Here is a 57671-nt window from a genome sequence, read left to right as displayed (position 1 = left end):
CCGTCTTTGAAAATCAGCATCAGAGCGAGATTAAGGCGGTCTATGAACTGCTGGAACATTTGCAGTTATCTGGGGTAACGGTGAGTTTGGACGCATTGCACACTCAAAAAAACCCGTGGAATTAATTCACAGCCAAGGAAATGATTACGTGATTAGTGTGAAAGCGAATCAGAAAACGCTTTATCAGCAATTACAAGACCTGGCTCAGAGGGATACGGTGTTCAGTATTCATCTTGATGCCGAACAGACGCGGGACCGTCAAACGACCCGAATTGCTGCGGTTTTTCCCTTGCCAGATAGTCTGAAGCACCTTTGGAGCGGTGCTCAACAAGGAGTGGAGGTGATCCGCCTGGGCAAGCGCCAGGGAGAACCGTACTATGAGCGTCGATACTACATCACCAGTTGGTCGCAGCAGGCAGATGCCTTGCAAGCCCGCATTCGGTCGCATTGGGGGATTGAGAATCCGCTGCATTGGGTCAAAGATGTCGTGCTCGGCGAAGACCAAAGCTCGATTGCAGCGAAACCTGCTGCTACCTTGATGGCGTTCATTCGCAATCTAGTAATTACCTTATTTCGTCGAGCAGGGCATCACTCGATTACGGCTGCCATCGACCGCTTCAGCAATGACTTGAATCAGTTATTGCCCATGCTGGACTTTCCCTCTGGCTAGAATGAATCAACCCTACATGATGAAAGGGGGCATTATCCTATGACTCTTGATGGGAGAGCAAGGGAATCGGCTGCGTCAGATTGCCATTCTCGGGGGTTACACCCACCACATTGCCAGAGCAGTTGATCGACTGCGGAAAGACTTTAACCAGCCGCTTCGCATTGAAAATATTGCACGAGAGCTTGGCATGAGTGTTTCAGGCTTCCACCATCACTTCAAGTCGGTCACTGCCATGAGTCCGTTGCAGTTTCAGAAGCAACTGCGACTCCAGGAGGCTCGCCGTCTGATGCTGGGGCGAAACCTGGATGCGACCAGTGCGGCTTACCAAGTGGGCTATGACGATGCCTCGCACTTCAATCGGGAGTGTACAAGCGGCTCTTTGGCGCTCCGCCAGTGCGTGATGTGGAGCAGCTGCGCTCAGCTGCGAGGGAGACTGCTAGTTCAATATGACTTTTAGTTCAATATGACTTTACTGCGGGATGGCAAAATCACTCAAGCTTCAGCAGTTGTCGGGCGACAGGATACATGCAAAATTCTGCAATATAAGCTTGAAAGCTCTGCCTTGAAGTAATTTCAGCATTTCTAAATTTTCGTGATTTTAGCACTAAAAGCTAGCGAAGAAATGGGCATTTGAGGACAATCTTGCAGGTTTTTACACGTATCCTGTCGCAATCCCTAATACAGTTGTTTTTTAACAAGTGCTTAGATTTTCACGCTTAGATCTCGACCACAAAACAAGTACGGTTAGAGTGACTTTCTACTTGAATATTTGCACCGATATAGCGCTACGCATGAATGTTGGAACACTGATTGAACGCAGCATCGACACACTCACGAAAGCTATCAAACTCATCCCACCGTTGCCTCATCCAATTCTTAAGCACAAACCACCAATGCTCAATCTGATTGAAGTCAGGAGAGTAGGCAGGCAGATACCAAAGCTCACAGTCAGCCGCTGCTACCCTGTCCTCAATGCTTTGAGAATGGTGAAAACTAGCATTATCGATGACGATGACATCTCCTGGCTGCAGTTGCGGTAATAGACACTCCTCTAACCACACCTCAAACAAATCCCGGTTACACGAGCCGATAAACGTCAGCGGTGCAAAAAGCTTCCCCTGTTTAAGTGCCGCAATCCAACTGACTCTCTCGGTGCGTTTGCCCGACTTGAGGGCATGAAAGCGGTGTCCAATCTCGCAGTAGCCATAGGGATACTCGTCTCGATTATCAACGCCTGCTTCGTCGACATAAACCATCTGAGCCGCTGTCTTGGTCTTCAATCGCGCTTGAAACTCTTGGCGCTTAAGCTCATCTCGCTCTTGATACCCGTACGTCTTTTTTTTCGACTGATTCCCAGCTTTTGCAACGCATCACTGATGTTTTGTTGCGTCACACCCTCTCCCCATAAAGTTGCCATTTGCCCTTGGGTCTTGCCGCCATGCTCTTGCACAAACTCCCTAAACCGTTGCCAATCGGTGATTTTATGTCTACACCCCTGCTGATAGTTGCGTATGGCTCCACACTTCCCGGTTTGGGCTTCTCGTTTGAGCCACTGGTCTAAGGTATTGCGGCTGATATTTAACATCCGGCTGACTTCGGTTTTACGGTCTCCTCGTTTGACTGCTGCAATTGCTTTCTGACGAAGGTCGTCACTGTAGGGGGCTGGCATAAAAGGTCATTGATATTCTTTGCAATCTTAACTATACGTCCTCATAAGATTTCGTAGTGCTATACGACATGGGAGCGGCGGCTCGCAACGGGCTTAGGAAGTCGGTGACTGCCGAGCAAAGGCAGCAGATGATCGCGGCAGCGGCGGCGCAGCGTTACGTGGAGTTCACGGGCGGCGAGACCACCTACGCGGGTGGCACGACAAATGAACTGACGGCGAGCACCGACCCGGTGCAGCGCGAGTTCTTCGACTTCTACCGAACTCCCCGGGGTGAATTTACCCCGCCAGGCTCGTCTCCGGAGCGGACAACAAAGCCGACGCTGACCAGCGTCGTGCGGTTTATGAACTATTACCCGCTGGAAAGGATCGAGGAGATCTCGGCCGCTGCTTTTTGTCACCGGCACCGACGCCCACTCCCGGGAGTTCAGCGAGGACGCCTACAACCGCGCGGTCGAGCCGAAGGCGATCGTCCGGATTCCAAATGCAGGACACGTTGATTTGTACGATCGGGTGAACCTGATCCCCTTTGACAAGCTCACATCCTTTTTCACCCAACATCTGCAATAGAGCAAAGCAAAAAACAAGGTAAAAAATCCGGTAGTCCTAAAGATGTGATGATAGCTGAAAGCCCCTGCCAGTCTTGAATCTATGGATCATCACTTGCCGCAAGGGGTCGAAGTTCCCGCGCAATATGGAAGCGAGAACACTGACTATGGCTCAGGCTGGCGCACTTTCGACTCAAAATCAGCCTATAGACTTAAGGCGTAAAACTGCTAGCTGTATGCCTGCAACGTCTGTTCAGTCTTCATTGCAGGCATCATTACCTTTAGGGCACTACCCCATTCAATTGGTTTCCCTAGGAGTAGGGAGTTCATTCCATACCATAGACCTGCTTTGAAAATAGAGGACTAGCTCGGTGGTTGAGGGGCGGTAAGGGGCGTTAATTGAACCTGATATCCCAACCGCTCTATCCGGTGCTGCAAGGTTTGGAGCAGTTGGTGTTGGGTGCGTTGCCCCGAATCGGTAGTGCGGTAGTCGCGGTAGGGTTGGTGTTGTTTGAGGATGTGATAGACCGCAATCAACAGGCGGTGGGCGACGGCAACAATGGCGCGTTTGTGTCCCCGACGGGACGCAAGTCGGCGATAGACCGTAGCAAAATGGGAGGCTTTGCAGCGCACAGCAGCATTTGCCATTTGTACCAAGATGCTTCGCAACCAGCGATTTGCGGGTGGAGTTTTGCCAGAGTATTGTTTGCCCGCACTCTCATGATTGCCCGGACAAACCCCAGCCCACTTACACAGATGCGCGGCGCTGGGAAAGCGTCGCATATCACTCCCGATTTCTGCCAGCAGCAGTTGAGCACTGTGACGGGCGATTCCCGGAATGCTGTCGAGCAACGGCATCGCTTGCTGCCACGCCAACGGCAGGTCAGAGGAAGAATCTGTCTGAGGCTTGGATTCAGCCGCCGGAACGAGGACTTCGACCGGAGGCATGTGCTGCTCAATCAACTGCTCGATTCGCGCGTCAAACGGTTTGAGCTGGCGGTCGAGAAACTCTAGATGGTCGAGATGCATTTGGATCAAGAACCGATGATGGTCCCGCACTCGACCCGAGAGCGCTGCAATCAGTTCGGCTTGCTTGGATCGCATGCGTCCTCTGGCAAGTTCAGCGAGGGCTTCTGGGTCTTCAACTCCTGCCACCAGTGCTTTGAGTATGGCGCGCGACGAGACTCCCCCGATGTCACTGACCACCGATGCCAGCTTCAGATTTGCCCATTCCAACACTTTTTGCAGGCGATTGATGACACTCGCGCGTTCGCGAATCAGCGTCGTGCGCTGGCGGGTCAAGTCGCGCAAATCACGTTGGGGCAGGGGTGGAATAAAACTGCCACGGACGAGTCCATAGCTCAGTAGCTCGGCTAACCACTCGGCATCTTTGACATCGGTTTTGCGTCCAGGTACTTGCTTGAAGTGATGCGAGTTCACGACTATCACCTCAAAGCTGCTCTCCAATACGTTGTACACGGGTTTCCAATATTCCCCTGTACTTTCCATGGCAATGTGCGTGATCTCGCTACTCGATAGCCAGTCGCACAGATTTAACAACTCGCGGATGGTCGTACCGTAGGTGCGGGTTTCGCGCTGCGGTTTCCCATTCATATCCAAACTTAAGCAACAGACCACGACCGTCTTTTTGTGAACATCAATTCCAGCGCAGCGCTCATGGGTGACTTGCATCAGGCTTCTCCTTGATTAGGGTTAAGCTGGTTCACCCGCCATGTCGTTAATTGATCCTGCTTTGCGTGCTGTCTCGCAGTCGGCGAAATGCACAAATGGGTGTCCCAAGGGCGGGTACGGTCAGTCTCCTGCTCAGGCTGATTGGCACTAGTTCCAATTCGACCTCTAAACCAGTTCATCTGACGTTACCACTTTCATCCCAGGGTGTGAGCAATCGCTCATGATGTCTCCTGCACGAATAGCAAAACAGTGTGACAGTTAGTGATCGAGGGTTACTTAATGGGGTAGAACCAAGCAAGGATCAAGTCAGGAGAAGTAGCGATGCCGTACCGAGAGTTAGAGTCTCTTTCAGGTGTTAAGTTCAAACGCTTATGTGGCGTGAGTCGTGAAACATTCAGTGCGATGGTCGAGGTGGTGCGCCCTGCTCTAGACCGACGAGGACGCAAGGGTGGACAAGCCAAACTGAGTGTGGAAGACCAAATGCTGGTGGCATTGGAATATTGGCGAGAGTATCGCAGCCAGTTTCACATCGGGGTGAGTTGGGGATTGCACGAGACCACAGTGGGGCGAATTGTGCGAAAAGTGGAAGACCTTTTGGTCAAGTGTGGCAAGTTCCGGCTACCGAGTCAGCGGCAGTTGTACCAAGCCGGTTGGGAGTGGAAGGTGATGATGGTCGATGTGGGAGAGATAGAAATCGAGCGCCCTAGAAAAAACAGAAACGCTACTACAGGGGTAAACAAAAATGCCACACCCTGAAAGCACAGGTGGTGGCGGAGTTTGACACCGGGCAAATCATTTGTACCGCAGTTGCTACTGGCAGAACGCACGACTTTAAGCTGCTCAAGCGCAGTCGTTTACCGTTTGTCTGCTCGCAATTGTGTTTAGCTGACCGAGGCTACCAAGGCTTTGCTAAACTTCACGCTGGCGCTTGTACTCCGACCAAAAAACCTCGCAAACAACCGCTGTCACAAGACGAAAAGCAGCATAACCGAGCTTTAGCACGATTGCGGGTGCGAGTTGAACATGTGATTCGCCGCTTCAAGATCTTCCGCATTTTTTCAGGACGTTATCGTAATCGTAGAAAGCGGTTTGGCTTACGCTTAAATCTGATCGCTGGCTTGTTGAACTGCGAATTGGCACATGCCTCATGATTTATGCAGGAGACATCATGAGCGATTGCTCACACCCTGGGATGAAAGTGGTAACGTCAGATGAACTGGTTTAGAGGTCGAATTGGAACTAGTGCCAATCAGCCTGAGCAGGAGACTGACCGTACCCGCCCTTGGGACACCCATTTGTGCATTTCGCCGACTGCGAGACAGCACGCAAAGCAGGATCAATTAACGACATGGCGGGTGAACCAGCTTAACCCTAATCAAGGAGAAGCCTGATGCAAGTCACCCATGAGCGCTGCGCTGGAATTGATGTTCACAAAAAGACGGTCGTGGTCTGTTGCTTAAGTTTGGATATGAATGGGAAACCGCAGCGCGAAACCCGCACCTACGGTACGACCATCCGCGAGTTGTTAAATCTGTGCGACTGGCTATCGAGTAGCGAGATCACGCACATTGCCATGGAAAGTACAGGGGAATATTGGAAACCCGTGTACAACGTATTGGAGAGCAGCTTTGAGGTGATAGTCGTGAACTCGCATCACTTCAAGCAAGTACCTGGACGCAAAACCGATGTCAAAGATGCCGAGTGGTTAGCCGAGCTACTGAGCTATGGACTCGTCCGTGGCAGTTTTATTCCACCCCTGCCCCAACGTGATTTGCGCGACTTGACCCGCCAGCGCACGACGCTGATTCGCGAACGCGCGAGTGTCATCAATCGCCTGCAAAAAGTGTTGGAATGGGCAAATCTGAAGCTGGCATCGGTGGTCAGTGACATCGGGGGAGTCTCGTCGCGCGCCATACTCAAAGCACTGGTGGCAGGAGTTGAAGACCCAGAAGCCCTCGCTGAACTTGCCAGAGGACGCATGCGATCCAAGCAAGCCGAACTGATTGCAGCGCTCTCGGGTCGAGTGCGGGACCATCATCGGTTCTTGATCCAAATGCATCTCGACCATCTAGAGTTTCTCGACCGCCAGCTCAAACCGTTTGACGCGCGAATCGAGCAGTTGATTGAGCAGCACATGCCTCCGGTCGAAGTCCTCGTTCCGGCGGCTGAATCCAAGCCTCAGACAGATTCTTCCTCTGACCTGCCGTTGGCGTGGCAGCAAGCGATGCCGTTGCTCGACAGCATTCCGGGAATCGCCCGTCACAGTGCTCAACTGCTGCTGGCAGAAATCGGGAGTGATATGCGACGCTTTCCCAGCGCCGCGCATCTGTGTAAGTGGGCTGGGGTTTGTCCGGGCAATCATGAGAGTGCGGGCAAACAATACTCTGGCAAAACTCCACCCGCAAATCGCTGGTTGCGAAGCATCTTGGTACAAATGGCAAATGCTGCTGTGCGCTGCAAAGCCTCCCATTTTGCTACGGTCTATCGCCGACTTGCGTCCCGTCGGGGACACAAACGCGCCATTGTTGCCGTCGCCCACCGCCTGTTGATTGCGGTCTATCACATCCTCAAACAACACCAACCCTACCGCGACTACCGCACTACCGATTCGGGGCAACGCACCCAACACCAACTGCTCCAAACCTTGCAGCACCGGATAGAGCGGTTGGGATATCAGGTTCAATTAACGCCCCTTACCGCCCCTCAACCACCGAGCTAGTCCTCTATTTTCAAAGCAGGTCTATTGATTCCCGAGATCGCCGTCTGTGTTCGTTTCCATTCAATTGGTTTCCCTAGCGAGTAGGGAGATGTTTGTGGCAAGCTGTCCGAACGGACGCTTTTGGGAATTGGCGGAGCGCTATTTATTCTGTTTGCAGGTGTTGGCTTAGTGGAGCTGTTGCATTAGTTGTTGAATCTCATTTTATTGGCTCTTTTTTGGACATTTTTTGGACATTCAGTAGATCGCAAACGGGGTTTTGGGTTGCGCTCTACTGACATTGCTTAATCTGGGTATGAATCGTTAAAGATGCATACCTGAAATCGGCAACGCCATTTTTTGAAAAGTAAGCTTGGAGTGTATCAGGGGAATACTGGCTTAACGGCTAGAAGGTTTCATGATTCCCCCATCCCTTATGCAAAAACTAATTAACGGTAAAAGATTTCGTGGCAAGGTAAACAGCGGTAGAGTCAACAGCTTTGCCGATCAGTTGCGTTACAAGTTTGACAACTTCATGTCCAAAGGCACGATCGCCCTTATCGGTGGACTTGCCTTGGTGTGTTTGGCATTTATTCTTGTGACGGCATTTCTGGTCAACCTGGTGGGAATTGCGCCTGAAGGCAGCGATCGCCTCAGTGTTCCAGAAGCCATCTGGGGTGTGCTGATGCGCACCCTCGACTCTGGCACAGTCGGGGGCGATACGGGCTGGTTTTTCCGCCTGACGATGCTGTTCGTCACGTTTGGCGGCATCTTCGTCGTCAGTACCTTAATTGGTCTCCTCAGCAGCGGCATTGATGCCAAGCTAGAAGACTTGCGTAAGGGACGATCGCGGGTAATTGAAACCGATCACATTGTCATTCTGGGCTGGTCACTTCAGATTTTCACACTCATTTCTGAGCTGGCGCTGGCGAATTCTAATAGATCGGATACCTGCATTGTTATCCTCAGTGAAGGAGATAAAGTGCAGGCAGAGACTGCCCTTCAAGATACGCTGGGTAAGCTGCCTCGCATTCGGTTGGTGTACCGGACGGGTAGCCCTAGCAATATAGCTGATTTAGGCATCGTCAGTATTCAGACGGCTCGCTCCATCATTGTCTTGAATCCTGCCAACGAACATTCTGATGCTCAAGTGGTGAAAACGCTGCTGGCCATTACCAACATTCCGCGATCGCTGCCTTATCACATCGTGGCTCAAGTCCAAACCTCCAAAACCCTAGATGTGATCAAACTCATTGGGCATCACGAAGTAGAGCCGCTGATGACGAACGATTTGATTTCGCGCATTGTGGTGCAAACCTGTCGGCAGTCAGGTTTATCGATCGTCTATATGGATCTGCTCAATTTCAGTGGGGATGAAATTTACTTCAAAGCAGAGCCGATGCTTCAGGGCAAGACTTACGGCGATGCACTCCTGTCCTACAACAACTCCACAGTCATTGGGATTAGACGCTCGGACAGTGCAATTCAGCTCAACCCACCTAGCAGCACAAGGCTACAGGTCGATGAACAGCTCATCTTTATCAGTGAGGACGACGATACCATCCATCTCTCCAGCTACTCTGAGTCTTGGATTGATCATCAGATCATTCAGCAAGCAGAGCGAAAACCTGCCGAGGCAGAGCATACGTTAATTCTGGGTTGGAACGATCGCGTCTATCACATTATTCAGCAGCTTGATCAGTACGTTGCCCATGGCTCTACGGTGACTGTTGTTGCCGGGTTCCCAGCCGCAGAGGTGGATTTATCGGCTGAAGCGTTACAGCGACAAATGGCGCAATATCAGCAGGGTGAACCTACTGATCGCCAGGTCTTAGAAAATCTGCATCTGAGCAAATACGACCACATTATTGTTTTGTGTAATCCTGACTTAGAACCGGAGCAATCAGATGCCCAAACCCTGATGACCTTGCTGCATCTCCGAGACATTGCCAATCGGGATGATCACAACTATCAGATCGTTACTGAAATGTTGGATGTGCGGAATCAAACGCTGGCTCAGGTGGCTCGTCCTGATGATTTTGTAATCAGTGAGCAAATCATTAGTTTGATGATGGCTCAAGTGTCAGAACAGAAAAGCATCAATGCGCTGTTGATGGACTTGTTCAACCCAGAAGGCTCAGAAATCTATCTCAAGCCCGTTCAGGATTATGTGAAGAGCGATCGCCCTATCAACTTTTACACGGTTGTGGAGGCGGCTAGACAGCGGGGAGAATCCGCGATCGGCTATCGTCGCAAAGCAGATGCCAATAACATGGCAAGATCCTATGGGGTTGTGCTTAATCCCCCAAAAGATCAGCTCGTCGAGTTTAAGCCTCAAGATGTCATCATTCTCTTAGCTGACTCTTAGCTGGCTTCTGGCTAAAAAGCTAAGCTCCATCAATTAATTGCGCTTTGACTGTAACTACTCAGGCTATAAACAGCCCTCATCCCCCAGCCCCTTCTCCCAAAAAGGGAGAAGGGGAGCCGAACCAGTTCAAAGTCCCTCGCCCGCTCTGGGAGAGGGATTTAGGGTGAGGGCAGACTGAGTAGTTACCTTTGATTAATAATCAGCAGACCGTCAGCTCCTTGTTTTTAGTTAGAAAATACGGCGGATTGCAGTGTTAAGAGGGACAGTAACAGCAGTGTGCAAACCAGTTGTGCAAATGTTGAGGATCTATCAAATCCATCGCTGTGGCAATGAGGGTATCTACCCTTTTCGAGGTTGTCGGCGAGAACTGTCTTAGGAAAGCCTTTAACTGTGACCACCAATGCTCAATCGGATTAAATTCGGGAGAGTAAGGAGACAGATACAGAACCTTCGCTCCAACCGCCTCAATTAAAGGTGCAATGGCTTTTACCTTGTGAGCAGGCAGGTTATCCATGACCACGACAGCCCCTTTCCACAGTTGAGGCACAAGACACTTTGAGACGTACACCTCAAAGACAACCGCGTCCATCGACTGATCTATCGTCATCACAGCCAGCACCTTTGAGACGGTAATCGCGCCCATGACACTCACCTTCTTGCCCCGATAAAAAGGTTTGAAGTCATACGCTCGTTCCCCAGGTGCAGCACGGGCATGGGTTCGCATGAGTCCCAGTAGAACACCCATCTCATCGAGAAACACTAAATCTTTGAGTTCTATACTCGTCACCTGTGCCCAGTACTCCTGTCTCAGGAGTTGGACTCGTTCGCTGGTGGCTTGGCTGGAGCGGAGCGTTTTTTTTTGCGCGGTAAATTGAGTCTCTGAAAGGTTCGGCACATAGTACTTTGGCTAACCCATAGCCCAGTCTCATCAAAGAGTAGCTCACAATATTCCGCTAAGGTCGCATCGCGCTGGTTCTCGAAGATCGCCACTAACTGGTCTTTGTGCTCCATCACAGGACTCACCGAACCACCCTGCTTATGGGGAACGACGTGACCTTCTGTGCGCTTCTGAATCATCCATCTCTCGACGCAACTCTTGCTGACAGCAAAGCGGGCAGCAACTTTTCGGATCGAGCTATCACCCTTCTCCATAGCACTTACAATCTTCTCTCGAAAGTCTATGGAATACGGCTTCATTTTTGACCCAACGTTGTAATCCTTCATTGTCCTCTATCTGACTGCAATCCGCTGTATCCCTCTTGAATCACTTTCGGAAAAGCAAATTTAATCAAAAATGCTGAAGCTTCTATACGGCTTGAGTCTTAGCATACGCAGCTTATTTCCGATATTTCAAAACATTTGACAATGAAGCGTATATACCAGACAGCAGTCGGTGAAAGACTTTCAGCGTTTTGCCTGGATTTTACTTTAACTAGAGTGACATATGAGGGGTATGATGTACATTGACTTTTTATTTGTCGTAGTGCCAAGTCAAGGTCGTTGAGGCTGTGGTGTCTGTGTTTTAAATTGCATCAACTTCAATCGCTGGAAGCATTCAGCAATTAGATTTGCTCGATGACACAAGTTTGTCTTGATGTCATTTAATTTAGCTCTGTACAACAGGTTAATAAGTGCGTTTACGATGAGGTGGTTATTAATTTGGGTCGGCATCTTGATCGAACTCCTCGACCACAGCCTCAATCTCATGTTGTAGGTCTTCAATAGAGGGTAGTTTAGTCTTAAATTCTTCGGGAAGTGCAGCCGTGGTGCGGTAAGTAGAGACGCTGATCGGTTGGCTCATACCCTGTAGTGCATATTCGACAACAGCCTTCTTTTCAGAGCGACAAAGGATGATTCCGATCGTCGGATTATCAGTCGGGCGACGTAACTTATCGTCGATGACATTGACATAGAAATTGATCTGCCCTGAATACTCAGGTTTAAAGTCAGTTGTTTTTAACTCGATCACCACAAAGCAACTCAGGGCAAGGTGGTAAAAGAGTAAATCGACGAAAAACTCATCCCCCTCAACATCCAGCCGATATTGACTGCCCACAAAAGCAAAGCCGACACCTAGTTCCAGCAGGAACTTCTGCATGTGTTCGAGCAAGGCACGTTCTAAATCCCGTTCGAGGGCTTTCTCACGTAAATCCAGAAACTCCAGGTTATATTCTGACTTAAGAAGACTCTGGGCAAGATCAGACTGAGGAGCCGGAAGTACTGCCTGAAAATTCGTTAGTGCGCCACCCTGACGGCTATACAGATCGGTATCAATTTGGTGGACTAAGACATTACGGCTCCAACCATTCTCGATCGTCTTTTGGATGTACCAAAGGCGCTGTTCTGGGACTTTCACCTTATCTATAAGTACGCAGTTATGCTTCCAGGGAATTTGTCCACCAGCTTGGTGGACAAATTGCTCGTCTGGATATGCTTCAGCAAACGCTCTCATATAAAGGAGGTTGGTGCGAGAGAATCCGCTCATGTTAGGGAACTCCAGACGCAGATCCCTGGCAAGACGCTCAATGACTTTTGCGCCCCAACCTGCCTCCTGCTGTCGTTGCAGAATCTCCCGTCCAATTTGCCAATAGAGCAGCACCAACTCTTTGTTAACTGCTAGAGCCGCTTTTACTTGAGTCGAACGAATACGCTCTTTCAGACTGCGAAAAAAGTCATCGTAGTTGTCAGGAAAAAGAGAAGGTTGTTTCGGCATAATAAAATACTAAGTACAGGACAAAAGTTGTAGGGATTGCACAAAGTCGGACTCATTGGACAAGGATGGATTGAGTACCAAATGGCGCAAATAATCGAACCCTAAGCGAAACAGACTTTTGGCGCGACGACCGTGTTTTTTAATCTTAATGGGCTGCCATTGATGCAACCATAACCCGGTTCGCATCGCCCAACATAAAGCTAAAGTCAACAAGGCAAACAATTTACTCAACCGTTTATCATCGGTAAAGTGCGTCGATTCCAGACAGAACCCGCGAGTTTTGAAAATACCAAACAGCGTTTCAATTCCCCAGCGCAAGGCATAGTCTTTGACCAAATCTTGCGCCTTGAGGGGAGCAATCACCACGAGTAACTCCCCATCATCAAGTCGTAGCGCTTCAACGGCAACTGGGTAGCCCCAGACTCGGCAGGTGCCTGTGAGTTGTTGGGATTGACCGGGTTGCAGATGGGCAAAGACGACTCGCGCCGCCAGCACCCTGCCATCATGCTCAATCTGGTCACTGCTGCGAATCCGTAAGCGAAAGGCGAGGGTAGGTTCGAGTAGAAGATAGCGCACCCAGGCTTGCCCAATGAACTCGCGGTCGGCACACAAGTAGTTCACTCTAGCGGTGGGGAACCGTTTGGCAAAGGTCTCCATTAACCGCATCCGCTCGTCACTGTTGGAATTCCCCCGCTTGTCCAACAGCCACCACAGTACCGGGAAGGCAACTCCTTCATGAACTATGCCCAAAGTCAAAATGTTGTACCACTGAGTGCCAAATTTCCAGGTGGTGCGATCCAGGCTCAACACCCAGTCCTCCGGAATCTGCATCCAACTCACCACGACGCTAGCCAGTTGAGCTTCGTCGAGCGCAAACCCTCGGAAAAATCGCTGCAATCGCTTGTAGCTCGATTCGGGCAATGCCCTACCACCAAAGCCTACACACAGTTCGCTCAAGTTCACTGTCTTGACTTTCAGCAAGGCTAACAAGAACAATGCCAGAAATGAAATCCTCGCTCCGTGCCAGTTCAATTGTTCTTGGAGGACTCGCTTTAATTCGCTATATTGGCTCATAGGGTTTCTCCAGAGTGTGGTAATTCTGATGAAACCCTACCCTGCTCATCCTTTCAAGCTTTTTGTCCCGTACTGAGAATAAAATATTGTTAATAGCGGTCGAAATTCCCTACTAAGCATCTCCAGTCAGACGCTCTAGCTCATCAAGTAACTTGGTAATCCGATCGTGCTTCTTCCGTTCTGCCCAGGCTTTGCTTTTCTTCAACTGCTCAGTAATTTCTGTCATCCGACCGACTAACACTTGCTCCGATGTTGCTTCTGGATTGGCATCTGGCTTTGCTGCTTTGACCCGTGCCTTGATCTCGTTCAGAGAAAGATTCTGGGCAATCGTTTGCTTGAGTAAAGCATCCCGCTGCTGCTCATCTTTCATACGAGAGATCGTACGTGCTTTGGTGTACTCTAGTTGCCCTTCCCGCAGAGCCTCCAGGATATGAGCGGGGAGGTTGAGCAGGGGCAAACGGCTACTACGCAAAGATTCCAGATTAAAGCGCCCCAATTCTGCTAGACAGGATTCAACCTTTTCTAATTGAAGGGAAACGTTCTCCTTCAACGTTTGCCCTCGGTTTTTCGCGTTCGCTGCTTGATAGATCACTGACTTCACCTCCTCAGTACTGGTGTTTAGGGCAATCGCCAGTAGGTCTAAAACTGCCTCAGTTTCCTCGATTGGGTTAAGGTCATCGCGCTGAAGGTTCTCCATCAACGCCACTTGAAAGGCTTCCTGGTCAGAAAACTCTCGTGAAACGACTGGGATTTGAGTCAGCCCAACTGCTCGGGCTGCTCGTAACCGACGTTCTCCCGCAATAAGTTCATAATGACCATCTCCTAGAGGACGAACCAAAACTGGTTCTAGAACGCCATGTTCTTTAACAGATGCCACAAGCTGTGCCATTTTCTCAGGATCAAAATAACGGCGGGGTTGCCGTTTTGTTGGTAGTTTAATCGCACTAAGAGGAATAGTCGTAAATGGGTGATTGGTTTGAATTTGAATGCTATTGGGATCAGCGACGAAACGCTTCATCACGGCATCGCTGAGACTTTTGTGCTCTCTAGCCATTTAAGACCTCCATTGCCTGTTTGAAGAGGCTATCTAACTCACGTCGTGCTGTTCCTGCTGGCGTTCCAGTTAAATCAAACACTGTAGCCCCTTGACCAAAAGAGTCCGTAATAATCTGACGTTGGTGGATGATTGCCTTCAACAGTTCAACATCCTGAACCTGCTGCAAAACCGCAAAGGCTTCATCCTTCAATTTGGTTCCCTTGATCGCTTTGTTGAGGAACAAAACCGCTTTAGGCAAGCCACCCCGAATTGCCTGTGCCTGCCGTACCAGTCGCACGGTATCGGAAGCACTCGCTAAATCAACACCTGCCGGCTGACAAGGAATCAAGGCTAAGTCAGCCCAAAGCAGAAGTGCTCTGGTTGTTTCACTGAGCGTTGCTGGTCCATCCACTAGTACCCATTCATATTCCGGTAGTGCCCTAAAGGTAATGATGCCTGCAATGAAGACTGAACAGACGTTGCAGGCATACAGCTAGCAGTTTTACGCCTTAAGTCTATAGGCTGATTTTGAGTCGAAAGTGCGCCAGCCTGAGCCATAGTCAGTGTTCTCGCTTCCATATTGCGCGGGAACTTCAACCCCTTGCGGCAAGTGATGATCCATAGATTCAAGACTGGCAGGGGCTTTCAGCTATCATCACATCTTTAGGATCACCAAAAATCCCATGAACAATCAGAACTTTACAGGCAAGGTGGCCTTTGTCACCGGAGCAGCAAACGGCATTGGTCGAGCGACAGCGCTAGCGTTTGCCCGTGAGGGCGCTAACGTGGTGGTCGCTGACATCTCAGAACAGGGCAATCAGGAAACGGCCCACATGATCGAAGACCTTGGCAGACGAGCGATCGCGGTCAAATGCGACGTGACGCGAACCGAGGACGTAAAAGCAGCGCTGGATAAGACCATCGAGACCTTTGGGCGGTTGGACTTTGCTTTTAACAACGCTGGTGTGGAACAGAAGATAGCGGCAACTGCGGAACTGGACGAAGCGGAGTGGGATCGCATCGTCAACATCAATCTGCGCGGTGTGTTTCTGTGCCTGAAGCACGAAATCCCACTGATGCAAAAGCTTGGGGGCGGCGCGATCGTGAATACTTCTTCAGGTGCTGGAGTCAAAGGCTTCAAAGGTCAAGCGGCTTATGTGGCTGCAAAGCACGGCGTGGTCGGACTGACCAAGGCAGCGGCGCTTGACTACGCTGCGCAGAACATCCGCAATGCTGTGTGTCCCGGCATCATTGATACCCCGATGATGGATCGCTTCAGCGGTGGCACCTCCGAAGGGCGAGAACGAGTGATCTCGCAGGAACCAATTGGCAGGATGGGTCAGCCCGAAGAGATCGCCAATGCTGTCGTCTGGCTGTGTTCAGATGCGTCCTCCTTTGCTGTTGGGCACGCCCTGGTCATTGATGGTGGTCAAACTGTGTAGGACCAGCGGACGCATTGGAACAAAACGTTACGGTTTCGGCTGCAAGGCTTTCTCCATATAGTTTTCAGTTATAGGTCGTCAATAAAGGATGTCTCATTGGGCAGTATATGCCTGAATGGAAGCAGAGAGATGTGAGAGAGGGCTTTGTTCGTCATTTACTCCCCTTGTGCCCTAAGGCTTTCGACAATGTCATTGATCTGGATAGTGTTCCAGCAAACGATCTCATTGGAGACTCAGCTCAGACAACTAGCCTTGTTCATCATCTCCTCGTAATCCCCCGTTGTGAACTCCGCTTGATCTGCAAAGAATACCTGTCGTGGCAACTTGTTCCGATATTCGCCCTTATTCAGCTGTACTGCACCGTCTGCTGCAAACTGGGATCGGTGAGATGGCGCAAGATGTAGAGGGTCTTGAGGATATGATCGAGATTGGTAAACGTCTTGCAGAAAAAGCCTTTCAAGCGAAACCGTAACTTGCTGTTCAAATGCACCCGCTGGTTCGAGATGATTGGATCAGTGGCGGAGGTTCTAGGTTGAAGGTCTTTGTGGATTGCACAAACAATGCGGACGGAGTTGGCTTCAATTTTGCGGATTTTAGAAAAGGAGATGCTGCCTACGGGATCACTTTGTTGCCTACGGATGTCGTGGAGATGGCTGCCTTGAGTGTGAAAAGTTCGCTTTTGGGGTGGAATGGCTTCCAGCAGTTTGCCCCAAGTGACGGGTACTTCCCAGACATCCTCTGAAATGAAATGTGATTGAGTGATCGATCTAGTAGTCTGTGGCGTAAACCTGATGCCCGTTTTGTAGTGCAGGCAAGATGTCTGCACTACAGCTATCAAAGTTCTGCCCTATCGACCCAGCCTTTTGTATAAATTGACTCGCCTATTTCTGAAGAATATATAGAGACGTTTTTCCATAGATTTATGACTAAAGTGGAGATTTCTGATTTTGATAGCAAAGATGAGTAGATAAAGAATGTCAACTCAAAGCTGCCGCCATGAAGAATGAACTTGCTACGTCCTTGGAACAGCTTGCTTTAGAAGCCCAACGATATTCCCCCCAAACAAAGCAACGACAAATTGCCTTAGGTCGATTAATTTGTCTGATTCAGCGATCGCAAAAACTGTATTGTCCGCGAGGTGATTTATCTCAGGAGGTGTACACCTATCTCTATCAGGAAGCGTTACAGGATCTTTGGCTAGAAGTTTCCTGCAATATTAACAAATACGATCCCAGTAAAAGCAGAGTGATGACATGGGTAAACTTTTTGCTAAACAAGCGATTCATTGATGCCAGAGACCGATATTACCAGAGTGCAAAATCTCGTTTGACTTATGTTTCAAATATTTCTGATTTAGACAAAGCCATTCCATCTGAAGTATCTCTTTCTGAAGAAGTTAAGCAGTGTATTGAAGAAGACCCAGAAAATCTATTCAAAAGCAAACAGCTTAAGAGTTGCCCCCAGATTAATTTTCAAAATTTGGTGCTGCACCGATTAAGGGGAGACTCTTGGGAAACGTTATCCAAGGAGTATGGAGTGAAAGGGTCGAGTAGAGAGGGTTCCTCCAATGTTTAGGCTTGCTTTGTATTCCCCGTTGCTCTCCCCTTTCGGAATACGAGAGTGTCACACGATTTAGCCTTGCATCGTTGGAAACCTCCCCCTCACAGAAGCCTGCCTGCGGTTTTCCCGCACAAGCCTCTTCATTGAGCCATTCACCTGCTCTAATAAAGCGACACTAAGCGACCAGGTCTGGGGAGAGGATGCCACGCCAGATAGCGTAGAAAGCTCTCCCAGCGAAAGCTACGTCGTTGACTCCGTCGATTCAGCCATTTGAAGACCAGCTTGTGAGCTGCGTCTTCAAAGTGGTAGAGCGCATGACCGTTGTCGGTGACCCCAAAGTAGTTGAAGTGTCCGCGCAGCTTTTGCCCGATTGCTTGCCATAGCTGAGGCAGCTTATGAGCATTGCGTTTTTGCTGCAACCATTGATTGAGGGTGACTAACGCACGGCGAAATCGTTTCTTTGAAGTCTTGCGCTTTAATCGGGCTTTTCCGTTGCGACTCTTGCCCCAGTAATGGGTGAACCCCAGAAAATCAAAGCTGGGGAATTTTCTCCCGTACTTGAGGGCTAGACCCGCTTGCCGCTTGCCGCAGGGAAGAAGTTGGGTTTTCTCCTCATTGAGGCGCAAGCCGAACTTCTCCAATCGCTTGGGCAGAACCCGCATGAATCGTCGAGCATCGTCCTCGAACTCAAACAAGGCAATGCTATCGTCCGCATACCGGATCAGAGCGCAGTAGCCTCGGCAGTGCTGGCGCACAATGGTGGTAAACCACTGATCTAGCACAAAATCCAAGAACACATTTGCAATGACGGGGGAGACTATCGAGCCTTGCGGGCTACCCAATTCATCCTGTACTACGCCGCCTAGGGTTTGGACTCCGGCTTTGAGCATTCGCGCAATCACCTGTAGGAATCTTCTATCCCGAATCCGCAGGGCTAATACCTTGAGGATTTCCTGGTGCGGCATGGTGTCGAAGAATTGAGCCAGGTCTAGGTCTGCAATCCACCCAACGGGTTGCCCCATGACCTCCTGATGCAGTTGCCGCAGGGCATCATGACATCCTTTATGGGGTCGAAACCCATAGGAGTTACTGAGGAATACCGGTTCGTAAATTGATTCTAAGACCCGACGAGTCATCTCCTGAACGATTTTGTCTTCAACGCAACTAATTCCCAGAGGGCGCAAGCTGCCATCTTCTTTGGGAATCTCGACTCGTCGTACCGCTTGGGGTCGATACGACATCTGGTTCAGTTTCCGGTGCAACCCCTGTAGATTTTCCTCCAGGTTCTGTCCGTACTCCGTTTTCGTCACTCCATCGATTCCAGGCGCTTTGTTGTCTAGCGACTGAAAGCAGGCTCGCAGATTCTCCACACTATAGTGGTGCATCAGGGCACTGAAGACAGTCCCTGGTTCTCTGTGAGCCCGTTCGGCTATCCGCTCGATTCCTGTTGTCACCATACTTCCACCTCTGAGTGTGGTTGATGTTGCCTTCGAGTGTTCGACCCAATGTGTCCCCCTTCGCTCCGTGGGCGTTACCCCACTTCTTCACTACTATGGGGACATCCGACTTCCCATGAATCGTTGAGCGTTCTTCCGGTTTGCCGGTTGTGCGGCTCTACCCCCCGATGGAGGAGTTCATGGGACCTCCCGAGTTCCCGACTCTACCTTGATGACGTGCTACGGTCTCCGACCCCGGTGGACCCTCCAGAACCCTGGCAGTTGGCTCTGTTGGTTTTGCCTTCCACAACACGAACTGTGTCGGCATCCACGTGTATGTCTAATTTCGGGGCTCAATCCCTTCACGCTTTCGCATTGCAGCCCATCATCTCCCTGTGTACGCTTCACTGTCCTCGTTGCCGATGACAGCGCAACACTCGGTACTTGGTGCCTTGCCAAGGCTTCCCTGACCAGGTTCTTCCCCTGGTTGGCAGAGCCGAGCTTCGCTCGGCGCACTAATGTTCTAGACCTGTGGATAGCTCTAAACCAGCAAGCCAAATTCATAGCGATTGATGAACAGTCCAATGACTACATCGTGCAACCAGATGGACTTAGAAAAGCAAATAGTTTTGCGAGCTAATCGCTTGATCCGAGTCCGTAAAGTCAAATGCTTACGCTCAATCGTCTGAGTATTGTGTTTACCAACGGTATGAAACGCTGGCTCCAGATGTCGCTCATAAGCACCCCAGCCGTCCGTATAGAACTGCATAATCCCAAATGGCTCCAACAATGACTTGAGTTCGAGAAAAGCCGTGTCTTGATGGTTCGACAAGACATATGCCAATACTTCGCCTGTTGCATGATCAATGGCGTGCCACAACCAACGTTGCTGTTGCTTGGAGTGGACAAAACGACCCATCTCATCCACTTCTGCCTCTACATCCTCCCATTGGCACAGCTTGACGATGGTTTGAGTCGGTTCAAGCTGGGCTAGACGAGCTTCATTGACTGCTTTGAGATGTCGATCTTTTTTTTAACTCTTCAATCACCGTAGTCGGACTAATCTTCAACACTCGTGCAGTATCTCGGATGCCACTCCCGTTGACTGCCATATCAACAATCTGCTGTTTGACTTCGGGCAAGTAGCCTCGGTAAGCATAGTCTCGAATGAAGGTGCTGCGAGCGCATTCCGAATTACGACATTTATAACGTTGCTTGCTCTCCTCAGAGCGACCGTGCTTGACCACGTTATTGCTTCCACAATCAGGACAAAGAACAGGTTCTAAAACCATGCTGTAAGTTCACGGGTAAACGCCTGTCTGTATTCTCGCATTTCCACAGGTCTAGAAGACGAGTGCGCCGAGCGAAGCTCGGCTCTGCCAACCAGGGGAAGAACCTGGTCAGGGAAGCCTTGGCAAGGCACCAAGTACCGAGTGTTGCGCTGTCATCGGCAACGAGGACAGTGAAGCGTACACAGGGAGATGATGGGCTGCAATGCGAAAGCGTGAAGGGATTGAGCCCCGAAATTAGACATACACGTGGATGCCGACACAGTTCGTGTTGTGGAAGGCAAAACCAACAGAGCCAACTGCCAGGGTTCTGGAGGGTCCACCGGGGTCGGAGACCGTAGCACGTCATCAAGGTAGAGTCGGGAACTTGGGAGGTCCCATGAACTCCTCCATCGGGGGGTAGAGCCGCACAACCGGCAAACCGGAAGAACGCTCAACGATTCATGGGAAGTCGGATGTCCCCATAGTAGTGAAGAAGTGGGGTAACGCCCACGGAGCGAAGGGGGACACATTGGGTCGAACACTCGAAGGCAACATCAACCACACTCAGAGGTGGAAGTATGGTGACAACAGGAATCGAGCGGATAGCCGAACGGGCTCACAGAGAACCAGAGACTGTCTTCAGTGCCCTGATGCACCACTATAGTGTGGAGAATCTGCGAGCCTGCTTTCAGTCGCTAGACAACAAAGCGCCTGGAATCGATGGAGTGACGAAAACGGAGTACGGACAGAACCTGGAGGAAAATCTACAGGGGTTGCACCGGAAACTGAACCAGATGTCGTATCGACCCCAAGCGGTACGACGAGTCGAGATTCCCAAAGAAGATGGCAGCTTGCGCCCTCTGGGAATTAGTTGCGTTGAAGACAAAATCGTTCAGGAGATGACTCGTCGGGTCTTAGAATCAATTTACGAACCGGTATTCCTCAGTAACTCCTATGGGTTTCGACCCCATAAAGGATGTCATGATGCCCTGCGGCAACTGCATCAGGAGGTCATGGGGCAACCCGTTGGGTGGATTGCAGACCTAGACCTGGCTCAATTCTTCGACACCATGCCGCACCAGGAAATCCTCAAGGTATTAGCCCTGCGGATTCGGGATAGAAGATTCCTACAGGTGATTGCGCGAATGCTCAAAGCCGGAGTCCAAACCCTAGGCGGCGTAGTACAGGATGAATTGGGTAGCCCGCAAGGCTCGATAGTCTCCCCCGTCATTGCAAATGTGTTCTTGGATTTTGTGCTAGATCAGTGGTTTACCACCATTGTGCGCCAGCACTGCCGAGGCTACTGCGCTCTGATCCGGTATGCGGACGATAGCATTGCCTTGTTTGAGTTCGAGGACGATGCTCGACGATTCATGCGGGTTCTGCCCAAGCGATTGGAGAAGTTCGGCTTGCGCCTCAATGAGGAGAAAACCCAACTTCTTCCCTGCGGCAAGCGGCAAGCGGGTCTAGCCCTCAAGTACGGGAGAAAATTCCCCAGCTTTGATTTTCTGGGGTTCACCCATTACTGGGGCAAGAGTCGCAACGGAAAAGCCCGATTAAAGCGCAAGACTTCAAAGAAACGATTTCGCCGTGCGTTAGTCACCCTCAATCAATGGTTGCAGCAAAAACGCAATGCTCATAAGCTGCCTCAGCTATGGCAAGCAATCGGGCAAAAGCTGCGCGGACACTTCAACTACTTTGGGGTCACCGACAACGGTCATGCGCTCTACCACTTTGAAGACGCAGTTCACAAGCTGGTCTTCAAATGGCTGAATCGACGGAGTCAACGACGTAGCTTTCGCTGGGAGAGCTTTCTACGCTATCTAGCGTGGCATCCTCTCCCCAGACCTGGTCGCTTAGTGTCGCTTTATTAGAGCAGGTGAATGGCTCAATGAAGAGGCTTGTGCGGGAAAACCGCAGGCAGGCTTCTGTGAGGGGGAGGTTTCCAACGATGCAAGGCTAAATCGTGTGACACTCTCGTATTCCGAAAGGGGAGAGCAACGGGGAATACAAAGCAAGCCTAAACATTGGAGGAACCCTCTCTACTCGACCCAACCCCTCAAGGGTTTCTAATTGTGGCTCAAGATGACTCGCTTCAGCTTGGTTACATTCAATTGTCTTCAAATGCGGGTGTGGATGTTTGATAATACGGGAGAGTTAGATGAGCACAGCTAGCTGGCTATTAGCAATCTGGGCAGTTTTTGCATGCCTGGTGTGGAGCTTGACTTATCTCAGAGCGAGCCAAAATCTACTCTCATTGCAATTGCTCAAGCAATTACAACCGCAACTGCCGCCAAACTGGCCCAAGCTTAGTGTTGTCATTCCAGCCTGTAACGAGGGGGATACTCTTAAGCAAGCCTTGACTACGCTTCTACAACAGGACTATCCAGACTTAGAGATCGTCCTTGTCAATGATCGTTCTACCGATGATACTAGCAGCGTAGTTGACCAGATGGCTGCCAAAGACCCTCGCATCAATCCCGTACATATATCTCATCTACCCGACGGTTGGCTGGGTAAGGTTCACGCTCTCCACGTTGCTACCCAGAAAATTAGCGGGGACTGGATTTTATTTACGGATGCAGATGTTCATTTTCAGCCCGACGTTTTACGCAAGACGATCGCCTTATGCTTGGAACAGCAGCTTGACCATCTCATACCAAATTAAATTGGAGCCATTACAGATCAGATAAACTGAGCGATGTAGAGGTGAGAGTCTAACAATGGCTGGAGTAAGCGCAATCGCAATTAAAGAAAGTCTCGAGGAGCTAGGCACCCGTTTGCGAGCGGTTGAACAGCCGATACTCAAAGAGCGATTGCAAGTGTTGTACTGGCTCAAACAAGCGCACGCACCGAGTGTCAGTCAGATTGCGATTGCAATTGGCAGGCATCGGGGCACGGTGCAAAAATGGTTAGCCCTGTACCGAGCGCAAGGATTAGAAGCATTGCTGGTGGTTAAACCCACTCCAGGAGGAGGCAACCGGGTGATTCCAATGTGGGCGGAGGTTGCCTTAGCCAAGCGATTGCAGGAACCGAGCAATGGGTTTAGCAGCTATGGGAAGGTGCAGCAGTGGCTGTTAGAGAGTTTAGGGGTAGAAGCCGAGTATCATGCGGTCTACCAGATGACGCGCTATCGACTCAAAGCGAAACTCAAGGTCGCCCGTCCTCAAAACATCAAGCAGAACCGAGTCCAGCGAGAGGCATTTAAGCAAACCTCGCAGACGACCTCGACTTATTGAGTCAGTACTATCGGCAGGTGCGCCAGGATGAGCGACCGATTCGTTACTTCGCACAAGATGAGAGTCGCTTTGGACTTCACACGCTCATCGGACGATTAATTACGGCAGTTGGGGTTAAACCCATCGGGGCGTGGCAATGGATATTCAAAGCATTCTGGCTATACGGTGCTGTGGAACCTACCACAGGAGAGTCCTTTTTCTTGCAATTCTCCCATGTCGATACCGCATGCTACCAATGGTTCTTAGATGAGTTCTCCAAGGCTTACCCCGATAGTCTCAACATCCTGCAAGTGGATAACGGACGGTTCCACAAAGGCAAAGACCTTATTGTGCCAGAGAACATTATCTTGGTGTTTCAACCGCCTTACTGCCCAGAGTTAAATCCTATCGAGCGTTTATGGGAACATCTCAAGGCGGATCTCAAGTGGGCTGCGTTCAAAACGCTTGACCAACTGCAATCCAGGGTTGATCAACTCTTAGCCCAGCTAACCCCTCAAGTGATTGCTTCCCTTACAGGCTACCCCTTTATCCTCAATGCACTATCTGTCATTGACACCATTTAAATTGGTATCACCGTAGCTCCCGAAGTCTACAGCCAGTCTTTTTGGCTAGATGTGACTCTGGCTGCATTTACTCTAACGTTCTTCAATAGTCTGAAAGTAGCGGAGATTGGTAAACCCGGCTCGGATAGGTTTGCGGGGATTGGAGCTTTCAACTTAGTACGCAAATCGATGTTTGACCAGACCGAAGGCTTTTCTTGGCTCCGCATGGAGGTAGTTGACGACTTAGGACTTGGCTTGATGCTGCATCGCGTTGGTGCTAAAAGTTGCTTGCTTGTAGGCACCGATGAGATTGGATTGACTTGGTACTCCTCCCTAGCGGATATGGTGCGCGGTTTGGAAAAGAATTTCTTCGGTGTGGCTGCTCACTACCGCTATTCCAAGTTATTCACCAGCGTTGTGCTGCTCTGGCTGCTGAGTTTAGGGTGGGGAATTGCGTTTCTACCTCAGCAAGTTCCATTGGTATGGGGGCTGGGAATTGCTACTTATCCCTCATATGTCACTCTAGTTAAAGTAAAATCCAGGCAAAACGCTGAAAGTCTTTCACCGACTGCTGTCTGGTATATACGCTTCATTGTCAAATGTTTTGAAATATCGGAAATAAGCTGCGTATGCTAAGACTCAAGCCGTATAGAAGCTTCAGCATTTTTGATTAAATTTGCTTTTCCGAAAGTGATTCAAGAGGGTTATAGCTGTCGCCGGGTGTGTTAGGACAGATTGGTGATGAACATCAACACCCGTGAGCTTTGTGAATTGACCCTTGTCCTAAGTCTTCCGTCCGTTGCTATATTTATGCTTGTTGCTTTACATAGTTGTCTCTTAGTGCGATCGCATTCCAACTACGCTGATATCTAGCCCTCATCGCCCCCTCTTAGATCACGCCTAGATCACGCATCATCGTACCCGCTAAGGACTAGGCTGACTACGCTTTTGGAGATAGAAGATACGGATGATAGTAAAAATAACGGCCTGAAGCTTAAGATCGACACAGACCCCTAAGCCCCTTGAATTCAATCATGGATAGCGAAAATAACCCCTTAAACCAAAAAAGCCAAGCTCTAGATAAAGCGGAGACACAGCTTAAACAGGAAATTGATAGAAGACACGACTTAGAGCGTCAGGTGAAGGAACTGCTTGACGCTAAAAAAGAGACTTTAAGCATTGTTGAAGAACTCAAGAAACAGCTAACTGTCCAGAAAACAAAAGTATCTAGTCTAGAGAAGGAAAATAAGGTTTTACGTAAAAAGCTCCAAAAAGCCCATGAAGGCCTGCCTGAAAAAATAGAGCCCGCTGGGAAGAAAACACCCGAAGACAATAAATTCGCAACTCAATTGAAGTCTTTGAAATCAGTTTTGCCGGAGGAAACGTCAGAGCGTAACCAGCGTAAATCTGACAAAAATGAAGGGGTTCAACCGTCTGCTCCGCAATCACCGTCGGATGGGAGTAGCGAGATGGACCTGGAGAGATTGATGACGGCTCGTTTTGGTCCCCGAAAATCAGGAAAAAGAAAATAGGCTGCGAAGAATTGCTGCGATCGGAGAAGGGAATCTGGGATGACCTCATACCAATTTAAACAGTATTCAAGGCAGATAGGGCATCCAGGATAAAGGAATAACCTGTGAGAGAAGCAATTATACGGAATTGCGGAAGGCAGTACTTTTTGACCAGATTAAATTGCTTGAATCCAATCAAAGCCCACTTTGCCTTGAACTATCACAGGATGCTGCATCAACCATTGGCACCGCTTGACTAAGACATCCTCTAAAGCATCAAGATTGTCAAACACTTGATTAGCGATTGCTTCGCGCAGCAAAGACCAGACACATTCAGTGGGTTGCAGTTGGAGGGTATAGGGCAATAGCGGGTAGAAGAAAATGCCGGGGGGCACCTGAAGTTTTTGGCTCATATGCCACGCGGCCTGATCAACCAATAGAATGATCAACTGCTGACGATGGGGATTGACCTGAGCCGCAAATAGCTCTAACGCCATCTGCATCATGGAGACATTGGCACGGGGCAATAAAAGGAAGTAGCTCGCTCCAGTGGCAGGATGGACAAAACCATAGGTGTAGACCCATTGATAGCGGCGAGAATGATGCGCTGATGGGCGTTCTCCTATGGGTGCCCAAACCCGCCTGACAATGGGTTGCAAGCCTAATCGAGCTTCGTCTTCCGCCCAAATTACAATCTCCCGATTGGGAAACAACGAGCGCAACCACGCCACATGACCTGCTAATCCTGCTTTGAACTCTGCTTGCTGCTCAAGGGTTGCGCTTTGATGATGCACCGGACGCGGCACCTGCAAGCTCAACCCCAAACGTCGTAGATACTTCCAGGCTGTTGAGGGGTGTAAGCAAATGCCAAAGTAGGTTTCGATATACTCCCCAACTTTCGGTCCACTCCAGAGTCCGCCATCATCCGGGGCACTCTGTAAGCGTTGCCGCAATAGCCGTTGCTGTTCATCACTTAAAGCCAACCGATTGCCCCCAGGGTTCAAGCGTTGCCGATTGACTAGTCCGACCGCACCCTCGGCGTTGTAGCGACGGGCAATTTTCCGCACTCCACTACAACTGAGTCCACAAATCTCAGCGGTTTGTTCGATGCTCATCGGAGTCTTTGGATGACTGAGCAATCGAATCACCAACCAACGGTTTTTCTCGCCAGCATCTTGGCACTGAACATACCGCTGAGTTAGATCTGCGTAGTCTAGATGAGGGCTAATTTGAGTGCGGGGTCGAGGCATGGACAGAGTACCTTTTTCATCTTGCTAAATGATACTCCCCTACTCAATTCCGTATGAGCATTAGTTTGTGCTGTGACACAAAAAAGCCTGTTGGCACCTTTGCTTGCTCCTGTGGCTTTATCTACTGCCGCACTGGACCTGATCAGACTGAAGCAGATACCCGCCGCATTGGTAAAATCAAAGCCGTGGGTGACTTGTGGCAGCAGAAATTAAGGCATCTGGTCGAGGTTGAGCAACTGGGATTGCGGGAAACTGCCAGACGGCTTCAGGTTGACTCCAGAACCATCAATCGCTACGTCCAACTCCTCAGACTGACAGCGAAGTGGCGATCGCACAACGAACCCCAGGACGCAGAGACAACAGAGTTTACCTGCACCCAAGCAAGCGATTCCGACGACATCAAAACCCAACACCGGAATACCTGGAGTGCCCTTCAGCGCCAACACCCTCTGGCTTCAAAAACGGCGCTCCGGCGGTTAGCGCCTGCCCCCTATATCTGGCTCTATCGGCATGACCGAGAGTGGCTCAATCAGAACTCACCCCTTACTCAAAGACCTGTTTATGAGAACAATCGGGTGAACTGGCAGGAACGAGATGAGCAGATCCTGACTCAACTCAGGGAAGCAGTGCAAAGACTACTGTCAATCGAGAAGCCAATCAGAATTACGGTAAGCAAAGTTGCCAAGGCGATCGGGCAAGTGGCGCTGATCGAACAGCATCTCGACCAGATGCCACAGACAAAGACATACCTGGATTCCGTGGTGGAAAGCATTGAGGACTACCAGATTCGGCGGGTGCGGTGGGCGGCTACGCTGCTCGATCAGCGGGGTGAAGAAGTTTTGAGCTGGAAGGTGGTCAGAATGGCAGGACTGAGACCAGACTATTCAGAGAAGGTGAAAAGGGCGATCTCGCAATTGGATCAACAGATTGATGTCAAATGCATGAAGCTAGATGAGGTCGAGTTATCGATAACGTTCTAGACCTGTGAACGAAGTATCATACAGCTCGACCCAGTTCGTAGCAGCTGATGAACAAACCAATGACAACATCATGCATCCATATCAACTTAGTAAAGCAAATGGTTCTACGAGCTAACCGTTGAACCGTTGTTTATTGTTATGGATATGACCATTCTTGACCGTTTGAGATGACGCACAAAAGGGACGGCATGGAAGTGGAAAAGCAAAAAACTCTACTTCTGTATCATTACATCTTTAGGACTACCAGCAAACCTTGCAGAATGACCTCAAATTATTTAGTTTCTAACAATTTGCACAATTTTGGCTTGCTTGAACTGAGGTAATCCAGCATCTTCCATCAAAGCTGACCAATTTTCTTCAGCAGCACGATCGCCGGGTTGTTGAAACCGCCGCAGGGCAAGCAGAGATAGTGCATCTTGCCAAACTCCCTGTTCAGCTAAAGCCATCAGTTGATCTCCCGTTGCGGTGGTCGGGTGCACCCGCTCCACCCAACTGCTAACCACAACCGTGTTAGCGGCATTCTCTGAATCACAGGCGACCGACACCTGCCAAACATACTTTTGTCCCACCTGTAACGCTGGCGCAGATTTCGGCAGCGTAATTCCCACGATCCCGGCTTTGTCAGTCAGATTAAATTTGACGCTGTGTAGTTGCTCTGTGCCTGCTTCGTTTTGCAAGGTGAACTGAGCCGTTTTTGCAGGAAGCGCCGCTAGATGAATAAAAAAGGTGGGGCGATCAACGGTCGTTTTGTCTACGGGATCTTGCACCTCCTTCTGACCAGCAGCGAGACCTTGGGTTTGGGGCGGCACTAGGGCAGTCAACGGTTGATTGCCACAACTTGCCGCCCGACTGAAGCCGCCCACCCGAAAGCGAGAAGGACGCACTCCTACGCGAAAATTCAATCGCCGCCGAGCCAGTTGTGTTTTAGCTGAGTTTGAACTTTGGACAGGACGAGCTAATGCGGGTTCAACTAAGTCGATCGCGGCGATCGTGCCGAGCAGCAGCGCGAGGAATACAGCTTTAATGTTTCTAGAGAACCTCATGGGACACCTCAATTAGGAGAAATGGACTAGTGAATTCGGACGGTCAATTTGGAGCCGCAACACTATCTTTGTACGATTAGAGTTTGAGACTTATGCAGAAAGCTGGAGACAGGAAATCGAGCAGATCAAGTCAATCACAAATCTTCTAACTACTTCACTTCTAAAATCGGTACGTTAATGAACTCAGTCATTTGCGCCCCAGTTAGCAAGTTGCGCCAATCCTGCTTCAATTCCTGATTATTCGGTTGTTTCTGTTGCAAGTCGATGAGCGCCGTCACAGCATCCTGCCAAACTCCTAAATCGGCGTAGATCGAGGGTTTATTCAGGTTAGAAGCACGGGCCAACTCGCGTACTAAGGATTTAGGATCAAAGGCTGGAGTAGTCTGCATTTGATTGGGGTCAACTCGCTGAACCCAACTGCTAGTTGAGATTAAATTAGTCGAAGCCCCCTCCGGATCGCACCGCATCGCAATCTCCCAGAAGTAATTTTCGCCTATTACCAATTCGGGCGCGGTGTCCGGTAAACGCACTCCCAGCAGTCCCGTTTGCCCATTCGCCATGAATCGCGTGTTGTAAAGTTCTCGGTTGCCTGCTGCATCTTGCAGCGAAAATTCCAGTTCTGCGTTTTTTGGGATCGCCGAGGCATAGATCCAGAGGGTGGGGCGACTCGACAAGGTGATCTCGACGGTGGTTCTGAAGATATTGACTTTCTCCTCCGATCTCGCTGGTGGCACAAATGCCATCAACTTTGTCGGACTGGCACAACTGCTGCTGCGGCTAAGTCCACCAATCCGATAGCGGGAGGGACGGACTCCCACGCGCCAATTCAATCGGCGACTGCGCTGGGCTGTTTGAATACGAGTAGATTGAGTATTGTTTACAGAAGTAAAATCGCGCGTCTGGACTTTATCACTGGCAGTGCCGTTGCTAGCTACCAGCAGGGATACAGCAGACAAAATTAGGATGAACTGAAAAGATTTCATAGGTTTAGTAGGAGGGTGTAGAGGATGAAAATATGATTTAGAGGAGAGATCGCTGTTGTCCTTTCCATCCATTAACACAGATTGCTTGAAGGTGGTAGATCTGTCCCTGTTGGAGCGTCTCGGTCGTACCGTCTGGTAGAGTTATGCCAACGGAAACTTGCGGGCTAAGTTCTAGAGACACCCAATCACTGGTTGTATCTTTCGCTGAGAGGGAAACTGTGGGACTGATAGGCACACCGCCACGCCCACTAATCTTGAGTTCGGTGTTGGTTTCTGTATTTGCTCCCGCCGCCTCACAGGCACTGCGAACAATCTGAGAGACATCGTTGAACACAATTAGCGCGGTGGAGAGTCCCCGTGCCCCCACATCGGCATCGGTGGAGAAGTTTGCTAACTGCCCGTTGGTATCGATGTCATTAGTGCGGTTGCCCGGTTCGGCTCGCCGGAAAGAGAAGCCCTGCACCAGGGTTTTGCGCTCTAGAAAGACACGCCCCCCCCGTCCGCCACCATCGGCCCGGCCCACAATGTCGCTGCCATTGGAACCAGTGGGTGGTTTGCCAAACAAGAACCGCACATTGAGGATGGTGATATCGCCACCGTCTGCCCCATTCAGTCCCAGAGTGGAGATTTCACTCTCATCTTCGAGTGTAAGCCTGAAACTCAAGTCCAGATCGATGCTGCCGGAGCGCGCCCCTGTGCTTTGCCCAGTTTCGGCTTTAATCGTGCCATTTTGCAAATCCAGCCGACGGCCCGTAATTCTAATATTACCTGATCTTCCTTGGCGGCTACTGGCCAGCACTTCAGAGTTCTGGAGCGTGATGTTTCGCCCGTTAATGGTGATGTCACCGGCAACGCCGTTGGCCCCTGTGGCCTCAACTGCCAGCCGACTGTTATTGGTTAGGTTAATGTCTCCACTCACATTGACGTTTAAATCGCCTGCCTGTCCCGTTTCAGTAGAAGCGCTGACCTGGCCATTATTCATCTGCAATGAATTCAATCCCTGCAGGGTGACGTTACCGCCAACTCCCCCAACCGTAGAAGCCGAAATTTTAGAGTTATTCACGCTGAGCTGCGGGGTAGTTAGGGTCACATTGCCCGAATTACCAGTCTGCCCCGTTGCTTCAACAGATAATGAACTGTTGTTGAGGGCGATCGCGTTACTGGCATCCACTGATAAGTTGCCGGCCCGTCCGGTTTCGGTGGACGCCCTCACCTGCCCATTGTCCAGTTGCAGTGTACTCAGCCCTTGCAGACTGACATTTCCGCCAATCCCGCCGCCGGTGGAAGCCGAGATTTGAGAGTTACTGATCGTGAGCTGCGGGGTGGTCAAGGTGATATTTCCAGAGTCTCCGCTCGTCGCACCGTTTCCAGCCACCGACAATAAACTATTGTTGTTGAGGGCGATCGCGTTACTGGCATCCACTGACAAGTTACCTGCCCGTCCCGTTTCCGTCGAAGCTGCAATCCGGCCATTGTCCATCTGGAGCGTATTTAATCCTTGCAGCGTCACATCGCCGCCAACACCAGAAGTGGTTGTGGCTGAAATTTGCGAGTTGTTGACGGTCAACTGTTGGGTCGTTAGCGAAACTGCACCGGCGTTACCGCTACCCGTTGCTGCCACGGATAAAGCGCTACTGTTGTTGAGGGTGACAGAGTTGGCTGCATTGACGTTTAAGCTCCCGGCTTGCCCAGTTTGAGTGGATGCTGAAATCTGACCATTATCTAGCCGGAAGTCTAACCCTTGCAGTGTCACATCGCCGCCAACACCAGAAGTGGTTGTGGCTGAAATTTGCGAGTTGTTGACAGTCAACTGTTGGGTCGTTAGCGAGACTGCACCTGAATTACCGCTACCCGTTGCCGCTACAGATAAAGCGCTACCGTTGTTGAGGGTGACGGAGTTCGCCGCATTCACACTTAAGCTCCCTGCTTGTCCGGTCTGAGTAGATGCTGAAATCTGACCATTATCTAACTGGAGGTCATTTAACCCATTCAGAATGATACTGCCGCCGACCCCAGCATCGGTTGAGGCGGAGATAGAACCATTAACCACCTGCAAATTCGTTGATCCTCCGCTCACTCCTTGCACCAAGATGTCGCCGCTTATGCCCGATCGGGTTGAGGTAGAAACTTCAGCACCGTTAGCAACCGTCAATTGACTACTGTTTACTGTCACTTGTCCTGCATTCCCCGTTCCTAACGCTTGGGCAAATAGCCCACTGTTGGGGTTTTGACTTGGATTTGCGGTATCGGGTGTGCCAAAGGCTTGCAGTGAAATGTTTAGAGTGTAAACATCATTTGCGTCCGGTGCATCGCCGCTGACCAAACTACCTGTGGAGGCAAACGAGTTATACTCGCCCACTCCAACAATGTAGTTTCCGGGTGACTGAAACGCATGGCGAATATAGGAGTCAAGACCGCTGGTACTGCCTCCAGCACCTGGTAAGGGCGTAGCAAAGTTATCATCATTGGTTGCCAACAGTTGTCCGGTATCTCTGTTAAACAGAAACAACTCAGTATCAATACTGCCAAGTGCGCCAAATGTTTCATATCCCGCGTCAATATCAAAGATGCCAATGCTGCCAGCGGCCCTCACCGTAAAGCCGAAGTAGGGGAAGTCTATACCGTTACCAATTGGAGTCAGTGTGACGTGGGGAATTGTGGTGGCTGATTCAATATTAGGGTCGGAATTTAGATTATTGAAGTTAGCGCCTGTCAGTTCTGTGATTGAAGTAACTCCAGCAAACGGACTGACTGCGATGCTGGGAGGTGGGGCACTGCCAGAAAAGTTGACTCCGCTTGGAGCCGTCACTGTAATGTCTCCGGCTGCGCCAGTGCTAAACGCGGTTGTCGTTAGTTGTCCGCCATTTAGAGCACCCAGGCGATCTACTGTCACTTCAATGTCTCCACCATCAGAGGCACTTTGAGTACTGGCATTCAGCACTGCCCGGTCTGTAACTTGCAGGTTGCTGTTGGAAGAGTTAATGGTGATGTTGCCGCCTCTGCCGCTTTCCTGTCGTTCTGTGGATGTGAACAAACCGCTGACCAATCCAGTTGAATTACTGCCAGAAATCTCGATCGCTCCAGCAATGTTACTGATCGAAACGTTGCCAGCACGGGCGTTGTCCTGCCCAGGCTCTAGCACGCCGGCAGTTTGGGCACTGAGACGGCTCCCCCCGGTGAGGGATAAGAAAGAAGCTCCGGTGATCGTAATGTTTCCCCCATTTCCCCTGGCATTTGAATCCACTGCGGTGCGAATAGTGCTGTTATTCTCTAATAAAACAGACCCCGAGGCGGTGATAGTAACATCGCCACCCGTTGTAATGACCGGGTTCGCACAGGTTGCCGCCGATCCGCAGCCTGTACTATCATTCCCCGTATCTAAGCTTCCACCGTTTGTCATCCTGAACTGTCTAGTTGTCACCTCAATATTGCCACCGCTTCCAGTTGCTCCGGCCCCAACAGTCGTCTGAATACTGCTACTGTCGATATTCGTCAGTGTACTAGTGTTTATAACTACATTGCCACCGTCTCCTTTCTCGCCCACTGTACTTGCATCAATCTGGGAACCACTCAGCATTTGAAACTGGGCGGCGACAACGCTGATATCAGCTGTGTTGGCAGTCGGTCCACTTACCCGATTAGAAAGGCTGCTGCCTGTCATGGTGATTAATCCACCCGGCGCATTCAGGCTAATATTGCCCGCTTGCCCTCCCCCACTCGTATCGATATCGAAAATCCCAATCGTACCAGCCGCAGCATTAAAGGCAAAGAAATCGGCGCTAGTGCCATTGCCACTGCCCGTAACTGAAATGTGAGGAATGGTTATAGCATTGTCGATGTCGGGATTGGCAGCAACAGAAAACGAAAGAGCTTCCAGGTTTTGCGCTTGGGCAAAGGAGTTGTTGGTGCCATTTTCAGTATTTAAATCTCCTCGCGCATTTGGATCAAGCAGGTTATGGTTTTCAACAGAAATATGAAGAGTGTAGTTGTCGCCTAAATCGAGATACTGACCAGTGATAACACCACTACCTGTGCTGGAGGACGGAAACTCACCGATGCCGAGGTAGTAAGTGTCTGCGGCTGGAAATATGACATCTAAGTAGGAATCCAACCGGGTAACGCTACCGCTATCAAGGGACAACAAGGAGCGATCATCGTTAGTAGCTATCAACGTCCCCGCACTATTGAACAGAAACAGTTGGGTATCGGGTGGGTTTGATGTCACAGCACTGGGTGCAACTCCAGCCGAAACTTGGGCGTTAGTCAGGGTGATTGTGGGGGCATTGATCACGACATTTCCAGCTTTACCCAGCCCTGTTGTATCAGTGTTAAGTCCCAGGTTTGTTAGGGAAGCCGTACCTGCTGGCGTGTTGATCGTCACGTTTCCACCGTTACCGGAAACCGAACTGGCGTTGATTAGCCCAATGCCGCCCCCCGTCAGAGAAACGTTGCCAGCAGCGGATGATAGGTTGATCGATCCAGCGTTCCCAGTTCCGGTCGAAGCAGATGAGATACTGCCTGTTAACGTAATGTCACCAGAAGCATCCATAATTACTTGCCCCCCGTTCCCTGCCGCTGAGGTGTTAATCGCGCCATTGATAGTGATCGTTCCAGGAGAGGGTGGCGCTGATAGATTAAAGGTTGTGTTTAAGGTGCCTGCATTCACCGTAGCCGGAGGCGGTCCGTCAGTTGGGTTTGCCAATTGGGCAACCCCAGCCCGCAAAATCAGGGCGGGTCCGGTATTGAGGATGGCAATATCTGGATCGCTTGAAAGCGTGAGGGGTAAAACTTGATTATTTGCGGGGATTGGGTCAGCGCCTAAACGGAAATTAGACACTCGCAAGCCAGAGTTAACTGCACCATCTCGCCCATCCACCACTCCCAACCCCAGGTCTACATTAGTTCCGTTAATTGGGATAGTAGTGGAAAAGGTTTGAATTCCGGTTGTGCGGCCAAATCCCGAGTTGCCAGCCGTGAGGGTAAAGTTGAGGTCTGCCAGTTCAGCTAACCCCCCATTTGGAGTAGTGGAGACAAAGGAGAAGTCGTTGAACGCAGCACCACCCTCATTTGTGAGGAATTCCCAGTTAAATGAAAGGATCTGGTTGTCTGCGGTGGTTGTAACAGTTGATTGAAGTCCTGACCCTTCAATGGCTTGGGTTGGCGCATTTAACCCGTTTAAGCTTCCAGCCGTAAGCCCTAGTACGTTTTCTAGCGTTCCCGCTGTTGCCGAACTGGGACCATTTCTCAGAAAAACAACCGTTCCATTTGCGTCAGTGGTGATGTCAAAATCGCCGTAGGCAGCGGAGCGAGATGTGGTATCGGGGCCTGTGATGATGATGTCGCCGGTAATGGTGATGCTGCCGATCGCTTCAACTTTCAGGGCGGCTCCGGTGTAACTGCCAAAGCTAACGTCTCCTTGAGAGCTAATAATCGGGTCGTAGAGGCTAACAAAGTTGGCAGGTAAGCCAGACGAAGTTTTGATGGCAAAATTGCCCCGGCTATAGAAGTGAGCATCGGTGGAAATAATGCCATCGCTAACCAGAGTTAAGTCGCCGCCGCTTTGAAATGGAGTTTGCGCTGGATGTCTCAGTGCCAGAATATCAATCCCTTGCTGCCCTTGTATCCGCAAATTGCCCCTGGCTCTTGCCAAAAACGGAGTTGTGTTACTATCTCGTGCTATTACCGTGTTGTCAGCGACCAGAGTGAGGTCGCCTGTTGTTTGAAGCTGGCTCTCATTTAGAACAAGATTGTTGCTGGCGGATAGGGTGGCGGTTTGGGCGGTCAGGTTCCGAACAGAGGCATCTCCACCCCCGGCGGTGACTATAACGGTTCCCTTGGGTGCATTTAAACTGCCGCTACTAGTGACAGTTGCCGCTGCCAGGGTCAGGTCTTTCCCCGCTGTTAGAATGCCCTGATTATTCAACATGGCGGGCGGGTTTGCCCCAAATTGCAGCCCGATCGGGATGTTGACCTCGACTAAGGGAACGGCGCGATCGCCCGTTGCTGCAAACTTTTGACCATCGGGAAACTCGAGGGCGCTGGCAGTAGTTGCCAGAAAAGAACCGGACACATCCAGTCGGGCATTCGGACCAAAGATAATGCCACTGGGGTTCATGAAGAACAGGTTGGCACCACCGCTCACACCCAACAGTCCATCAATGTTGGAAATGCTGCCACCTGTGACGCGGCTAAAAATGTTGCGAATGCCTGCGGGATTGGAAAAATAAACCTGGTGATTAGTAAGAATCCCAAACCGCTCGAAACTGTGAAACAGCGCCGACCCGCGCCGCAAGCCGCCGTTGATATCGGTGCGAATGCCATTAATGGAAGTGGTTGAACCGAGGCTAGCATCGGGAACGACCTGAGCGACAGTTGGAGTGGCAAGACTGAGCAAGAACAGGAGGCAGGAAGCAGGAGACAAGAGACGGGAGGCGAGAAAAAGGGCATTTCTGCTGCTTTTTGTTTTCTGTCTTTTGCCTTTGTCAAAACGCCAATAATCAAATTTACCTTGCAACATCAAAACCTCCACTTATAACCAATTGCCAACAAGAATGAATGGAGCCCAATAGTAGGGATGACGACGAAACTGTGGGTCGTCCAGGATTGATCGCTGTGCCCGTTGCAGTGCGTCTGCCTTGGAAACTTGACGGGTTGCCAGCTCTTTGTAGAAGCGCTGCATCAACTGGGATGTGGCAGCATCGCTCACTTTCCATAGGCTGGCAACGGTGCTACGAGCGCCGGATTTCAAGGCGATTCCAGCTAAACCGAGGGGCGCGCGATCGTCGCCACTAGCAGTTTCGCAAGCGCTGAGCACCAGAAGTTCAATTGGGGTTGTGCGGGTCGCACCGCTGCTACTGAGCGCGATCGCCAGTTGGTCAATTCCAATTACGCCATCGGATGCCAGAAGAAAGGTTTGGTCGCGATCAGAGCTAAACTGTCCGTGGGTTGCCAGATGGACGATCGGTGCCTGGGATTTTTGCAGCGTTTGCTGAAATTGGTCACGGGTAAACTGGGCGTTGAGTTGAACTGTGGATGGACGAATTTCCCGTTGTAAATCTTCTAATTCAGGCTGAACGAACGGCAGTTCCGAAAAGGACTTAGGAGCGCTACCGGGTAGAGTTACTGTGCGCGATTCGGTTAACCCAAAAGCAACGCCAGAGAGAGCTTTTGCCTGAAGCGGCTGCGGGCTGGTGAGCTTAAGTCCGGGAGTGGTGGCAAGGCTGTATTTCTCAATTAGAAACTGCTTGCCATCAAACAGGGCAGCCATCGGAATATTGCGAATTACCCCATCCAGCACAAAAACAATAGTTTCCACTTTTTGCCGTTGCAGTTCAGCCTCAATCGGTGTAATCAGCCATTCATACAACTGTTTGGACGGTTGGCGAAACTCTAAGCTAATGCGATTCCGCAAGCCGTCTTGTAAGGCTCTTACGGTGGTCGCGACGGTCGGTTGGGACACGGGCTGGTTATATAAGCGGGTTTCCTGTCCGGCAGCGCTAACGATAATGGCAATCCGATCAGGCAAAATGATCGGATAAACGATCGCGGTTTTTTGCGGCACAAGAATCTTGTCGATTTCTATCTGAGATTGAAAACAGGCAGCGCGGAGGTAGTTGTTAATCTCCTCCAGTTGCAGCGACTCGATCACTTCGCGGGTACGGCGCAAAGTGTCCCTGTCAGGTTGGGAATTATCTTTGGGGAGCAATAAGCTAATGAGCTGACGATGCACTGGTTCCAGCGTTTCCTGATCCACAAGCTGCGTTTCGGCGTTGATGCCCAATAAGTCACTACGGAGCGTTCGCAGGGTGGTGACTGCTTGGGTGTAAGACTGAGTAGCGGCGGCGCGTTTGCCCTGTTGCTCTTGTAGTCGCCCCAGTTGCGCCAGCCAGCGGTAGGTTTGCTCCGGGGCATTGGCAGCTTTTGCCATTAATACTGCCTGTTCGGTGGTAGTTTGAGCTATCCCAAATTGCTGACTCAGTTCCTGTGATCGCCCCAAATTGCCCAGCGCATTGGCAATGAGTCGAGCATCATTCAAGTTTCTTGCCTGCTCAACCGTGGTGGTTAGCAGGGTTATAGTCCTTGCAAGATCAACAGTTGACTTCAGCTTCTGCAATCGTAGAGAGCTATTGGCAAAGTTTAATCGGGCTTCAATCCCAGGACGAGTGGGGGGCAGTGCCAAAATTTCTGGTTGCAAAGTGGCAGCGAGTTCGGTGGCAGTTTCCGATGAATTAATCTCAATCAGCAGTGCCAGCCGATTCAACTGTGCCCGCAGTTGGTTGGGTGATGGAGTAGAGGCAATCTGTTCGTACAGATTTAGAGCCGTATTGGTGTCGCTCTGAATCTGTTGCTGTTCCTGAGTTCTCAAGCCGCCAATGCTGCGAGTTTCACGGATTTTGGCATAGAGCAAGTTGGCGAGAGTGAGTTGGCTTGCAGCAATATCTAGCGGATTTTTCAGGCGTTGAGCCATTGCCAAACTCTTCTGAGTCACTTCTTGAGCTGTGATAAGGTTGCCTACGATCCCGATTGCCTCGCCCACGCTCCGGAGTCCAGCGGCTTTGACGCTAGACTCCGGTGGTTGCTGTAATCGGTCTTGTAGGGGTAGCAAAATTTCCTGATAGGCGCGGCTGTGCAAACCCATTGCTTGAAGTGCTTGGGATTGGCGCACCTGACTTTGAATCTCGCCGTTGATGTTGCCCAATTGTCGCTGCATCAATGCGGTGCGCTTCCAGGTTTGCAGGGCAGCTTGGGCATCGCCTTGAGCCAGTTGCAGTCGTCCTTGCACATTCAGCACTTGCGTCAGCACAGTTGACTTTTCAGACGTATTCGGAGTCGTTTGCAAAGTTTGGAGACTGGCGGCGATCTCCCGATTTGCTCCCGTCCAGTTTCCCTGTTCACTGTCAATTAAGGCAAGATTGCTGAGGGCAATCGCCAGAGCCAAGCCATTCTCTTGACCCTGAGCTTGCTGCTGCACCTGCTGAAGCAGTGCCCTAGCTTCGTTCAACTGTCCGGCTTCGTAACGCTGGCGGCTCTGTCGAAGTAGGTGTGCAGTGGCTTCAGATGTTTGACCAATGGCGAGATGATTGCTCAAAATAATCGAGAGCAGAAAAGCTGTGAGCCAGAGTAATCCGCGACGCAGGAGTTTGGTCATTGGAGGAGGGAGGCAGGAGGAGGCAGGTAAATGAAGGAATAGGCTATATTCAAATTTCTATCTGATTGGGCGCATTTGGCAATGGACTATGGTCAGTGCTTCAAACAAGCTTCATCAAGAACCGTTCAAATGCGGGTTTTAGATACATTTATTAAAGACAAATTGGCTGCTTGATCATATTCAACTCCGAACGCCTACAAACCTGATTGCTTTGGGACTGGAGTTTTCTGCTGTGTCTCAGTCAAAGCTTTGAGGGCTTTCTGAGCGATCGACTGCTCCGGATTGAGGCTAACGGCGGTTTGCAGTGCTGTGATCGCTTGCGGCACTTGCTGCATTTGAGCAAGCACTAAGCCTAATCCTGTCCAGGCATCAGCATTGGCTTTGTCTAAGAGAACCACCTGTTCGTAGCTGTGCTGGGCGTCAGGATAGTTCTTCAAGGCAACCAGGGCGATCGCCCGATTTTGCCAGCCTTGCACCAGCTTAGGATTGGCGACAAGCGCTTGATTGGCGGAGACTAAGGCGGCGGGATGTTCGCCCAATGACCACTGGACAGCGCTCAGGTTCGCCCAGATGATCGCGTTTTGCGGCTCTCGTTTGATGGCTTCGGTGTAAGCGGTCAATGCCCGATCAGGTTGGTTCAGCGATCGTAAAATTCGTCCCAGATTTGCCCAGGCACGGGCATCATCGGCGTTGAGTTCTAGCGCAGTTTGGGCAGAGGCGAGGGCTTCTTTGTAGCGCTTGAGATACCACAGCACAACTGCTCGATCGTTCCAGGCTTCTCCCAGTTCCGGGCGCATCCCCACGGCGCGATTTACCGCCGCAAGTGCTTCTTCCGGTTTGTTGGTAGTCATCAGCGCCACGCTTTGCTGGTTCCAAGCATTGGCGCTATCACCTGTGCCCCAATCGCCATCGCCCCCGATCGCTTTCTGGCAGGCGGCAAGAGCGGGTTCTGCCTGTCGCAGTTGGTTCAACACGGTGCATTGTGCCAGCAAAGCTTGCGACCAGTTTGGGCGCAGATCGATCGTCCGGTTGTAAGCGATGAGAGCTTCGGTGGGGCGCTTCAGTTGCCGTAGGGTGTTACCCAGTTGCAGCCAGGTAGCAGCGTCTTTGGGGGTAATCTGCAAGGCGCGGTCTAAAGACTGAACGACAAGCTCCAGTTGTCCCGCTTCTTGGAGCGTCGAGGCACGGGCGTTCCAGGCGATCACGGGAGTGTCTACACCCCAATTACCGTTGCCTTCCAATGCCCGTTTGTAGGATTCAATCACAACGCTGGTCGGTTGTCCCAGCTTTTTCACTGCTTCGCCGCGATATAGCAGAGCCAACGAGTCTTGCGGTTCCTTGATCAATGCCTGATCATAAAAGGCGATCGCGGCTTCGTAGGCTGCCGATGTGCCCAGAATAGTTGTACGGTAGCGTTGAGCCGTTACAGGCGAACGATCGCCCCAGTTTGCATTCACTTTCAGTGCTTTGTTGCAGGCAGCCAGCGCTGGATCGGGTTGTCCCAACTCCGCCAGCGCTATACACTGATCGGTCAACGCCTGGGAATTATTTGCCTGCCGTTTAAGCGACTGATCGAGAGCCGCAATCGCCTCCGGGTATTGCTTTTGTCCCACTTGCAATGCGCCATATCGTGCCCACAATTTGGCATCTCCCGGACGCAATTCGATTGCTCGTTCACAGGCTGCTAGCGCTTCTGCCGCCTTCGTCCTGGGCAAAATGTTACACAGTTGAATCCAATAGTTCGGGTCTTTAAGATTCTGGAATGGATCACGGGCGATCACAGGGAACGGCAACAGGACGATTCCCAGCAAGGCTAGAGGCATCCATTTAGGGTGAAGGGGCAGATTGATCATTGGTCATTGGTTGTTAGTGATTGACCTTCTACTCTATGGCTTACCCCCTTACTCCTTACCATTCGCTAGTTATTGAACTGAGGTGGCTGTTCCGAGGGGGAGAGCCGATCAGGTGTAGTGGGAGAGGGAACACCGAAGGGGGCTGAATCGGAGGGTGTGGCTCCAGGCTTCGGGACGGAAGGGGTGGGACTTGGAGATGCGGCGGGTGATGGGGACGGAGCCGGACGGGCAGCGGCAGCAGCGGCTTTGATCGCGGCAGTAACGGCGGCAGTGGGGTCGGGTGGGTTGGGGTTAAAGACTTCGACGGTGACAGAGCGAGTGAGTGGTTTACCGCTGGGAGATGTAACCTGAAGGGCGATCGTCGTGCTGGCGGTGGGACTGAGAGGAAAGTTGACTCGACCAGTCAGCGGCACATTTCCCGGTGAGGGAGCGAGTTCAACGCGGGTGGTGGAGCCGCCCTGAACGCGCCAACTGAGTTGCACCAGCGGCAGCAGTTGACCTTGGCTGACTGGAATCAACACCTTAGCCGGAGCCTCCCGACCGTTAATTTGAAAGCTGAGAATTTGTGGCGTTTGTGGCTGAATTCTGACGATCTCAGTGGTTTTGGGCTTGGCGGTCGTGGCTGGTTCTGGTTCGGTTTTGGCAGCGCTGGTGGCTGAGACTGCTTGCAACTCAAACCGATAGTCCCCAACTGCCGTCAGTCCGGTGGGCACATTGCGGCAAATCAGAACCTGATCCAGGCTGCAAAACGGGCGTAGCGCTTCAGGCAATTGACCGGGTGCGGCGAATTCGTACCAGCGATCGCCTACCATTCTGCCATCCTGATCGCGCCCCACCAGATGCAGTGCTGCCAAGTCTTGCGGCATCGTCACCGCCCAATCAAGCCGGACTCCGTTTTGATCGGCAACTGGAATCGCCTGCTCCGCCGGAGTGGGTTTACCGGGGGCAGCTTCTCGATAAAACAACGATCGGGGCACGAGAGCCGTAACAGTGGGTGCAGGTTTGGCGGTAATTTCCACCGGACTTGATTTGAGCGAGACCGGGGTAGATCGTCGCCCTTGAGGAATCAGCGTTAGCTCAAATACGTATTTTCCGGGTAGAAAAGCATCACTGCGAATCTGGCTGCATGTCAGCAAGGTTTTCTGCTGGGTGCAAAACGGTTCCAGCGCGGCAGGCAGTTGACCGTCGACAAATTCGTACACCAACGGACCGCTAAGCATGTCTCCGTCAGGACTATAACCCGTCAGCTTCAGGGTTTTGATTTGCTGGGGTTGCTCAATCTGCCAGCGGACTCGCGCCATATCACCGTTCGCCTCAGCATACTGGCTATCCTCCACTGCAAACTCTGTAACTTGAGGAGGAGTGGGCGGACGCAGAAAAAACCACCAGACCAAGAATGCCAGCGCTCCTACCAGTCCTAGGGCGGCGAGAGCAGCTAACAAGAGTTGCCACCAGGGACGGGGCAGCCAGGTTAGCTCACCTTGAATGATTGCGGGCGTGACAGGTTGCTGATCGGGATCAACAAAATCGAGCCGGAAGGGATACACCTTGCCCCCACCAATCCAGGGGCGCACCCACCAGCGCTGCGGCGTGGCTTTGAGCGGCAGTTGGGCGACGGATTGCGGCGGCAGCGTGACAGCGTAGGTGGGCAGAGCATAGACGCAGGGACCCGGTTGCTTCAGCGGCGTGAGGCTAACCTCAACCTGGCGATCAGTGTTCCCCAGGTTGGTGAATTGGAGGTTGAACTCAGCCGGACGATCGCGAACTTGCTCCTGCATTGGTAGCAGCAATGCCTGGAGTTGATAGACTGGCTCGACTCTCAGGTACACCAGTCCCAAAACACCTAGAGTCGGATCATTTTCGGAGGCGAGGCGGAAGGTGGGCAGATAGCTACCCGCCAACGGTAAGGGTGGCGGTTGCAGCAGCACTTGAATCATGCCACGATCGCCCGGATTAATCCCCACGCTATCGTCAGCTCGCATCAAACCCAATCCGCTCACCTCGCGGGGATAGGTGATCTGGATGCCCCAATCTTCTGGTAAACCAGTACATTCCAGCCTAAATCGATCCACTCGCTCCGATCTATTTTCGACCAGTAGTTCCACTAAAATTGGAATTCCTGGTTGGACAACTTCCGGGCGATCGGGCGTAGTCACGGGACTCAAGCTGAAGGTGGGATCTTGAGTCGTTTCAGTAATTTCAGGTGCGAGAATTTGCAGGCGGCGACGGGTGGGCGGCAGATAGTGGTCGGCGTAAGCAGCTTGCGGACGGGCGATCACCTCATAATCCAACCACTGGGGCACAGCATCCCCCGGCACCTCAACACAGAAAGTGAGTTCGCCGCTTTTGTTGCTGCTCAGGGCTAGCCATTGTTCCGGTTGAACACACCACTGTTGCAGCAACTCAGAGGGTGATTCTAACCGCACCTGCACCACCGCATCCTGGTCGCCCCGGTTGGTTAGGGTGACTCCCAGGTAATGTTTTATTCCTGGGGTGACGCGATCGCCATCCCAGGCAGCAACCATCAGCGCTAACGGCTGAAATACAATCGTCCCTTCCAACAGCTTAGCCCCGTTGCCAAGATCGTTCGCGTTCATAATCCGTCTCCTGCCAACACCGGACAGCGATCGATCATCCGTCCATCTCCTCCCAGTTGAACCCGATGCAGCCGCACTTCACCGTCGTCACCCCCGCTTGTCACCCAGATGCTATCTCGATCCTGGATCAGGTCTACGGCATTGATCGGCTTACGGCTCCGCGTCAGCACTCGCCCTTCCCGAACACTGGAACGGCGCAACCCCTGACCATCCAATGCCCACAGTTTCACCTCGCCGTCATCTGCCGCACTTGCCACAAAACAGCCATCAAAACTGAGTGCCACTGATCGCAAAGGACTACCGCCATGCGCTAGCCAGGGTGGCTCGATTGAGCCACAGCGTCCTTGATTCTTGAGACAGGTTTGGGCATCCCACAAGCTGATCCGTCCTTGCGTATCGCCTATCACCAAAAGGTTTGGCTGTTGATCGGCAGCACTAAGGCTAGAAATGTAGTCGGTGGAACTACCGGAAGGATAGGGCACTTCCAGAAACTGAGCGGTTTTGGCAGTGCTGGCATTTTTCTTAGTCTCCAAAATTAGCAACCGATTGTAGCGACCACCGATCGCCAGATGACTATCATCGTTGCCCACTAACGCCATCGCCTCGATCGCAAATTTTGTATCGTAGGCGCGCTGGGGTGCCGTTTGCTCTAGGATAGGGCGGGTATCCCATTGCAGCACTAAACCACTGCCATGACCGCTGTAAAGCGTTCGAGCATCGCGGCTAAACACCAGGTCGAATACTCGATCGTCTTTGTCGGCAATCAAGCGCGATCGTCGTCCTGTGAGTAGGTTGGCAAGCTGAATTTCACCGTTCTCAAACCCAATCGCCGCTTGATCGTTGTTTACGGGGCGGTAGCGCACAACTCGAATCGCCTTATCCAGGTTGCCAATCCGATTTTGGGTAGTGAGGCTCTGATCCTGCACCCGCCACCGTCGAATCGTCTGGTCATCCGAGCCGCTCAACACTTCTGTCCCCTGACCACTAAACTGCACCGAGTTGACTGGGCCGCGATGCCCCGGATCGGTGAGTAGCGCCAACAGCAGCGCCCCAAATCCTAGCGCTAACAGCGCTCCTAGCAGTTGCAGCCACAAGGGAATCACTGGAAATACATGCACTTGTAGCGTTTGCGTTTCCGGTTGAAATGGAATCGTGTCCCCTGTTTCTGCTTTCACCTCAAACCACTGTAAGCGTGCCCACCCCAACCAGGGCAAACGCCGATGAATCTGGAGGGAGGTAGGACTGAGTCCAATCGGCAGAGGGTTGGGCAATTCTAGAGCCACACCGGGAGGCAAAGCGAACACAGGTTCGGCGGGCAATAGCTCTTTCTGCCAAAACCAGCGACGATGTTTTGACAACTGCCTGACCCTGACTTGCGCCATAGGTTCCAGGTTGCTTAAGTTGTTGAACTGGAGGGTGAATTGTGCTACTCCTTGAGTTGGATTTTGCCAGCGTCCTAACTGTTCGGGGATAGCGCATTCCAGCGGATCGCAGGTGAAGAACCTTTCTCCGGCGGGAAGTATATGGAGTTCTCCAGCGGCGATCGCTGTGGGAAATCGCCCAGTTGCTTCCAGTTGCAAGGGATACACCTGACTCAACGCCTGAGTTGGAGCCGGAATTTCACACTCAAAAGTCACTTTTTGCAGTTTGCCAGACGGGAGTGGCAGCAGCTGTTGCACTCCGTCGGGAAACCAGCGATCAGGCAACCCGGTTAAACGCAAAACCGCTTCTGTTGGAATGGCAGTAGAGTTATATACCTGTCCGACGATCTCCACGCGATCGCCGGGGAACGCTTGAAGGGTAGGCATCAGAAGCGAGAGGTCGGGTGGTTTGCCTTGAAGTCCGGTTGCCAGCAATCGCAACGATTGTCGATCGTACTGGTTATACAGTTCCCGCGAGGTAACTTCCACTGTCAAGTCGATCGATCCTTGAAACTCTTGGGCGATCGAGGGCAGATCAAATATTTCAACCTGAAATCGGGTGCTGTCCCCAGCGGGAATTTTGGAGGAAACCGAGGGTGTCAGGCGATACCAGGGTTTGCTAGTTCCCCCTGTTGCCCCGGCTGCCAACAATTTCAGTTGAAAGGATGCAAATTGATCACTATCGTTGTAAACCGTTGCGTTGAACACCGCCATAGTCTGTCCCGCACTCAGCGTCACCTGCCGACTGGATAGCTCCGTCACAATCTGCTTTTGGGTAGTGGCTGGGTCAGGCATGGGGAGAAGAGGAGATAAAGGTTATAGATTAGGGTGAATGCGGTGTTGGAGGCTATCAATCAGTGGAGAGGGGATGGGAATCGCGGGGGGGAGGGGATGCATAGATTGAAGCCAATGATAGCGTTGGGCAGCAAAGTGAAGCAGGTTGATGCCCCACTCCTGGGCAGAACGGAGGGCTTCGCGGGGGATAGTAGGCTGGGCGTTGCGTCCCCAGGATTGGCTTAAGTCGCCCACCATCCAGACTAAGCCACCCCAATTTTTCACGTAGATCGGATGCCCTGAACGGTGGGGTAACTGACTGAATTGGAAGGGGAACGATCGCAGAGGATGGTCGTAGCTCAGATCGCCAGAAACAAGATTGGCACCAGTCAAGGTTAGCCCCAGTCGAGGGGCGATCGCGGTCAGGGTTTGTTCCAACTCGAACCGGCGTTGGGCGATCGTCCGCTGGTTTGCGTCCACTTCTGTCTGCAATTGCCTAACGGTGTGGGTATCGCCGTCGCGCTCGGCTTCCGTTAATCCCGATCTCAACTCTTGCCCAATATCCAGCAGATTGAGCAGATTCGCCTCGGCAAAATCTATCGCAACGAGTAGCACGTTGCCTTGAGCTAGATAGGTCTGCAACCGCTGTAATCCTGGATTTGTAAGCGTTAGCAGGATATTGTAAGAAACATACAGCAGTTGGCAGTTGAGGGGAGACTCACGGCTCAAGGTTTTAGCAGCGCAGGTTTGCACGGTTGGAGCCGAGCGCAAACTGGGATACAGACCATTCAGCGATCGCAGCAAGTCGGTCAGTCCGTTTAGTGGGGCATTGTCGCCCGTAAGATCACCTGTCACCTGGCCCACCTGAATGGAGAATTGGGGATAGTGTTTAGGGTGGCAGCGTCCGCGAAAATCAAGCTGGTTGGGGCTGGGCACATAGACATCAGCCGGAGCTTGAATCAGCGTGGTTTCTGGCAATAGTTGAATACGGCAGAGTTCGACATCGTTGGGATCAAGGTAGAGCTTCTCCACGATTCGAAACGTTTCTGACACGGTTGTTGTCATTGGACTACGCCGCAAATCATCGGGATCGACATAGTTAACAACGAGATACACCAGCAGCATGTGTCCTTCTGTGGCTTCTGAGGTGATGCGAAACTCTTCCGGCAGTTTTACGATGATCGGGTTGCCCTGAGCATCGATCGCCACGCCGGGTTGAACTTGCAGCAACCGACCGTCGGGCTGTTCCGGGATGGGCGCAACTCCCAACCCATAGACAATTCCCGGCTCATACAACGCTTGATACTGAAAATTTTGCCGCTGACGATGGTACTTGTGTGCCTGCTGCCATCGCTCCGCGTTGATCGTCAAACCATCACTAATCTGCAACCGCTCAAACGCTTCTAAGCGCGGGTAGGCACGGAACTCAGACATGAGCAGTCTCCTGGATCGGGGCAATCTCAACGGGGATGGGCGCAATTGCCAGATCGTAAGTGCAAACGGCGGGTTTTTCCTGCTCAATGATTGCCCGCACCAAGGCTTCATCCAGCAGGTGTCCGGCGTTGGGGCAGAGTCTAACACTGAAGTGGAAGGGCTTACCGCCGCCAAGGATAGCTGTGGGTCCGAGCTCGGTTTCGCCTAAGACAAATCCGCGTCGGGAAGCCGTGTGGATTTGAATCGGTTGTTCATAGGGCGAGCGCATCGGGTCATGCATTGGCAAGCCGGTATAAATGTGGAGATAAAACTGTAAGCCGTGCCGGGTACCGCGCCACCGATAGATCTCCATTGCTCGCTTGATTAGCGATCGCTGCTGCTCCACGCTCCAGGCAGTTTCGTTCTGCCAGCCCACCCACTGTGCCAGAAACGGCAGTAGTGATTCTGGGGAAGTCATAGGGTCAAGGTATGCCCACATGGTCTGAAGCGTGTTCACTGCTGGCTCAAACGATTGCTCAAAAATCTTCATCAACCGCCCGATGAAATCCACTTCTCGATACACCGCTGGCAAAAACTCAGGATAAAGACTGCGTGGACGCAAGTAGAGGCGAAACGGTTCACTCGCCAGCAATTCCCCTGTTTCGCCGTGAACCCGCACTTCGCCGTGATAGTCCAGGTTCAACATTTGTTCTGGACTGAGGCTTTCCCGTCCCTCGAAGAAATCGGGATCTGGACGGAAGCGCACCACTGCCTCAATTGGGTGTTCGCGCTGGAGGGCTGATCCCTCTGTGTAGAGGCTGTACCATGCGTGAGGGATGTTGCCGCTGACTTGCAAGCGGTAGTTCAAAGACTGATCGCCGCGATGCTCTAGGCGAACGATCAGTTCGCCCACCTCACCTGGACAGAGACAAAGGCTGGGTTGGGTGGTGGTTTGGGTGTCTGCCAGTGCGCCCCAAGTTGCCAGAGATGATGCTCCCACGTTGGGCGGATTGGGCACAGACATCGGTAACAACTTGAGGCTAATCGTGCGGCGATCGGCGCGTTGGCTCATAGCTCTGCCTCCCCGCCTAAAATCTGAATCCGGTGTGCCGACTGTCGCTGCACATCTGCCCAAGAACAAATCACACCCGTCTGCCCTGGGTCAACGAACCCTGTTATGACTATTTGTCGCTGCCACCCCGTTTCTCGTCTTAGTTCAAACAGTTGCACCGTGTCCAGGTATTGCACTCCCTTAGTGCTTTGAAACAGCCCGATTAAGTCAGATTGGTACAGCGGCATTCCCATACTCCAACCCGTTCCCTGCCGTCCACCTGTGAGCGGATTTAGCAATTCGTACAGCGATCGATTCAAAGAATGGCGCAACTCAACACGGGCTACACCGACTTGATAATCTGGTTCCACGCCCAACACCGCCTGTACGGAGACTCCGACGTAATTCGGCTCTCGTAAATTTACCTGAGTTCCCAACAGACAGCGATCGCCCAAAAACTCCTCCAACTCCTGCCGCAGCGGTGTGGTCAGGGCAAAGGTTTCTGGGGCGATCCCCCGCTCCAAATTTTGCAGGCTAACCCGTGGCACCACATATACCGTGACCACTCCGGGCGGGTTGCCATTTTGCTGAGTGGGACAAAAGGCACGTCCGACCGTGCGACTTGCCTGCAACGTCAGCGTCTCGTAATCCTCTGCCGTCACCGCCCGATTCCGAGTCCGGAGTAGGCGAGGAACCCGCAACACCGCTTCTTCCAGGCTCTCTTCATTAGCTCCATCCCGTGCGGGTTCGTGATTGGTCACCTGCTTGACGTAAGGCAACGCGGTTTTAAGAATCCGCAGCGCATGTTTGGGCACATTGCCGCGATCGCCGCCGCCCGTCCGATATGCCACCATGTGCAGCAGTGCATTGCGGGGGGGAACTGTCCCATATTGCCGTTCCAGGGTTTCCACTCGCTCCAAGTGAGATTGACTCAGCGTGTGTCCTTGCCACTGCACCTGTCGCCGGAGTTGCACTTCTTCCTGCAAGTGTTTTGGCTCTCGAATTAAGGGGCCAAATTGTACTCGTCCGGTGCGCGGGTCTAGGGTGTAGTGGCGATCGCTCGGTCCCGAATTGGCAAAGTTTTCCACTTCCTGCCAGCGTTGCGGTGGTTCATTCGGTGGCGAGACTTGCAGATATTCCCCCTCCTGCCGCGCCAGAATACTCTGCGATTGCAAGAAAAATGATTGTCCTGGTGTGCCGTCACTCTCGCCCACCAGTTCATTCACAACATGGGAACATTCGCTTGCCTGCACCCGCCCACCAATCGCCTGAGCATACAAAGTGGTTAATTGGGGCGATCGACTAAACCGCTCCGTCTCCGATTGGGTGCACCGACAGCGTAACCAGCGTCCGTGATAGCCACCAAATGTCGTCGTCACCCAGGTTAACGGCAGATGCAATGTCACCTCTGCTTCTGTTAATCCTGTCAATCCTCGCCGTTCCACATCATCAAAACTAAACCCCTTGGTGCCATCGTCCTCTTCCCGCAACAGCACCGATTGCCAGCCCAGTCCATCCCAAGCTTCCCAATGGCGCGGTGGACGATTGGGATTGATTCCGGTAGAACCTGCGGGTTCGCCTTCGATCGTTAACACAATCACATTGCCATCCAACGGTTCTGCTGCATCAAACACCAAATAGAAACAGTCATTTGTCTGGGGCATCATCTGAAATACGGTCTGCTGCCGCCCTGTCCAGCGTCCCCCATTATCCCGCGTCCACTGGTTGGTCAGGCGATCGCGCACCTGTTGCGGTTGTATTCCAGCGCCCTCCTCTGTCAGAAAGTAGCGAATCAGCGGTAGCCCAATCTGCAACTCCTGGCTTGTACTAAAGACGATCGCCGTATCCTTTTCTGTGCGCTCCGTAGCAATTTCCGCCCCATCGGGAATGGCGGGGACGGAGCGTAACATATCTTGCGGTCGGGTTAAGTAAAAGGTGAGAACCGTGTGAGCCGGAGAGGACGGTTGAAGCCGGATGCCTAGCAGTTCTAGAAAGGTAACATAGTTGCGGCGTGGCACCTGGTTGAACCGGAGCAACATCTGGTCGGTTAGCCACGCAAATAGTTCAATTAGTGTTACGCCAGGATCGGATGGGTTGTGGTTGGTCCACTCTGGGCAATAGCGGGGAATTCGCAATAGACATTCATCCACCAGATCTTTGAAGGTGCGATCGTCGAGATCCGATTTGGGTAGCTGCGGTAAAAAGTCAAACTCCACAAAAATCCCTCACCATAAACCACTGAATGGGCAATTGCATCGGTTCTCTACTGGACTACGTCGGCAGGCAATAAGTAAAAGGGATAGACCAGACTGCGAGAGTCGTGGCTATCTCTGGGATGATACCGAATCGTAATATCCACTCGCCCTCGCATGGGATCAGGATCGGTCAAAATCTCATCCAGTTCAATCCGAGGTTCCCACGCATCCAGCGCTTCCTCCACATATAGCCGCAACAGTAGCAACGTATTCGTATTTAAAGGTGCAAACACCAACTCCGACAGTCGAGAACCAAAATCTGGACGATAAACGCGCTCTCCTAAGCTGGTGCGGAGAATCACATGAATTGATTCTTCTAAATTTTGCCCTTCAGCGCTCAGTTGCAAGTTGCCGGAAACGCCCGTCTTTAATGGAAACCCAATGCCACTACCAATATGCGATGCCATGTTCAACGCTCCAAACTCTGGGAGTCCCTTCAACTGTAGTGAGCCATTCACTTTGACGGTATTTGACGAAAGTTAGGGATTGAGCAATTCAACACCATTTTTGGGGTTCAGCGTCTGACCAAAAGCGATCGCTCCTCTCTTTGGTAGTGTGATCGCGTTTCAGCCTATCTTAAGCCGCGATCGCGCTATTTTCAGCAGAGTACAAAAATTGCGATCGCACTAGCCCCTTTGAGCCAACGCTCCAAACCCATAAGGACGAGCGCTCTATTCTGAACATACATCCTGCAAATTACGCTAACCGTTGACGACTCGAAGGATTTCGACATTATCGTCTATCACACGGTAAAAGATGATGTAATTCGTCAGTAATAATCCGCGTAAGCCAGGTCTAAGGTAAGTATAGGATTTTGCCAATGTAGGGATAACGAGCGAGTTGGGTGCACTTTTGGTTGAACGCTTCCACGAAGCGATCGCCTGCATCAAGACTCTGTGCCAGAAAATAGTCGGAAATCTCATCTAGATCTTGACCGGCTGGAAGGGTAATCCGCAGGCTTTTCATGCAGAGGCAATTTTGGCGGCGTTGACCTTTTGACGGAGTCGAGCCACCACGTCATCTGCGCCTAAAACATCACCTTGCTCGGCAGCCCGGATACCTGCATCAAGCTTAAGACAGGTTTGTTCAACCCAGGCTAAGTAGTCTGGATTGGCATTGGGGTCTGGTTGACCAATCTCATCAGCAAGTAGGACAAGCGCAGTGTCGATCGCATCTTCCAGGGAAGCATAACCCCCTTGTTGCGAGAGACGTTCGAGAATTTTGCTTTGCTGGGCACTCAGGGTGATTTGCATGGCAGTTCGGCAGTGGGAAAATCTGTCTATCGGGTTGGAGCAGAGGTATCCCTTTAAAAGTGATACTGCAATGATACAGATTTTTGGGTGGGAAAGCAGAGAGGAAATCGAGATCGCGTTGCCAACCAATTGACGATCTCCGATCGCACCCAGACCAATAATCGCCTTATAGCTCGATCGCCTGTTCCGAAACAAAGCTGCGGCGATCGCCTTGAGTAGCGAGAGCGTTGAAATTGAGAATCACGCGGATTCTTTCTGAGAAGGGATAGAAACTAGATGATTCTCAATGAAAGGTTGGATCTCATCTTGTGAAACTGCAAACCAAGCAATGGTGGTTCCATCCTCATGGGAGAACTCAACTTCGTAAGTTCCGTCTTCGTAAGCTTCCAGAATGGTGCCAACCGCACCGATGAATGTACCTCGATCTTGATAACGATCCGTGCGGAGTTCTACTAGAGAATAGGGTTCTAGTGCCATGATTAATTTCCTCCATCAGCGAATCCGGAGAACGGGGTCACTAGCTTTAATATACCTTGATCATCCAAAATCCAGCCTGTGCGAAGTTTTTTGCCTCTGATTTCGACAATGATTGTAAACCGTTGTCCGTGGCGATCTCAGTGTTTACGCGATCACTACGAGGCAGAGGAGCCGTGATCGAAACAGTGTCAGCCTCTCGCCGTAAGCATCGAGAAAGTGACGTTTGGCAACGACGGTTTAGGAAAACGATTGGGGTTGCGTTTGTGGGAGAGACAGCCTGTGATTGCAGATTTTGAGAAGATGACGGGGTTTATGGGAGAGTAAGGTGGGCAAAATTCCTATCTTGCTTCTATTTCCGCAGTCACCTCCATTTGCCCACCCTAAGCGAGCGGCTCGGTCGCCTGCCACATATTGCAATGGCTTCTATATCTTCTTCCGCAATAAACCCTTTGGTTTAAATGGGTTTAAACTGCTCGATTTACCGCCCTTTCTTACAGGGGGTTTGCTTATCATAAATTCGGAGGATATGCCAAATGGACTACCTTTGTCCATCCCTGTCGACAAAGATGAAAACTCTGGAGAGTCTGGTATACCGCCTATTTCTATAGCTTTTTCTAGAAACTCTTTCAAATCTGTTAATCTTTTGTCTGGATCTTCTCCAAAATGAGGAGTGTTGCTGGCTTCAAGGTCCATCATGTAGATGTGACCTGTTGAGTTGTCAATCATGAATTGCAAGTCGGGACTAGTAAAATTAAGAGCAATTAGTTGTTCAACATCTTCTAATGTCCGTTGCCACCTATCTTTAGCAAAAGCTTTTTTCTGCAAGTTGTCGAGCTTCATTATTTGTTTAACCATTGGCACTAAGGGCTTCGCTCCTGCACCGCCTATAGTGGATTGGTCACTTAGCCATTGGATAATTGGGTACTTTAATTGGTAGAGACCGTAGATTCTCGGTATTTTAAGTCCTCGACTTTCTACTTGTTTCAGGTTAGAAAACTCTAATTCACCCATTTCCGTATCAATCATGTACTTCGCGTCTTGCTTTCTCTTAGTTTTCTCTCCTAAGTCATCGAATAAGTAGACTATTTTAGGGCGCGAATTACCTATTGAAAGAGCATACGTCTTATCCAAGATTGCAAACTTTATTTTCTTTATTGGATCTGGCGCGTCTTCTTGAGGAAGTTCAAAAATGGCATCGCTTGCTTGCGCCCTTTTAATACTCACTAACCGCAACTTTTCAGACTCTTCTGCTGTTAGTTCACCTTTTTCTATTCGTTGAAGGTAACTTTCTGCTGCTTCTGCGCTTAGAGTATCCCAATTTATCTTTTCCTCCTCTCCACTTTTTACATTTTTAATTCGCTGAATTCTCTGCTCTTTTTCCTGCTGCATCACATGCGTTAACTCATGAGCAATCAACTCCTGCCCTCCGCGATTTTCCGGTTGATAGGCTCCTTGACGAAAGAAGATATCCTGTCCAGTTGTAAAGGCTTTTGCCTGGATCGAGCGATTGAGTTGATCCGATTGGGCATCGGTGTGGACTTTGACTCCACTAAAATCTGCCCCAAATGCCTGTTCCATGGGTTGCCGGATGGTGTCGGCGAGGGGTTGTCCTCCGCTACGAGCTTGTTGAATCGAGCTTTCTAAGTTTGTACTGGCGGTGGCAGCTTCCTCTCCGGCTTGCCGTTGCACCATTGGTTTCATCTGGACTTCTTCTTCCTCCGGCATATCCACGCGCTGGATCTGGTCAGCCATTGGTTGCATCTGCAAATCTTCTTCGTTGGGTAAAGTTTCCCGTTGAACCGATGGGTCGGACTGCGATCGCGCTGGTGATGGTGGATTCGGGGGCGGGGCGTTGAGACGCTGCACGACTTGTGCCGCCACGCGATCGGCTTCTTGTTCGTACTGGTCTCCCGGTGCACCCACAGTCAGTTTCATCTGCACTGGAGTACGTTGGGGCGCATGGGAGAACAGATCAACGTGGGAAAAGTCGTGGTAAACCGTGGGTTGAGGTTGATCTTGGCGTGGCTTACCCCAACCGGGAGGCTGAACATTCGCAACCATGCGATCGGACGATTCGTGAGTGGGGCGAGATCCGTAACAACGTTCCATATCAATCACCGGATAAAACCTGACCGAAGCTCTCAATAACTTTAGTCGAAATTAAATTGTTTTTGTCGAGCGATCGCTCTTTCACGACCACTCAATTCAACTTGAATTCAGATTTCCGCTTGCCAACAATTTCCGCTAGTTGTTTCATGATCTGCAACACTCGTTCTAGATCATGGTCTTGCCCTAGAACAAATTGTCGCGATCGTGCATAACGGGGGATTTCCTGAACGAGCAACTTCAAGAAGACAAAATCTGTACCATTGGTGACTAATCCATAACAGGGGAAATCTCCATTGGGGGCTGCCAGCATATAAGACAACACTTGAGGGATACCCACTTTGGGAGAAAATTCGGCTCGTTTAGACTCAATCACCAGCACCCAAAGCTGATCCTGTAAGACCAGAATATCGATCCGACCTCGCACTACGATGCTCTCATCTGTGGCTTCAATGTCTATGGAGTCTTCAGTGCTGACATAAAATGGGGGCAGGAACAGCCCTGATAAATCCAACAAAGGTGCGACTACTGCAAGTTTGACGGTATTTTCTAATACTGATCGCCGCTCCAAATTTGCCACGATCGCTTGAACCCGTACTAGTCGTTGTTGTTCAGTTTCTGTTAAGGCTGGAAAATCTGCCTGCCACTCTAAGAAAAAGGATAGATCTTCGGTTTGCTGTAGCTGGAATCGATGTTCCAGGTCGTAAAGCGTTACTTTATCTGCTGCCAGCGTTCGCACCATTGGTCTTCCCCTATGCCTGAATCTAGTTTCATCTTAGAGGATCGACGATCGCGTCATCCCCCATTACAGCCAGCGCGTGACAACGACACACGATCGCATTTTTCCCGCCCACCACAAACACCTGCTTCACCAGGAGCGATCGCCCCTCTCATTTTTCACACAACTATCGCGCCACATTTGCAAAGCCGATCTCACAGCATAATCGACCATCGCGGTTGAGATGGTGCGTTCTCATCAAGATGTGTGCGTTGAGCTGAAGGTTTGGTTGGAGGAATGCACTCTACATGATCGGCGATCGCACTGAAGCGGTAAGTTTGGCTAGTGTTCAACTTGAGCGATCACCTCTGCTGGAGAGGCTTTGGCATAAACAACGGCTTTGATTCCTGGTAGATATTGATTCATCATCACCACGTTGATATAAGCCAATTGCTTCAGTAAGGCATTGTCTAACTGTGTGCCTTCAAAGTTGAGGCTGGTTTTGTAGCGAATTTCGCCATCCTCAAAATCCATTTCAAAGTTGCCCACGAGCAAATTATAGTTCGCTCTAGTCAAAAAGTCAGCCATGGCGAGACGGTCTTCAGTGGCTACCGTGATGGGACAAATCGAGTAAAACACAAACTGCTTTGGCGATTCTTGGAGTGACGCATAGCAACGCCATTGTCCATGTGCTCCCTGGAAATTCGTCATTAAACTCCAGTTGTCAAAGTCTAGTTCAACCTGCCAGCCATCCTCCTGGAAGAACGCAACAATCGAATCAAAAATTTGTTCCATAATTAAGCCTTAGCGTTAGCATCTAGCCGCTTATCTGGACGAAGGCGTTTTTTCTATTCTGGATCGCTTGTTTCACTTTTTCCTCAGCTTCTGCCAATTTTTTTCGTGTAAGTTCCCTACTCTGGGTGCGATCATTTTGGCTGATAGTGATGAAGGCGTTCTTTTCCATTCTGGATCGCTTGTTTCACTTTTTCCTCAGCTTCTGCCAATTCTTTTCGTGTAAACTCCCTACTCTGGGTGCGATCATTTTGCCTGATAGGAAGTTCTTCGTCGAGTTTAACCATGGTTTTATACATCTCGCCCTGGTCCTCTCTAGTTGCACTCATACCCTTGGCGAAAATCATAGCTAATTGTAGCGGCGAAAGCCCTGCCATAATCCCTTCCTTAAGAGCCACCAGGTGTAGATGCATGATTTGCCAAGACTCTTCACTAATTCCTCTATGGCTAAGTTTTTCCAACCCTAGTGCCAAACTAGTTTGTGCAGCGATCCTCTTCAAATCTGAAACCACTGTTCCTGGATCTATCGCCTCAGCAAGCTTTTTAAAATCCTCTGAAAAACCTTTGTGTGAAGCCTTCGTTTTAGTCCAAGCGAATTTGGATTCTATACCACCCTCCCCCTCATGTCCTTCCCAATTATGCTCCTTATACAGAGCAAAATTAGGCAGGATCTCTCCGTGATCGATGGGTCGCAGATTACCGCCTTTGTCAAAGACTAAGTTACCACTGTGTCTATCATAGTTGCCAGTCATTAAGTCAAAAAATGCAATTTGCTGAACTTGCTTTTTAGTATTCTCATTCTCTACATAATGATGATCTTTAATCGTACCATCGATATCCAATCGCTCTTGCCAAATGCCAACTTGTTCTGGCATTTCTGCTTCAGGCACTGCTTTTGCCCCCGCTTGCGTCATTTTTTTATTCCAACTTTTGCCTCCCTCAGCGAATTTTTCACTGCTTAAGGCGGCAAAACTCGTTTTTACAACACCGAGATCTTGATCAATCCCAAGGTCCTTAAATAAGCCTTTAATATACTTAGAGATCTCATAAGCAAGCACTTCCCGAAAATTCTGATAGCCTGCTGCCAACCCGGAGTTATTTCTAACAGGAGATTGCAAGAACGGTTTGAAGAACCCATCGGGGACTAGATACGCACCTGATAAACCTCCATTGTGACCTACCATACCTCCCACCTGTCTGATGTTTACGGGTTCGCCCTGTTCATTTTTACCCGTTTTAATTCCTTTATTGGTTTTTTCAATCGCTGCGGCTATTTCAGGATCTAGTTGTTTTACGCCTTTGTTAATTGCCGTCTCATCAGCTTCAAATTCACTTACGTGACCAGGTACAACGTCAATATTCTGTTGAAACTCGGTTAAGTCGCCACCACTTACTACCAGCATTCTTTTCCATGCCACCCCTAAATATTTAGTGGGGTTACTGCCGACCACAGTCAGCTTTTTTAACACGTCGGTTGCTAAAGTTCCTAGCGCCTGAACTGTAGGAGTTTTCTTTCCCTCAGGGCGTTTGCGAACGTAACGCCCGACTGTCGCAACCACACCATTCAGGCTACGTTGCAAATTCTCTACCTGATCCTCCACCTCAAACTCTGCGGGACCAATCACTCCATAGGCGTTTAAATATGACTGATACTCATCTAAAACTCCAAAAACCTTCTTAAGTTCGGCATTTGCCTTGCCAAACCGCCAAGGTTTGGCCCGTCCCATTTGTTTTTTAGATTGAAACTCGGTGGTCAGACTAGCTGAGGTGGGCAAATTTTGGGATGTATCATAGTCTCGTTGCAGAGTGGCTGGGCTGCCAGTCTGCTGCACTACATGGGTCAACTCATGGGCTATCAACTCCTGTCCCCCCCGGCTTCCCGGCTCATAGGCTCCCTGCCGAAAGAACACATCTTGCCCGGTGGTAAATGCTTTCGCCTGAATCGAGCGATTCAATTGATCGGACTGCGTATCGGTATGAACTTTTACTCCACTAAAATCAGCCCCAAATGCCTGCTCCATGGGTTGCCGGATGGGGTCAGCGAGGGGTTGTCCTCCGCTACGAGCTTGTTGAATCGAGCTTTCTAAGTTTGCA

At 50.9% G+C, this 57671-nt stretch carries 52 protein-coding genes and 1 pseudogene (2 of these 53 running past the window's edge); 20 read left to right on the top strand and 33 right to left on the bottom strand.

What is annotated here, in order from left to right; genetic code table 11:
• The 3 genes in view from JOY44_RS23905 to JOY44_RS23895 are tightly spaced (at most 49 nt apart) and all read left to right on the top strand, a layout consistent with a single transcriptional unit that may run on beyond the window.
• A protein-coding gene (locus tag JOY44_RS23905; protein WP_203032108.1) for a hypothetical protein crosses the window boundary here: on the top strand, positions 1 to 125 show its 3' portion. Its footprint begins 37 nt before the window's first position; only the last 125 of its 162 coding nucleotides appear in the window; its start codon lies off the left edge, out of view; its stop codon occupies positions 123 to 125.
• Positions 116 to 670 (top strand): ISAs1 family transposase, encoded by a 555-nt coding sequence (locus tag JOY44_RS23900; RefSeq protein ID WP_171574301.1) that lies wholly within the window; start codon positions 116 to 118, stop codon positions 668 to 670. Before JOY44_RS23905 ends, JOY44_RS23900 begins: the two co-directional genes overlap by 10 nt.
• Before the next feature lie 49 nt (positions 671 to 719).
• Complete coding sequence (locus tag JOY44_RS23895; protein ID WP_197985719.1) at positions 720 to 1127, top strand: helix-turn-helix transcriptional regulator; 408 nt, start codon at positions 720 to 722, stop codon at positions 1125 to 1127.
• 328 nt (positions 1128 to 1455) lie between these two features.
• Here the strand turns inward: JOY44_RS23895 and JOY44_RS23890 are convergent.
• A protein-coding gene (locus JOY44_RS23890) for an IS630 family transposase (protein ID WP_197985220.1) occupies positions 1456 to 2339 on the bottom strand; the annotation gives its coding sequence in 2 pieces (ribosomal slippage) (positions 1456 to 2010 and positions 2013 to 2339; 882 coding nt in all).
• A 104-nt stretch (positions 2340 to 2443) separates the two neighbouring features.
• On the opposite strand from JOY44_RS23890, the gene JOY44_RS23885 reads away from it, so the two are divergent.
• Positions 2444 to 2836 (top strand): hypothetical protein, encoded by a 393-nt coding sequence (locus JOY44_RS23885; protein ID WP_197985718.1) that lies wholly within the window; start codon positions 2444 to 2446, stop codon positions 2834 to 2836.
• A gap of 411 nt (positions 2837 to 3247) precedes the next feature.
• On the opposite strand, the gene JOY44_RS23880 is transcribed toward JOY44_RS23885, so the two are convergent.
• Together JOY44_RS23880 and JOY44_RS23875 are read right to left on the bottom strand one after the other, a co-directional pair.
• On the bottom strand, positions 3248 to 4576 hold the full coding sequence (locus JOY44_RS23880; RefSeq protein WP_171571962.1) for an IS110 family transposase: 1329 nt from the start codon (positions 4574 to 4576) through the stop codon (positions 3248 to 3250).
• Entirely contained in the window at positions 4576 to 4755 is a 180-nt protein-coding gene (locus tag JOY44_RS23875) for a hypothetical protein (RefSeq protein WP_171571961.1), read from the bottom strand. Before JOY44_RS23875 ends, JOY44_RS23880 begins: the two co-directional genes overlap by 1 nt.
• Before the next feature lie 142 nt (positions 4756 to 4897).
• Here JOY44_RS23875 and JOY44_RS32710 point away from each other — a divergent pair, with 142 nt between their 5' ends.
• The 5 genes from JOY44_RS32710 to JOY44_RS23850 all read left to right on the top strand — a co-directional run bounded on the left by JOY44_RS32710 (position 4898) and on the right by JOY44_RS23850 (position 9639).
• The gene (locus tag JOY44_RS32710; RefSeq protein WP_171573588.1) at positions 4898 to 5332 is read left to right on the top strand and encodes a transposase family protein; all 435 of its coding nucleotides are present in this window, start codon (positions 4898 to 4900) and stop codon (positions 5330 to 5332) included.
• Positions 5333 to 5343: 11 nt separating this feature from the next.
• Entirely contained in the window at positions 5344 to 5727 is a 384-nt protein-coding gene (locus tag JOY44_RS32705) for a transposase family protein (RefSeq protein ID WP_242541817.1), read from the top strand.
• A gap of 60 nt (positions 5728 to 5787) precedes the next feature.
• On the top strand, positions 5788 to 5967 hold the full coding sequence (locus JOY44_RS23860) for a hypothetical protein (protein ID WP_171571961.1): 180 nt from the start codon (positions 5788 to 5790) through the stop codon (positions 5965 to 5967).
• On the top strand, positions 5967 to 7295 hold the full coding sequence (locus JOY44_RS23855) for an IS110 family transposase (protein ID WP_171571962.1): 1329 nt from the start codon (positions 5967 to 5969) through the stop codon (positions 7293 to 7295). The genes JOY44_RS23860 and JOY44_RS23855 overlap by 1 nt, the downstream gene beginning before the upstream one ends.
• A gap of 412 nt (positions 7296 to 7707) precedes the next feature.
• The gene (locus tag JOY44_RS23850) at positions 7708 to 9639 is read left to right on the top strand and encodes a CASTOR/POLLUX-related putative ion channel (RefSeq protein WP_171575847.1); all 1932 of its coding nucleotides are present in this window, start codon (positions 7708 to 7710) and stop codon (positions 9637 to 9639) included.
• Between the two features lie 253 nt (positions 9640 to 9892).
• Here JOY44_RS23850 and JOY44_RS23845 read toward each other — a convergent pair whose 3' ends face one another.
• The 6 genes from JOY44_RS23845 to JOY44_RS23820 form a co-directional block, all read right to left on the bottom strand.
• Positions 9893 to 10534, bottom strand: a complete 642-nt coding sequence (locus tag JOY44_RS23845) for an IS630 family transposase (protein WP_171571819.1) — start codon at positions 10532 to 10534, stop codon at positions 9893 to 9895.
• A complete protein-coding gene (locus tag JOY44_RS23840) occupies positions 10447 to 10863 on the bottom strand; it encodes a helix-turn-helix domain-containing protein (protein WP_171571820.1) in 417 nt (138 codons plus the stop codon). Before JOY44_RS23840 ends, JOY44_RS23845 begins: the two co-directional genes overlap by 88 nt.
• A gap of 430 nt (positions 10864 to 11293) precedes the next feature.
• Positions 11294 to 12352, bottom strand: a complete 1059-nt coding sequence (locus tag JOY44_RS23835; protein ID WP_171575846.1) for a PDDEXK nuclease domain-containing protein — start codon at positions 12350 to 12352, stop codon at positions 11294 to 11296.
• Positions 12353 to 12361: 9 nt separating this feature from the next.
• Entirely contained in the window at positions 12362 to 13426 is a 1065-nt protein-coding gene (locus JOY44_RS23830) for an IS4 family transposase (RefSeq protein WP_171571858.1), read from the bottom strand.
• A 112-nt stretch (positions 13427 to 13538) separates the two neighbouring features.
• Positions 13539 to 14480: a ParB/RepB/Spo0J family partition protein gene (locus JOY44_RS23825; protein WP_197985717.1), complete on the bottom strand. Its 942-nt coding sequence runs from the start codon at positions 14478 to 14480 to the stop codon at positions 13539 to 13541.
• On the bottom strand, positions 14473 to 14874 hold the full coding sequence (locus JOY44_RS23820) for a hypothetical protein (RefSeq protein ID WP_171575845.1): 402 nt from the start codon (positions 14872 to 14874) through the stop codon (positions 14473 to 14475). The genes JOY44_RS23825 and JOY44_RS23820 overlap by 8 nt, the downstream gene beginning before the upstream one ends.
• A 271-nt stretch (positions 14875 to 15145) precedes the next feature.
• On the opposite strand from JOY44_RS23820, the gene JOY44_RS23815 reads away from it, so the two are divergent.
• Positions 15146 to 15904: an SDR family oxidoreductase gene (locus tag JOY44_RS23815; RefSeq protein WP_171575843.1), complete on the top strand. Its 759-nt coding sequence runs from the start codon at positions 15146 to 15148 to the stop codon at positions 15902 to 15904.
• A gap of 233 nt (positions 15905 to 16137) precedes the next feature.
• Here the strand turns inward: JOY44_RS23815 and JOY44_RS33025 are convergent, their stop codons facing one another.
• Positions 16138 to 16227: a hypothetical protein gene (locus JOY44_RS33025; RefSeq protein WP_171575842.1), complete on the bottom strand. Its 90-nt coding sequence runs from the start codon at positions 16225 to 16227 to the stop codon at positions 16138 to 16140.
• Between the two features lie 23 nt (positions 16228 to 16250).
• Complete coding sequence (locus JOY44_RS23805; protein ID WP_203032107.1) at positions 16251 to 16730, bottom strand: hypothetical protein; 480 nt, start codon at positions 16728 to 16730, stop codon at positions 16251 to 16253.
• A gap of 170 nt (positions 16731 to 16900) precedes the next feature.
• On the opposite strand from JOY44_RS23805, the gene JOY44_RS23800 reads away from it, so the two are divergent.
• Positions 16901 to 17479: a sigma-70 family RNA polymerase sigma factor gene (locus JOY44_RS23800; RefSeq protein ID WP_171575840.1), complete on the top strand. Its 579-nt coding sequence runs from the start codon at positions 16901 to 16903 to the stop codon at positions 17477 to 17479.
• A 146-nt stretch (positions 17480 to 17625) separates the two neighbouring features.
• Here the strand turns inward: JOY44_RS23800 and ltrA (JOY44_RS23795) are convergent, their stop codons facing one another.
• Positions 17626 to 18921: a group II intron reverse transcriptase/maturase gene (gene ltrA / locus JOY44_RS23795; protein WP_171575839.1), complete on the bottom strand. Its 1296-nt coding sequence runs from the start codon at positions 18919 to 18921 to the stop codon at positions 17626 to 17628.
• Positions 18922 to 19441: 520 nt separating this feature from the next.
• Positions 19442 to 20192 (bottom strand): IS1 family transposase gene (locus JOY44_RS33020; RefSeq protein ID WP_415881111.1). Its coding sequence is split into 2 segments (ribosomal slippage): positions 19442 to 19933 and positions 19935 to 20192, totalling 750 coding nucleotides; the frame shifts between segments, so codons are not numbered across the junction.
• 557 nt (positions 20193 to 20749) lie between these two features.
• On the opposite strand from JOY44_RS33020, the gene ltrA (JOY44_RS23780) reads away from it, so the two are divergent.
• The 6 genes from ltrA (JOY44_RS23780) to JOY44_RS23755 all read left to right on the top strand — a co-directional run bounded on the left by ltrA (JOY44_RS23780) (position 20750) and on the right by JOY44_RS23755 (position 25484).
• On the top strand, positions 20750 to 22045 hold the full coding sequence (ltrA, locus tag JOY44_RS23780) for a group II intron reverse transcriptase/maturase (protein WP_171574401.1): 1296 nt from the start codon (positions 20750 to 20752) through the stop codon (positions 22043 to 22045).
• 287 nt (positions 22046 to 22332) lie between these two features.
• Complete coding sequence (locus tag JOY44_RS23775) at positions 22333 to 22839, top strand: glycosyltransferase family 2 protein (RefSeq protein ID WP_203032106.1); 507 nt, start codon at positions 22333 to 22335, stop codon at positions 22837 to 22839.
• A 55-nt stretch (positions 22840 to 22894) separates the two neighbouring features.
• Positions 22895 to 23410: a helix-turn-helix domain-containing protein gene (locus JOY44_RS23770; RefSeq protein ID WP_171572405.1), complete on the top strand. Its 516-nt coding sequence runs from the start codon at positions 22895 to 22897 to the stop codon at positions 23408 to 23410.
• Positions 23407 to 23973 (top strand): IS630 family transposase, encoded by a 567-nt coding sequence (locus JOY44_RS23765; protein ID WP_171572406.1) that lies wholly within the window; start codon positions 23407 to 23409, stop codon positions 23971 to 23973. Before JOY44_RS23770 ends, JOY44_RS23765 begins: the two co-directional genes overlap by 4 nt.
• A 51-nt stretch (positions 23974 to 24024) precedes the next feature.
• Positions 24025 to 24588, top strand: coding sequence for a hypothetical protein (locus tag JOY44_RS23760; protein WP_203032105.1), 564 nt, complete (start codon positions 24025 to 24027; stop codon positions 24586 to 24588).
• 398 nt (positions 24589 to 24986) lie between these two features.
• Positions 24987 to 25484, top strand: coding sequence for a hypothetical protein (locus JOY44_RS23755; protein WP_171575836.1), 498 nt, complete (start codon positions 24987 to 24989; stop codon positions 25482 to 25484).
• A 155-nt stretch (positions 25485 to 25639) separates the two neighbouring features.
• Here JOY44_RS23755 and JOY44_RS23750 read toward each other — a convergent pair whose 3' ends face one another.
• Positions 25640 to 26713 carry an IS630 family transposase gene (locus JOY44_RS23750; RefSeq protein WP_171571797.1) on the bottom strand — a complete coding sequence of 358 codons (1074 nt, stop codon included), beginning with the start codon at positions 26711 to 26713 and terminating at the stop codon, positions 25640 to 25642.
• A gap of 53 nt (positions 26714 to 26766) precedes the next feature.
• Here JOY44_RS23750 and JOY44_RS23745 point away from each other — a divergent pair, with 53 nt between their 5' ends.
• Positions 26767 to 27693 carry a TnsD family Tn7-like transposition protein gene (locus tag JOY44_RS23745; RefSeq protein WP_171575835.1) on the top strand — a complete coding sequence of 309 codons (927 nt, stop codon included), beginning with the start codon at positions 26767 to 26769 and terminating at the stop codon, positions 27691 to 27693.
• A gap of 16 nt (positions 27694 to 27709) precedes the next feature.
• On the opposite strand, the pseudogene JOY44_RS32230 reads toward JOY44_RS23745, so the two are convergent.
• The 14 genes and pseudogenes from JOY44_RS32230 to JOY44_RS23675 all read right to left on the bottom strand — a co-directional run.
• Positions 27710 to 27823: pseudogene (locus JOY44_RS32230) on the bottom strand (IS1 family transposase); the annotation flags it as partial.
• Positions 27824 to 27968: 145 nt separating this feature from the next.
• Positions 27969 to 28736: a DUF928 domain-containing protein gene (locus tag JOY44_RS23735; protein ID WP_171575834.1), complete on the bottom strand. Its 768-nt coding sequence runs from the start codon at positions 28734 to 28736 to the stop codon at positions 27969 to 27971.
• 149 nt (positions 28737 to 28885) lie between these two features.
• Entirely contained in the window at positions 28886 to 29719 is an 834-nt protein-coding gene (locus tag JOY44_RS23730) for a DUF928 domain-containing protein (RefSeq protein ID WP_171575833.1), read from the bottom strand.
• A 37-nt stretch (positions 29720 to 29756) separates the two neighbouring features.
• Entirely contained in the window at positions 29757 to 36236 is a 6480-nt protein-coding gene (locus JOY44_RS23725; protein ID WP_171575832.1) for a filamentous hemagglutinin N-terminal domain-containing protein, read from the bottom strand.
• 12 nt (positions 36237 to 36248) lie between these two features.
• Positions 36249 to 38867: a CHAT domain-containing protein gene (locus tag JOY44_RS23720; RefSeq protein ID WP_171575831.1), complete on the bottom strand. Its 2619-nt coding sequence runs from the start codon at positions 38865 to 38867 to the stop codon at positions 36249 to 36251.
• 194 nt (positions 38868 to 39061) lie between these two features.
• Positions 39062 to 40690 carry a tetratricopeptide repeat protein gene (locus JOY44_RS23715; RefSeq protein WP_203032104.1) on the bottom strand — a complete coding sequence of 543 codons (1629 nt, stop codon included), beginning with the start codon at positions 40688 to 40690 and terminating at the stop codon, positions 39062 to 39064.
• Between the two features lie 95 nt (positions 40691 to 40785).
• A complete protein-coding gene (locus JOY44_RS23710) occupies positions 40786 to 43317 on the bottom strand; it encodes a hypothetical protein (RefSeq protein ID WP_171575829.1) in 2532 nt (843 codons plus the stop codon).
• Positions 43314 to 45533 (bottom strand): hypothetical protein, encoded by a 2220-nt coding sequence (locus JOY44_RS23705; protein WP_171575828.1) that lies wholly within the window; start codon positions 45531 to 45533, stop codon positions 43314 to 43316. The genes JOY44_RS23710 and JOY44_RS23705 overlap by 4 nt, the downstream gene beginning before the upstream one ends.
• Before the next feature lie 21 nt (positions 45534 to 45554).
• Complete coding sequence (locus JOY44_RS23700; RefSeq protein ID WP_171575827.1) at positions 45555 to 46946, bottom strand: hypothetical protein; 1392 nt, start codon at positions 46944 to 46946, stop codon at positions 45555 to 45557.
• Positions 46939 to 47997: a phage tail protein gene (locus tag JOY44_RS23695; RefSeq protein WP_171575826.1), complete on the bottom strand. Its 1059-nt coding sequence runs from the start codon at positions 47995 to 47997 to the stop codon at positions 46939 to 46941. The genes JOY44_RS23700 and JOY44_RS23695 overlap by 8 nt, the downstream gene beginning before the upstream one ends.
• Positions 47994 to 50192 carry a putative baseplate assembly protein gene (locus tag JOY44_RS23690; RefSeq protein WP_171575825.1) on the bottom strand — a complete coding sequence of 733 codons (2199 nt, stop codon included), beginning with the start codon at positions 50190 to 50192 and terminating at the stop codon, positions 47994 to 47996. The genes JOY44_RS23695 and JOY44_RS23690 overlap by 4 nt, the downstream gene beginning before the upstream one ends.
• A 47-nt stretch (positions 50193 to 50239) precedes the next feature.
• A complete protein-coding gene (locus tag JOY44_RS23685; protein ID WP_171576227.1) occupies positions 50240 to 50638 on the bottom strand; it encodes a GPW/gp25 family protein in 399 nt (132 codons plus the stop codon).
• Between the two features lie 388 nt (positions 50639 to 51026).
• Positions 51027 to 51197: a type II toxin-antitoxin system RelE/ParE family toxin gene (locus JOY44_RS31670; protein ID WP_197985715.1), complete on the bottom strand. Its 171-nt coding sequence runs from the start codon at positions 51195 to 51197 to the stop codon at positions 51027 to 51029.
• On the bottom strand, positions 51194 to 51484 hold the full coding sequence (locus JOY44_RS23675; RefSeq protein ID WP_171575824.1) for a hypothetical protein: 291 nt from the start codon (positions 51482 to 51484) through the stop codon (positions 51194 to 51196). Before JOY44_RS23675 ends, JOY44_RS31670 begins: the two co-directional genes overlap by 4 nt.
• A gap of 87 nt (positions 51485 to 51571) precedes the next feature.
• Between JOY44_RS23675 and JOY44_RS32505 the strand changes: the two genes are divergently transcribed.
• A complete protein-coding gene (locus tag JOY44_RS32505; protein ID WP_281063323.1) occupies positions 51572 to 51703 on the top strand; it encodes a hypothetical protein in 132 nt (43 codons plus the stop codon).
• 21 nt (positions 51704 to 51724) lie between these two features.
• Here the strand turns inward: JOY44_RS32505 and JOY44_RS23670 are convergent, their stop codons facing one another.
• From JOY44_RS23670 to JOY44_RS23660, 3 genes are all read right to left on the bottom strand, one after another.
• The gene (locus JOY44_RS23670; RefSeq protein ID WP_171575823.1) at positions 51725 to 51961 is read right to left on the bottom strand and encodes a DUF4926 domain-containing protein; all 237 of its coding nucleotides are present in this window, start codon (positions 51959 to 51961) and stop codon (positions 51725 to 51727) included.
• A gap of 423 nt (positions 51962 to 52384) precedes the next feature.
• Positions 52385 to 53896, bottom strand: a complete 1512-nt coding sequence (locus JOY44_RS23665) for a DUF4157 domain-containing protein (RefSeq protein ID WP_203032103.1) — start codon at positions 53894 to 53896, stop codon at positions 52385 to 52387.
• A gap of 265 nt (positions 53897 to 54161) precedes the next feature.
• The gene (locus JOY44_RS23660) at positions 54162 to 54809 is read right to left on the bottom strand and encodes a restriction endonuclease subunit R (protein WP_171575822.1); all 648 of its coding nucleotides are present in this window, start codon (positions 54807 to 54809) and stop codon (positions 54162 to 54164) included.
• A 12-nt stretch (positions 54810 to 54821) separates the two neighbouring features.
• Here JOY44_RS23660 and JOY44_RS23655 point away from each other — a divergent pair, with 12 nt between their 5' ends.
• The gene (locus JOY44_RS23655; protein ID WP_171575821.1) at positions 54822 to 55028 is read left to right on the top strand and encodes a hypothetical protein; all 207 of its coding nucleotides are present in this window, start codon (positions 54822 to 54824) and stop codon (positions 55026 to 55028) included.
• 99 nt (positions 55029 to 55127) lie between these two features.
• Here the strand turns inward: JOY44_RS23655 and JOY44_RS23650 are convergent, their stop codons facing one another.
• Together JOY44_RS23650 and JOY44_RS23645 are read right to left on the bottom strand one after the other, a co-directional pair.
• Entirely contained in the window at positions 55128 to 55580 is a 453-nt protein-coding gene (locus JOY44_RS23650) for a YbjN domain-containing protein (protein WP_171575820.1), read from the bottom strand.
• A gap of 131 nt (positions 55581 to 55711) precedes the next feature.
• Positions 55712 to 57671, bottom strand: partial view of an eCIS core domain-containing protein gene (locus tag JOY44_RS23645; protein WP_197985713.1) — the 3' portion only. It continues 722 nt past the right edge of the window; the window shows 1960 of its 2682 coding nt (coding positions 723-2682); its start codon lies beyond the right edge, outside the window — the gene reads right to left on this strand; the stop codon is at positions 55712 to 55714.

Origin of the sequence: Leptolyngbya sp. Cla-17, assembly GCF_016807185.1 — a bacterium.
Taxonomy (GTDB): Bacteria; Cyanobacteriota; Cyanobacteriia; order Leptolyngbyales; family Leptolyngbyaceae; genus ULC077BIN1.
This window is presented reverse-complemented; position numbering and strand designations above follow the sequence as displayed.

Excerpts from the sequence above, each read along its gene's own strand:
- JOY44_RS23895 (WP_197985719.1), top strand. The coding sequence starts at position 720 with ATGGGAGAGCAAGGGAATCGGCTGCGTCAGATTGCCATTCTCGGGGGT.
- JOY44_RS23880 (WP_171571962.1), bottom strand. The coding sequence starts at position 4,576 with ATGCAAGTCACCCATGAGCGCTGCGCTGGAATTGATGTTCACAAAAAG.
- JOY44_RS23875 (WP_171571961.1), bottom strand. The coding sequence starts at position 4,755 with ATGAACTGGTTTAGAGGTCGAATTGGAACTAGTGCCAATCAGCCTGAG.
- JOY44_RS32710 (WP_171573588.1), top strand. The coding sequence starts at position 4,898 with ATGCCGTACCGAGAGTTAGAGTCTCTTTCAGGTGTTAAGTTCAAACGC.
- JOY44_RS23860 (WP_171571961.1), top strand. The coding sequence starts at position 5,788 with ATGAACTGGTTTAGAGGTCGAATTGGAACTAGTGCCAATCAGCCTGAG.
- JOY44_RS23855 (WP_171571962.1), top strand. The coding sequence starts at position 5,967 with ATGCAAGTCACCCATGAGCGCTGCGCTGGAATTGATGTTCACAAAAAG.
- JOY44_RS23850 (WP_171575847.1), top strand. The coding sequence starts at position 7,708 with ATGCAAAAACTAATTAACGGTAAAAGATTTCGTGGCAAGGTAAACAGC.
- JOY44_RS23840 (WP_171571820.1), bottom strand. The coding sequence starts at position 10,863 with ATGAAGGATTACAACGTTGGGTCAAAAATGAAGCCGTATTCCATAGAC.
- JOY44_RS23835 (WP_171575846.1), bottom strand. The coding sequence starts at position 12,352 with ATGCCGAAACAACCTTCTCTTTTTCCTGACAACTACGATGACTTTTTT.
- JOY44_RS23830 (WP_171571858.1), bottom strand. The coding sequence starts at position 13,426 with ATGAGCCAATATAGCGAATTAAAGCGAGTCCTCCAAGAACAATTGAAC.
- JOY44_RS23825 (WP_197985717.1), bottom strand. The coding sequence starts at position 14,480 with ATGGCTAGAGAGCACAAAAGTCTCAGCGATGCCGTGATGAAGCGTTTC.
- JOY44_RS23815 (WP_171575843.1), top strand. The coding sequence starts at position 15,146 with ATGAACAATCAGAACTTTACAGGCAAGGTGGCCTTTGTCACCGGAGCA.
- JOY44_RS23800 (WP_171575840.1), top strand. The coding sequence starts at position 16,901 with ATGAAGAATGAACTTGCTACGTCCTTGGAACAGCTTGCTTTAGAAGCC.
- ltrA (WP_171575839.1), bottom strand. The coding sequence starts at position 18,921 with ATGGTGACAACAGGAATCGAGCGGATAGCCGAACGGGCTCACAGAGAA.
- ltrA (WP_171574401.1), top strand. The coding sequence starts at position 20,750 with ATGGTGACAACAGGAATCGAGCGGATAGCCGAACGGGCTCACAGAGAA.
- JOY44_RS23775 (WP_203032106.1), top strand. The coding sequence starts at position 22,333 with ATGAGCACAGCTAGCTGGCTATTAGCAATCTGGGCAGTTTTTGCATGC.
- JOY44_RS23770 (WP_171572405.1), top strand. The coding sequence starts at position 22,895 with ATGGCTGGAGTAAGCGCAATCGCAATTAAAGAAAGTCTCGAGGAGCTA.
- JOY44_RS23755 (WP_171575836.1), top strand. The coding sequence starts at position 24,987 with ATGGATAGCGAAAATAACCCCTTAAACCAAAAAAGCCAAGCTCTAGAT.
- JOY44_RS23750 (WP_171571797.1), bottom strand. The coding sequence starts at position 26,713 with ATGCCTCGACCCCGCACTCAAATTAGCCCTCATCTAGACTACGCAGAT.
- JOY44_RS23745 (WP_171575835.1), top strand. The coding sequence starts at position 26,767 with ATGAGCATTAGTTTGTGCTGTGACACAAAAAAGCCTGTTGGCACCTTT.
- JOY44_RS23735 (WP_171575834.1), bottom strand. The coding sequence starts at position 28,736 with ATGAGGTTCTCTAGAAACATTAAAGCTGTATTCCTCGCGCTGCTGCTC.
- JOY44_RS23730 (WP_171575833.1), bottom strand. The coding sequence starts at position 29,719 with ATGAAATCTTTTCAGTTCATCCTAATTTTGTCTGCTGTATCCCTGCTG.
- JOY44_RS23725 (WP_171575832.1), bottom strand. The coding sequence starts at position 36,236 with ATGTTGCAAGGTAAATTTGATTATTGGCGTTTTGACAAAGGCAAAAGA.
- JOY44_RS23720 (WP_171575831.1), bottom strand. The coding sequence starts at position 38,867 with ATGACCAAACTCCTGCGTCGCGGATTACTCTGGCTCACAGCTTTTCTG.
- JOY44_RS23715 (WP_203032104.1), bottom strand. The coding sequence starts at position 40,690 with ATGCCTCTAGCCTTGCTGGGAATCGTCCTGTTGCCGTTCCCTGTGATC.
- JOY44_RS23710 (WP_171575829.1), bottom strand. The coding sequence starts at position 43,317 with ATGAACGCGAACGATCTTGGCAACGGGGCTAAGCTGTTGGAAGGGACG.
- JOY44_RS23705 (WP_171575828.1), bottom strand. The coding sequence starts at position 45,533 with ATGCCTGACCCAGCCACTACCCAAAAGCAGATTGTGACGGAGCTATCC.
- JOY44_RS23700 (WP_171575827.1), bottom strand. The coding sequence starts at position 46,946 with ATGTCTGAGTTCCGTGCCTACCCGCGCTTAGAAGCGTTTGAGCGGTTG.
- JOY44_RS23695 (WP_171575826.1), bottom strand. The coding sequence starts at position 47,997 with ATGAGCCAACGCGCCGATCGCCGCACGATTAGCCTCAAGTTGTTACCG.
- JOY44_RS23685 (WP_171576227.1), bottom strand. The coding sequence starts at position 50,638 with ATGGCATCGCATATTGGTAGTGGCATTGGGTTTCCATTAAAGACGGGC.
- JOY44_RS31670 (WP_197985715.1), bottom strand. The coding sequence starts at position 51,197 with ATGAAAAGCCTGCGGATTACCCTTCCAGCCGGTCAAGATCTAGATGAG.
- JOY44_RS23675 (WP_171575824.1), bottom strand. The coding sequence starts at position 51,484 with ATGCAAATCACCCTGAGTGCCCAGCAAAGCAAAATTCTCGAACGTCTC.
- JOY44_RS23670 (WP_171575823.1), bottom strand. The coding sequence starts at position 51,961 with ATGGCACTAGAACCCTATTCTCTAGTAGAACTCCGCACGGATCGTTAT.
- JOY44_RS23665 (WP_203032103.1), bottom strand. The coding sequence starts at position 53,896 with ATGAAACTGACTGTGGGTGCACCGGGAGACCAGTACGAACAAGAAGCC.
- JOY44_RS23660 (WP_171575822.1), bottom strand. The coding sequence starts at position 54,809 with ATGGTGCGAACGCTGGCAGCAGATAAAGTAACGCTTTACGACCTGGAA.
- JOY44_RS23655 (WP_171575821.1), top strand. The coding sequence starts at position 54,822 with ATGCCTGAATCTAGTTTCATCTTAGAGGATCGACGATCGCGTCATCCC.
- JOY44_RS23650 (WP_171575820.1), bottom strand. The coding sequence starts at position 55,580 with ATGGAACAAATTTTTGATTCGATTGTTGCGTTCTTCCAGGAGGATGGC.